Here is a 54,214-nt window from a genome sequence, read left to right as displayed (position 1 = left end):
CCTGCGTCAGCCAGAGCGTGCCGAAGAAGTTCGTCTCCAGCTCCGCCCGGACCTCCTCCTCGGTGAGTTCTTCGACCATCCCGAAGTGCCCGTAGCCGGCGTTGTTCACCAGCACGTCGAGCGAACCGAACCCGGCCGCCGCCCGCTCGACCGCGTCGACGGCGGCGGCGCGGTCGGTGACGTCCAGCTTCAGGGGCAGCACGGCGTCGCCGTACCGGTCGACCAGCGGACGCAGGCTTTCGACGTCCCGCGCGGTGGCCGCGACCCGGTCGCCGCGCTCGAGTGCGACTTCGGTCCACTCACGGCCGAAGCCCTTGGACGTCCCGGTGATGAACCAGTTCTTCGTCACGACTTGCCCTTCCGTTCACTTCTCTACCTCTCAAGCTAACAGTAGCACAGACTGCATTTTTATGATGGCTGGTAGAGTTGCCGCCATGATCGCGAGTGACGGCCGCCGGGAGCGGAAGAAGGCCGAGACCCGGACCCGCATCCGGGAAGCGGCCCTGGACCTCTTCGCGAGCCAGGGCTACCGCGAAACGACGATCGCGCAGATCGCCGCCCGGGCCGACGTCGCGACCCGCACGGTCACGCTGCACTTCCCGGCGAAGGACGACCTGCTGTTCGCCGACGACCCGTTCACCCCGGAGTCGCTCGAGGAGCGGTTGCGCGCCCGGAAGGCGGAGAGCACCCTCGACGCGGTCGGCGACTGGATGCGGGCGACCATGCGCGAACTCGACGTGCGCGACCACGGGTCCGGGCTGGACCCGGCGCACATCTGGCAGCGCCGGGCCCTGCGCGCCGGCCTGCTCATGGCCGACGACGACCTCCGCGGCCGCGCCCGGGCCGGCTACCGCGACCTCGAACTCCTCATCGCGGCGGGCATCGGCGAGGACATCGGCCTCCCGGCGGACGCCCTGCTCCCCCGGCTCGCCGCCGTCACCGTGGTCACCGGCCTCCGCGAGATCTACGTGACCCGCGAAGGCCAGTCGCGGTCGGCGACGAGCGAACTGTCCGATCTGGTCGGGGAAGTGCTCGCCTTCGCGCGGGCCGGGCTCTGCGACCGGTCAGCCACCCCGTGAACGGCGCTGCTCGAGCAGAATCGAGTGATCGCGGCTCACCGGGCGAGCCGGTGGCAGCGAACCTCGGCAAGCCGAAGAGGTAAACCGATCGGTTTTCAACCCGGGCGAACCGGGCTAACCTCGCGGGATGACCACCGAGGCGAAACCCACCTCCCGCGAGCGGCTGCTGGCCGCCGCGGCCACCCTCACCTACCGGGACGGGGTCGGCATCGGCGTCGAGGCGCTGTGCAAGGCCGCGGGCGTGTCGAAGCGGTCGCTCTACCAGCTGTTCGAAAGCAAGGACGAACTCCTCGCGGCGAGCCTGAAGGACGGCGCGGCCGCCTTCGTGGCCGGCCTGCTGCCCCCGGCGGACGACGGCCGCTCGCCCCGCGAGCGGATCATGCACGTCTTCGCGCAGCTGGAAGCGCAGGCCCGCACCCCCGATTTCCACGGCTGCCGGTACCTGGACGCGCAGATCGAGCTCAAGGACCAGCGCCACCCCGCCAGCCGGGTGGCGCGGCAGGTCAAGCGGAACCTGCTCGGCTTCTTCCGCCGGCAGGCCGAACAAGGCGGGGCCGCCGACCCGGAGCTGCTGGCCCGGCAGCTCCTCGTGGTCTTCGACGGCGCCAGCGCCCGGGCCGGCATCGGGGTCGACGACCTCAAGGGGCTCATCGTCCCGACCGTGACCACCCTGCTCGACGCCGCGGGCCTGCGCTGAGGTCCGTCACTCCGGCGGCGCCCAGCCGCCGGTGACTTCCTTGAGCGGCTTGTGCGGGAAGCGGCGCTGGGCGTACTCCTGCGCGCGGGAACCCGGCAGGACGTACAGCGTCTCCCGCTTGTCCTGCAGCGGGCGCAGCACGGTCTTCAGGTACTCCTTGCGGTTCTCCAGGTACGGGCCCAGGACGTCCTCACCCGCGGGGCAGACGGCCAGGCAGTAGCCCGATTTGTAGCCGGGCGGCGAACTCAGGCTCTGCCACATCGAGGCGCTTTCGGCAGCGGGGACGCGGGATCGGTAGTCGGCCGCGTCCGCGCTGTCGGCCACGGTCTGCGCCCAGTCGGTGAACCCGCTCATGAACTCGCGGTAGTTGTGCGTGGTGCAGGCCAGGCCGTCGAACGCCCCGTCCTTGCCGATGGCCCCGACCGGACAGGCCGTGACGCACAACTTGCAGTCGATGCAGGGGTTGTAGTCCAGCGCCGTCCCGTACTCGCTCACCTCCGCGTCCACCAGCACGGTGGCCAGCAGCACGAAGCTGCCGAACTTCGGGTGGATGACGTTGCGGTGCAGGCCCATCACGCCGAGTCCCGCCGCGACCGCGACCGTCTTGTGCGCCACCACCCAGATCCGGTCCGTGCCGAAGCGGTCCATCTCCTGGGGGAAGCCGACCGACGGGTTGATCGCGCGGTGGCCCGCGTCCTGCAGCGCTTGGACCACGCCGCGGGCAGCGCGGTTGGCCTGCTCGTCGGTCTGGTGGAACTCCTGGTTGGCCACGCTGCGGGCCGGCGAACGGCAGTTGTCGCGGTTCATCCGGAACGCCATCGCGATCAGGGTGCGGGTGCCGGGCAGCGCGCCCAGCACGTACTCGCGTTCCCCGGCCAGGTCGGGGTGGTCGAGGCCGACCGCGGCCACGTCGTCCGCGCCGGCGGCCAGGCACAGCTCCCGCAGCCAGTCCGCGTCGAGCACCGGCGGCGGCCCCGCGTCCTGCCCGGCCTTGCGCCGCGAAAGCACCGCCCGCACCGACGGGTGTGCGGCCAGCTTCGCCGGCAGCGCCGGTTCTCCTTCGCCGTCGTGCGTGACAGTCATCGGACCTCCCCGGGAGGGACGCCGCCGCGGCGCCCGGTAAACCGATCGGTTTTCCTCACCGTAGCACCACACCTTGCGACCGGAAACCGATCGGTTTACAGTCTTGGAAACCGATCGGTTTCCGATCGTTCCCGAGAGGAAGCCGGCGCGATGCCCGACGCGAACGCCCATCCCACGCTCCCCATCCCCGGCGCGACCAGCCGTGTCCTCCCCGCGCGCGGGGCCCACGAAGGAGCGTTGCGCTACCTCGAGGCGGGCACCGGCGCTCCCTTGGTCCTGCTGCACACCGTGCGCACCCAGGCCGAGCACTTCCGCGACCTGATCCCCCTCGTCGCGGACCGGTTCACCGTGTACGCCCTCGACCTGCCGGGGATGGGCTACTCCGAGATCGTGCCCGGCGCGTCCTACGAAGAACCGGCGCTGCGCGCGGGCGTGGCACGGCTCCTCGCCGAACTCGACCTCGACGACGTGACGCTGCTGGGCGAATCCATGGGCGCGGTGCTCGCCCTCACCACCGCGGCCGAGCTGCCGGACCGGGTCCGGCGCGTCATCGCGGTGAACGCCTACGACTTCCGCGGCGGCATCGCCCGGTCCGGCCTGCTCGCCCGCGCGGTGGTCACCGGCGTCCTCGCCCCGGGCGTGGGCCCGGTGATCGCCGGGGTGGAGCCCGAGGCCGCGCTCCGCCGGATCCTGCGGGGCGGCCTCGGCGACAAGAGCGCCCTGCGCGAGGACTACCTGGCCGAGCTGATCCGGGTCGGCCGCCGCCCGGGCTACCCCGCCGTCGCCCGCGGGATCTACCGGAACCTCCCCAGCCTCATCGCCGCCCGCTCGCGCTACGCGGCGGTCAAGGCGCCCATCCACCTCGTCTACGGCGAGAAGGACTGGTCACGGCCGTCGGATCGCCGGGCCAACGCCGACCTGCTGCCGGACGCCGCCTTCACGCAGGTGCCGGGCGCGGGCCACTTCATCGCCCTGGAACGGCCCGGCGTGCTGGCCGGTCTGGTCACCGCGACGGCGTGACGGGCCCGCCGTTCACCCCCCAGATGATCGAATCGGTTCGATCTTCACCGAGCCCGGTGAATCCCCTGCGGACCAGCTGAGATCTGCTTGCACATCCCCGGCGAGTGCTCTACGTTCGATTTTCGTCGATGCGGTTCGACGACATCGTGCCGGATCGCCGTCTCTGGGGGAGGGGCAGTCGAGAACGCCATGCGCAAGCGCGGTCACCACCGGCACGCCGGAACACGGCTCGAGGCCGGCCACCGGACGAACGTCCTGGCCCTGGTCGTCCCGCTGCGCGCCGGCGCCCACGACGTCGTCGTGCGGGAGTTCGTGGCCGCCGCGATCGCCGCGGCCGGCGCCCGTGACCACGCCCTGCTCCTGCTCACCGCCGAAGAGGGTCCCGCCGCGCTGCGCCGCGCGGTGTCCTCGTCCGTCGCCGACGGCGTCGTGGTGATGGACGTCGAAGCGGCCGATCCGCGCGTGCCCGTGCTGCTCGGGCTGGGCCGGCCGGCGGTGCTGATCGGCCTGCCGGACCGGCCGCGCGGGCTCGGCTGCCTCGACCTCGACTTCGCCGCGGCGGGCGCGCTGAGCCTGGGCCACCTCGCCGGTCTCGGGCACGAGCACGTCGCCCTGATCGGCTCACCGCCCGCGGCCTACCGGCGCGGCAGCAGCTCCGCGGCCCGGCTCGCGCTGGGTTTCACGGCGGAAGCGGCACGCCGGGGCATCCGCTCGACGACGCTGGCCTGGGGGACCACCCACTGGCGGACGCTGCGCGGCCTGGACGCGCTCTTCGCCCGGCACCCCGGCGTCACCGGTCTCGTGGTGCACAACGAAACGGCGTTGCCCGCGGTGCTGGCGGGGCTGCACCAGCGGGGGCTGCGGGTGCCCGAGGACGTCTCCCTCGTCGCGGTCTGCCCGGACAGCCTGACCGCGCACAGCCTGCTCGAGCTGACCTGCGTGGCGATCCCGGCGCGGGAGATCGGCGCGCTGGCCGTCGAAACGGTCATCGGGCAGCTCGACGACGGCACCGCGCCCGGAACCCGGCTGCTCGCGCCGAAGCTGGCCGCCCGCGCCAGTACCGCACCGCCGCGCCTGCCGTGACACAGCGCGTCGAATAACTTTCCCGACATTTTGCCACTGTCGGTATTGTGGTGATCAATTGTCGGCGGTTGGTTCACGGAAATGACGTATTGCCCGGCCCACCCGGGCCGGTGTTAACGTGTGCGCGGCGACCGCGCGGCTGTTTTTCCCGCTCGCATTTGCCGAGACGAAATCCGGGGGAAAACGATCTCAGCCGGAGGGCCCTGACATGTATCGAAGACAGCTGGCGCTGGCGGCCGTGGTGGTGGCGGGCTGGTCACTACCCGTTCCGGCGGTGGCGGAACCGGCCGCCACACCCGGTGCTTCCCGCGATTCGGGCCAATCCGTCACGCTGGTCACCGGTGACCGGGTGCGGGTACTGCCGAATTTGCGCGGGGAAAGCACGGTCACGGTCGAACCCGGCCCGGGCCGGGACCGGATCGGTTTCTTCCGGGAAACGCACACCCCCGCGAAGCCCGGCGACATCACCGTGGTGCCGTCGGACGCGCTGGCGCTGGTGGCCTCCGGCCGGCTCGATTCCCGGCTGTTCGACGTTTCCGAACTGCTGCGGCAGCACCTCGGCGACTCGGCGGGGAGTCTGCCCCTGATCGTCACCTCGTCCGCCGGCTCCCCCGCGGCCGCGCCGCCCGCCACCACCACCGTCCGGGAGCTGCCGAGCGTGCGCGGCACCGCCCTGCGCCAGGACCGGCGCCGGGGCACGGAGTTCTGGACCTGGCTCACCGCCGGGTCCGCGCTGCGGCCGGGGATCGGCCGGGTGTGGCTGGACGGCCTGGCCACCCCGGCGCTCGACGTCAGCGTGCCGCAGATCGGCGCCCCGGGCGCGTGGCAGGCGGGCTACACGGGCCGCGGCGTCACGGTCGGCGTGCTCGACACCGGCGTCCGGGCCGACCACCCCGATCTCGCCGGCAAAGTCGTGGAAGCGCAGGACTTCACCGGGACCCGGCCGGACGCGGGCGACGACCTCGGGCACGGCACGCACGTCGCCGGCATCATCGCCGGGACCGGCGCCGCCTCCGGCGGGCGCTACCGCGGGGTGGCCCCGGACGCCCGGCTGATCAGCGGCAAGGTCTGCGTCGCCTACGGCTGCCCGGAATCCGCGGTGATCGCCGGCATGGAGTGGATCGCGCCGAAGGTCCGCGTGGTCAACCTGAGCCTGGGCGGCGACACGACCGACGGCACCGATCCGGTGTCCCAGGCGGTGAACGCGCTGAGCACCCGGTACGGCACCCTGTTCGTCGCCGCGGCCGGCAACGACCGCACGCTCGACCTGCCCGAGCCGGGACCGGTCGTCGCGCCCGCCGCGGCGGATGCGGCGCTGGCCGTCGGCAGCGTGTCGGCGCAGGACACCACCAGCCCGTTCTCCAACCGGGGCGCGCGGCTCGGCGACTACGCGGTCAAGCCCGACATCGCGGCGCCGGGCGAAGGCATCGTCTCGGCCCGGGCCGCGGGCACGCGCGACGGCGACACCGCTCCGGTCGACGACAACTACACAAGGCTTTCCGGGACGTCGATGGCGGCACCGCACGTCGCCGGTTCGGCGGCCCTGCTGCTGCAGCGGCACCCGGACTGGCTCGCCGGCCGGCTCAAGACGACGTTGACGAGCACCGCCACACCCACCGCCGACGTCACCGAGCAGGGTGCCGGCCGGGTGGACGCCGGACGCGCGGTCACCCAGCAGGTCACCGCCACCACCGGCAGCCTCGGCTACGGCTTCGTCGCCTGGCCGCGCACGCAACCCGTCACGAAAACCGTGACCTACCACAACGATGGCGACACGGCCGTGTCCCTGGCCCTCACCACGACGGCGCCGCTGTTCACGCCTTCGGTGCCGTCCGTGGTCGTCCCCGCGCACGGCGATGCCGACGTCGGCGTCACCCTTCGAGCGGGCACGGCCACGGCCGGGCAGCACGGCGCCCGGCTGACCGCGTCGGCGCCCGGGATCACCGTGCAGACCGCGCTCGGCGCCTTCCTGGAGGCGGAAAGCTACGACGTGTCCGTGCGGCTGATCGGCCGGGACGAGCGGTTCACCGCGGGGGTCGCCACGCTCGTCGACACCGCGACGGGAGCCGCGTTCGGCGTCCGGCCGTTCCGCGCCGACGGCACGGCCGTGGTCCGGGTGCCCAAGGGGCGCTACGACCTCAACGCGTTCGACGTCTCCGGGGACCCGTCGGGCCAGACCCGGCCCGCCGCCGTGACCCTGCTGTCGCGGCCCGGACAGCCGGTGACCGGCAACGTATCCTTCACTTTGGACGCCCGGGCGGGCAAACCGCTGCGGGCGGCGGTCGATCGCCCCGACGCGCGGCTGCAGGGCGGCGAACTGGGCCTGGTGTCCGGAAATCCGGGCGGGACCCGCACGAACACGCTCGCCTGGATCGCCCAGCCGGGCACCGAGCTGTACGCGGTGGGTTCGGACCGCGAGGTCACCGACCACACCTACGCGCTGTACTTCCGGGCGACGCTGGCCGCCCGGCCCCCCGGGGTGGATCCGAACGGGTACGTCTACCAGCTGGCGCTGCTCGAGCGCGGCCGCGTGCCGGCCGATCCCGTGTTCCGGGTGCGCGACCGGGACCTCGCGGTGGTCGACGCCCGCTACCACACCCAGGGAAAACCGGCGGAGAGCCTGCGCCTCGACGACGTCACCTTCGGGTTCCCGGGCGCCGACAGCGGGACCTACCAGGTCGCGGCGCAGGCCCTGCCCAGCCGGCGCACCGAGTACTACACGACCGGGGTGAGCTGGCAGCACCTCCTGGCGGTGTACCCGGACCCGCTGACCGACGCGGAAAGCAACTACTCGTACCGGACCTACCGGCCCGGGCCGCAGCACTCCGGCTGGAACCGCGCCCCGGTCGGGCCCGCTTTCGGCGCACCACAGGACGGCTGGGGCGTGGTTCGCGCCGGAAACCAGCTGACGTACGCGATCCCGCTGGTCTCGGGCAGCGACCCGGAGCAGTACACCTCGCCGCCAGCAGGCCTCACCGGCACGGCGACCCTGTCGCGCGACGGCGTCGCGCTGGCCACCACGCCGAGCCCGGCCTTCGGGGCGTTGACCATTCCGGACGCGGCGGGGACCTACACCCTGCGGTCCGTGGCCACGCGCAGCGTGCCGTGGTCGGTGGTCGGTACCGCGGTGGACGTGGCATGGACGTTCCGGGAGCCGGGCGTGGCGGCACCGGCGAAACCGTTGCCGCTGCTGGTGGTCCGGGCCGAAGGCGCGGTCGACGACCAGAGCCGCGCCCCGGCCGGGAAGCCGTTCGTGCTCGCGCTGACCGCCCAGCGGCAGCCGGGCGCGGGCGAGTTCCGGCTGGCGGACCTGCGCGTCGAGACGTCCGTGGACGACGGTGCGAAGTGGACGTCCACGCCCACCGCACGCCTGGGCAACGGCGGGCTCGCCGTGGTGCACAACCCGCCGGGCGGAGGGTTCGTGTCGCTGCGGATCACCGCCCGGGACGCCGACGGCAACGCCGTCACCCAGACGGTGATCAGGGCGTACCAGACAACACCGTGACGGCGACGGCGGCGAGCGGGCCGGCGAAGGCGGCCCCGGTCAGGAGCTTGAGCTTCCGGCCGTGGGCCCGCCATTCGCCGTCCCAGCCGCTTTCGCCGTCGTAGCGCAGGTTCGCCGTCGTCATCAACGCCCGGCCGAGCCCGAACCCCGCGCCCGCGCACAACGCCGCGGGCAGCGAAGCCGTGAGGGCCACGGCGATCGCGGCGACGTACGGCAGGCCGCTGGGCAGGTAGGTGCGCGCCCCGGTGCCCATCTCGAAGCCGAACTGCAGCGGGCCGAGGTGGCGGCCGAGGCGGAACACCGTCTCCGGCACCAGCCGGCGGTTTTCGGGCAGCCGGAAGGACCACACCCCCGTTTCGCGCAGCAGCACCGCACCCAGCGCCGCCGCCACCACGGCCCAGCACAGGAGCGCCGGAAGCGGGGCGCGCAGCAGGGAACCCGCCACGGTCAGGACCAGCGCGCTCAGGGCGCCGCCGCAGACGAGCCCGGCGCAGAACGCCAGTGTCGGAGTGCCTCGCCAGACCGGCGAGCTCAGCACGAAGGCCGAGTTCCGGCTTCAACTGGAGCCGCTGGTGGCGAACCCGGCGGCCGCGCACAGGACGAGCCACGCGCCCGGCAGCAGCCGGCCCGGCGCGACCACCAGCGCGATCGTCACCGCGACCGCGGCCAGCGCGAGCCCGGCGGCGAGCGTCACCGGGTGCCACCGGCGCCGCGGAATCCCTTGGGTCACAGGGCGGCGCGGCAGATCGTCAGGTACGTCTGGCCGGTGTAGCCGCCACCCCAGAAGGTGGAGAAGCCGTCGGAGCAGCGGTAGACCTTCATGTCCGGCGTCGTCCACTTCCACGCGTTCTTGCCCACGAACTGGCCGCACGTGTTGGCCACCGGCTGGTGGTCGACCTGGATGCCGCCCTCGTTCCACGTGCCGTACTTGTGCCAGCCCGCTTCGCAGTAGGTGCTCCCCCGCCAGAACCCGCCGAAGCACGCGGCGTAGGTGTTGACGTAGGTGCCGCTCGTGTCGGTCAGTTCGGCGTAGCCGGTGGGGTAGGCGTCCCGGCAGTCGTTGCGGTCGAAGCCCGGCATGCCGTACGGGCTGAACTCGGCGTTCGCCTTCCGGACGCGGGACAGGCCGGACCAGTCGAGCGCGGTCGCGCCGATCGTCAAGGCCCCGAGCGTCACCGCGCGCAGGAACGTCCTGCGCGTGCCGCGGGCCGTCAGCTTCCGTCCCGCGCGGGTGGGTTCGGCAGCCGGGCCGGGGCGGTCAAAGTCGGGAATGTGCGCCAACTCCAGGGTCACCGGTCTCGCCTCCTTCCTTCGGGCCGGCCCAGCCGGCCAGTGCCGTGTCCACTTCGGCCGCGCGGACCGGGAGCAGCATCCGGCGGACGCGGCCGGTCCCGTCGAGCGACATCAGCACCGGTGGCGCGAGGTGGGAAACCGAACGCCACGCTTCGCCGTCGCTGATCACCGGCAGGCCGTGGGCCAGGTCCGCCCACGTCGTCAGGGGTTCGTGGGTCAGCAGGGTCGCGTCCGCGCCGAGCCCGGCCAGCCGCTCGACCACCGTCAGGCACAGCGGGCAGCCCGAATCGACCGCCGCCACGATCCGGCCGCCGTCCCCGGCGAACCGCGGGCCCAGCACCAGATCGGGCGGCGCGGCCACGAAGCCGTCCGTGGTCCGGGTGACCACCCCGCGCAGGAGGCGGACTTCGCGCAGGACGGCCGCCAACCCGAAGAACAGCAGGATGATCGCCGCCCAGGTGAGGAGCGTGACCGCGATCGAGGGGGTCACCGGCGGTCCCAGGCGATGTCGATCCCGTCGAGCCAGTCGAGCCGTTCGCGTTCGGTCTTCGCCGCCGTGGTCGCGAGGTGGACCTCGGCCAGGCCCGCCGGGCAGCCGAGGACGAACGAGCGCGCGGACTCCTTCGCGTACCCGGCCTTCCAGACCTCGCCGTAGCGCGTGCGCGCACCCGCGTGCCGCGGGATCAGCGCGGCGGCCTGGCGCGGCGTGGGGATCGACAGCGAACCGTGGTCCTTGACCACGACCACGAAGTGTTCGTTCATCGGGTCCAGCAGCGTCTCCGCGCGGGGGACGACGGTCATGCCGTCGACGTGGTCTTCGATCCGCAGCGAGCCGAACAGGGCGAGCACGCGGTCGCGGCGGGGCGCCGGGCCGGCGTACACCGTCATCAGCTCGTGGTAGGCGCCGAACAGGGTGGCCACGGACGACTGCCCGTCGCGGGCTTCGGCGACGGCCACCTCCCGGCCGTGCACGACCAGGCGCTCCCGGGTTTCGGCCGGGGCGACGTGCGTGCACGCGAAATCGTGGTAGCCGCGCGGCCCGATCTGGAACCCGGTGCCGTACGAGCCGCCGACGAACCGGACACCGGCCACCACATGGGAAACCGGGGCCCCCGCGGGCAGGCCCACGGTCACCCGATCGCCGCCCGGCGCCACCAATCGCAGCCGTTGTGTCGCCATGAGACCTCCGATTCCCGGAATCGCACCGGTGAGACTAGCCGACGGATTCCGCGGTGGCCACGATCGTTTTCCAACGGTTCTCGGATTGCTCCGAACGGGGACGGTACTTCTGTCCACAAATGCGGTGTCCGCGAATACAGTGGGTCCGTGCATCCCTTCTGGTCCGCGGCGATGACCGCGCTGACGGCGCTCGGGGCGATTCTGCTCGCGGTGGCCGGCGTGGCCCACGCGGCGCGGCCCCGGGAGCACCGGGCGGTGCTGCGCGCCCACCGCCTGCTGCCGCCCTTCGTGGCCGCGCCGGCCGCCGGTGCGGAGGTCCTCGTGGGCGCGGCAACCCTCGCTTCGCTGCTCACCGACCCGACGGCCGTAGTCCTGTCCGCCGTCGCCCAAACGGCCCTGTACTGCGCTTTCGCGGCGTACGCGGCGGTGCTGCGGACGCGCCGGGCGGGCGTGCCGTGCGGATGTTTCGGGACGGCGGCGGTGTCGTGGGCGGTGGTGACCCGGGCGGTCGCGCTCGCCGCGGGCAGCGCCGGGTGCGTGGTCCTCGGCGCGCCCGCGGCGGCCCCGGACCGGGGGGCGTGCGTGGCCGCCGGGGTGGTCCTGGCGATGGCGAACCACCTGATTCCGGCGTGGCGCGGAGCCGTCGACCGAAAATCCGGCCGCGCTTTCCGATGATTCTTTTACCGTTTCCGGGAGCCCGGGAAGAAATCGACGGCGGTTGGCCGGAAAATCACCGTCGACGATCCACGTCCCGGTTCACCACGCGCAGGACGAGCCACTGGTCGAACCACGCCCCGGCGGTGGTCACGACGAGCATCACCAGCCCGATGACCAGGTGCGTGTAGCTGTGCAGCGGCGCGGCTTCATCGGTCAGCTTCGCGAGGCCGAACTGGAGCAGCAGCCGCACCGTGAACAGCACGGCGACGAGCGCGAGCGCCTGCTTGCTCCGCCACACCGAACGCAGGTACCGCCGCCGGCGGGACAACAGGGTGAACCACAGCGTCAGGTGCACCGCCACGAGCACCAGCGGCAGCAGCGCGACCCAGCCGTACCGGTCGCTGAACTGCCGGCTCAGGTCGTTGCTCGCCACCAGCAGCCCGACGAGCACGAAGTACCAGCCCGGCAAGCCCTCGATCGGCCCCTCGACGGGCCGCGTCCCGATGAAGCCGGCCTCCCGCGTCGGAATTTGTTCGCTTCGATCGTCCATCGGCCCGAGTCTTCCGCGGAACCCCCGTGCCGCGATCGGCCGCCGGTACGAGATGCGCACCGCCGCCTCGTACCCGGGTAGGAGTTTCGCCCGGTGCAGGGGGCGCCCGGCCGCGCGGTGCGGCACCATCGGCGGATGACCTTCGCCGGCCACCCGCGGATCCCGTGGACCGGCCGCCGTGGCCCGCTCGTGGCCGAGGCGGCCGTCCTCGGAGCACTGGTCGTGCTCGACTCCGTCGTCGCGGCCCGGGCCGGTCCCGGCCAGGGTCAGCTCGCCGGCGTCGCCATCGAGTTCGCGCCCGGTGTCGGCCCGGTGGTGGCGCTGCTGGCCGTGCTGCGCCGCCGGTTCCCCGGCCACATCGCCGGCCTGGCCGCCGCCGTGTCCGGCTTGTCGCTGCTGGGCACGGCCGTCGCCGCCGCGCTCGCCACCACGGGCGCCCGGCTGCCGCCGCAGCCCGGTGCGGCCGAAGCCCTCGCGCTGGCGCTGATGGTCGGGGCGTGCTGCCACCGGCTGTCCCCGAGGGCGGCCACCGCGCAGGCGATCCTCGGTGGCTGCGCGGCGACCCTCGCCCCGATCCTGCGCTACGGCGCCGAAACGACGTCCGCGCTCTACGCCGCCGGTGCCGCGGTGGCCTGGGGCGGCGCGCTGGCCGGCGGCCTGGTCCTGCGCGACGCCGACGTCCGCCACCGCGTGGAGGTGCTCGAACTCCGCACCGCCGAGCGGCTGCGGCTGGCCCGGGAGCTGCACGACCTCGTCGCCCACCAGATCGGCGGCATCGTCGTACGCGTCCAGGCCGCGCACCGCGTCGCCGAGCGGACCGGCGGCGACACCGCGACGTTCGCCGAGCTCGAAACCGCGGGCGCCGCGGCCCTGTCGGCGATGCGCCGGCTGGTCGGAGCGCTGCGGACCGGCGACGAAGACCTCTTCGTGCCGCCCGCCGACCTCGCCACCGCCGTGGACCGCGCGGTCCCCGACGACGAGCGCATCCACCTGGACGTCGGCCCCGGCCTCGCCGGGCTCGAGGTCGCGCCGGAAGTCGTCACCACCGCGCACCGGCTGCTCACCGAGTCGCTCACCAACGTCCGCCGGCACGCGCCCGAAGCCGCCGAGGTCCGGGTGCTCGTCCGCCACGAGCCGCCCGGCGAGCTGCTGGTCGAGGTGGTCAACGACGGCGCCGGCCGGGCCGCCCGCCGCGGCGGCTACGGGCTGCTGGGGATGGCGGAGCGGGTAGCCGCGGTGGGCGGTACCGTGCAGGCGGGCCCGGCGGCGGGCCGGCGCTGGCGCGTCGTCGCGCGGCTGCCGCTCCGGCCGGGCTGAGCCGAGGGGAGACCGGGTGCCGACGCGAGTGCTGATCGCCGACGACCAGGCGCTGGTCCGCGCGGGGTTCCGGCTGATCCTCGACGGCGAACCGGACATCGAGGTCGTCGGCGAAGCCGCGGACGGCGACCAGGCGGTGCGCCTGGCCCGGCAGCTGCGCCCGGACGTGACGCTGATGGACATCCGGATGCCCGGCGTGGACGGGCTGCGGGCGACGGAACTGCTGGCCGGCCCGGACGTCCCCGAGCCACTGCACGTCGTGATGGTGACGACCTTCGGGCTGGACGAAAACGTGCACGCGGCGCTGCGGGCCGGCGCCTGCGGTTTCCTGCTCAAGGACGCCGGGCCGAACCTGCTCGTCGAGGCCGTGCACGCAGCCGCCCACGGCGAGGCGCTGGTCTCCCCCGCGATCACCACCCGGTTGCTGGCGCACTACGCGCGCCGCGGTCCCCGGCGCGTCACCCCGCCGGAAAACCCGCTCACCCCGCGCGAACTCGACGTCGTGAAGGCCGTGGCGCGCGGTGAGACGAACGACGAGATCTGCCGCTCACTCGTGGTGTCGATGCCCACGGTCAAGACCCACATCGGCGCGGCCAAGCGCAAGCTGGGCGTCCGCAACCGCACCGAAATCGCCATCTGGGCCTGGGAAAGCGGCCTGGTGCGCTGACCTCGGCACACGCACGACGACCGTGCGCGCCACGACGTCGCCGAACCGCTGGCGCCGCCGGGTCACCAGCATCACCACGATCCCGGCCAGCCCCCACGCGAAGCCGTCGACCACCATCAGCAGCTCACGGACGAAGAACGCGCCGAGCGACGGGTGCGTGCCCTCGAGCGTCACGATCCGCAGGCGCAGCCACCGCATCGCCGGCGTCTGGCCGCCGTGCCGGTAGGGCCACCAGGCGTGGACGAACCACAGGCCCACCAGGTCCAGCGCCAGCATCGTGTAGAGAACGACCTCCAGGAAAGGCAGCAGTCCCGGGCCGTGCGGGCGGAACAGCCAGGCCACCGCGATCGCGAGCAGCAGCATCGGCCCGAAGACGAGCAGCTCGTCCAGCAGGAACTGCACGAGGCGGCGCCCGACGACGCCCAGCCCCGGGCGGGAACCGGTCATGGTCCCATGATCTCCGCCACGGCCACCGGGCGCACGGTGGGTGCGTCTCATACCCGGGGCCGAGGCGGCCGCGGCGAGTTCGTCCTCCGGGCTGATCACCGGCGGACGCCACCGGGCCAGGCTCGGGCGCACCCCACCCGCCGACGGAAGGATCCCGGTGCGTCTCTCCCGGACAGGACTGGCGGCCGCGACGGCCGCCCTCTTCGCGGCCTCCGTGCCCGCCGCGGCGGCCGACCCGCTCGCCCCGTACACCACCCAGCAGCTGAGCTGGGGCGATTGCCCGTTCAAGCCGGCCGCGGACGAGAAGCCCGCGCAGTGCGCCCGGGTCACGGTCCCGCGCGACTGGGCCGACCCGGCCGCCGGGCCGGAGCTCGAGGTGTCGATCAGCCGGGTCGCCGCGACCGGCGAGCGGCACGGCGCCATCCTGCTCAACCCCGGCGGACCCGGCGGCCAGGGCACCCCGCTCGCGGGCGCGCTCGCCGGCCTGCAGCCGACGGTGAACGAGCTCTACGACTTCGTCGGCATGGACCCCCGCGGCACCGGCCACGCGGGCACCGACGACAACGGCTTCCAGTGCCAGGTGCCGGTCGGCCGCCTGCCGGCGGGACCACTCGACGCCCGCGACCGCTCCGCGGCGAGCATCGCGGCGCACCAGCAGGTCCCCCGGGCCATCGCCGAGGCCTGCCAGAGCGACGCGCTCGCGCCGTTCGTCACGACCTGGCAGACCGCGCACGACATGGACCTGATCCGCACCCTGCTCGGGGACGAGAAGCTCAACTACCTCGGCTACTCCTACGGAACGTGGCTCGGCGCCAAGTACGCGTCGCTGTTCCCGGAGCACACCGGCAAGACCGTGCTCGACTCCAGCGTCGACTTCGAAGGCCGGCTGCAGGCCGACTTCGAAGCGTTCCCCGTCATCGACCAGCGGCAGTTCGACGACGTCTACCTGCCGTGGCTCGCGCGGAACTTCTCCGCCCAGCTGGGCTCCACGGCCGCCGAAGTCAAGGCGAAGTGGGAGCGCGTGCGCGCGTACTACGGCACCCACGGCCTCGCCCCCGACACCTACGACGGCGTCTTCGTCGGCAACGGCAGCCGCGTCCGGTGGCTGCTCGGCGCGCTGATCTTCCTCCTGGGCGCGCAGGCGCTCGACGGAACGCCGCCCGCGGACCCGGCGGCCCTCTCCGGTGACCTCGACGCGGTGTCCCGCACGACGTTCGGCGTCCCGGCGGCCGAGCTGACCACCGACCGCGTAGTGGCGGCGGACCTCGCCCCGGACTACACGCAGCGGCCCGGCACCCGGTTCTCCGTGGCGTGCGGCGACCAGCCCACCCGCACGGCGGCCTGGTACAAGCGGCTCAGCGACCGGCAAGGCCCGCGGTACCCGCTGTTCGGCTGGGCGTACGGCCTCGGCGAAACGTGCGGCTTCTGGTCCGACAAGCCGCGCCACGAACTCCCGGACGTGCCCCCGGAAGCGGCGGCGAACATCCTGGTCGTGCAGGGCGAGTTCGACCCGCAGACCGGCTACGAGCAGGCGACCGCGGGAGCCCGCGCGGCCGGCGTGCCCCTGGTGTCGGTGGACGATTCGCCGTTCCACGGCCAGTACGCCTTGGCGGGCAACCCGTGCGTGGACGGTCTCGTGAACGTGTTCCTCGTCAAGAACTCCCGGCCGCGCACGACGACCTGCCCGGGCGTGCCCCTCCCGGGCGAGGACCAGGTGTACCCGGTCGCCGGCCCGGTGCGCGGCGCGGCGATGTCCGTCCAAGCCGGACAGTCCAGTGCCGCGGCGGCACTGCGCACGCGGGTACAGGACGAGATCAGCACGGTGAACCGGCAGCGGTGACCGGGCCGTGGTCGCGGTCGCTCCTCGAGTCCGGGGAGCGACCGGGCCCGGCCACGGACCGCCGACCTGCCCGGACGTGCCCCTCCCAGGCGAGGACCAGGTGCACCCGGTCACCGGCCCGGTCCGCGGCACGGCGATGTCCGTCCAAGCCGGACAGTCCAGTGCCGCGGCGGCACTGCGCACCCGGGTACAGGACGAGATCAGCACGGTGAACCGGCAGCGGTAGCCGGGGCCGTGGTGGCGGTCGCTCCTCGGGTCCGGGGAGCGACCGGGCCGCGGTCCACTTCGGACGGCGAACCGGCGCCCCGGTTCGGGGAGCGCCACGCTCCGCCGTCAGACCCGGTCGGCCCGGCCCGGCCCGCCGGCCGGCGCCGCCGCGCGCTAGCATCCCGGCGGCGACCGCGCCGACCAGGAGGCGAACATGGCGGACGAACGCGGCGTCGAAGCCGTCGAGCAGTGGTTCCGGCGGCGCGGGCTGCCCGCCGTGGTGCGGGGGCGGCCCGCCCACCTGCTCGTCCGCATCGCCCCGGCCGTCGTGTTCATCGGGGGCTGGCGGGTGCTGACCGCCGTGCTGTCCGCTGTGGACGGTGAAACGGACGCGGACTTCGACCGCTGATGGACAACGGCCTCTTCGCGCTGGGCTACAGCGGCCTGCTGCTGAGCCTGGTCGTCGGCCCCGGCCTCGGCTCCTGGCTCACCGCGCGGTGGGTGCGGCGCAAGCTGGTCGAGCGCGGCGGAACCGTGCCCGCGGCGGTCATGGCGGCCGTGTTCGTGGTCGTCGTGCCCGTCGTCGACCGGATCGTCGACGGCGACGCGGTGGCGCTCGGCCTGCTCACCCAGCTCGCGATCCTGGCCGGGCTGTTCGCGGCCGCGTTCGCCGGGGTCGGCTCGATCGTCGGCTGGGCGCTGCGGGCCGCGTACCGCCAGGCCCGGCTGCTCGGCGAACTGACCAGCCGGGCGCTGCCGCTCCTGCTGCTGTTCACCGTCTTCGGGTTCTTCACCACCGAGATCTGGCAGGTCGGCGCCGCCCTGCCGCGGGAGCGGATGTGGCTGGTCGCCGGGCTCCTGGCCGTGGTCGCCGTGGTCTTCCTGCTCGCGATGCTCAAGGACGAGGTCACCCGGCTGACCCAGTCGCGCGCCGCCCCGGTCGGCCTCGACAAGCTGCGCGAAACCCCGCTGGCGGCCTTCCTGGCGGACGACGTCCCCGCCGAACGGCCGCCGCTCACGAAGCTGGAACGGGCGAACATGGTCCTCGTCCTGGTCCTGACCCAGGTGCTGCAGACCTTCGTCCTGGCCACGCTGGTGTTCGTCTTCTTCGTGGTGTTCGGGATCGTCGCGGTGCAGCACGCGGTGATCAAGGCGTGGATCGGCCGCGACCCCGCCGGCGGCACGCTGTTCGGCATCCAGCTGCCGGTACCGCAGGAGCTGCTGCAGGTCTCCCTGTTCATCGCCGCGTTCTCCGGCCTGTACTTCGCCGCGTCGACGGTGACCGACGCCAAGTACCGCAGCGCCTTCTTCGACCCGCTCGCCGACCACCTGGCGGTGAGCCTCGTGGCCAGGGACCTCTACCTCGGCCGGCTCCTCGGTGTCCCGGCGGCCGCCGCGGAACACTGAGGAAGCCCGGCTGCTTTCAGCGCGCACCTCGGGCGGGGCAACGTCCGAATTGTGCCGTCCGCCACCTTGTAGGTTAGGTAAGCCTGACCTTATTGTCCTCGTGTGTCCCTGCCCCACCACGCCGATCCCGGTGTGCACGCCCGCGAGGTCGACGTCGCCTACGGCGACGACGTCGTCGTGCGTGCCGCGTCCGTCTCCCTCACCGCGGGGACCGTGACCGCGCTGATCGGCCCGAACGGCAGCGGGAAGTCGACCCTGCTGCGGGCGCTCGCCCGGCTGCACCCGCCGGTCACCGGCTCGGTCACCTTCGCCGACGGCGCCGACCTGCGCGCTCTGTCCGGAAAGGACGTTGCCCGGCGGATCACCCTGCTGTCGCAGCACCGGACCGCGCCGGGCGGGGTGTGCGTCCGGGAGCTGGTCGAGTTCGGCAGGCACCCGCACCGGTCACGGTGGGGCGGCCGCGACCCCGGGGGACCCGCCGCCGTCGCGCGGGCGATGGAGCTGACCGGCCTGTCCGCGCTCGCCGACCGGCCGGTGCAGGCGCTGTCCGGCGGCCAGGCGCAGCGGGTGTGGCTCGCCGCCTGCCTGGCCCAGGACACCGGGCTGCTGCTGCTCGACGAACCCACGACCTTCCTCGACCTGCGGTACCAGGTCGAGATCCTCGACGTCGTCCGCGACCTCGCCGACCGGCACGGCGTCGGGGTCGGTGTGGTGCTGCACGACCTCGACCAGGCCGCGGCGGTCGCCGACCGGGTGCTGCTGCTCGAAGGCGGCCGGGTCACCGCCGAGGGCTCCCCCGCCGACGTGCTGACCCCGGAAAACCTCACCCGCGCCTACGGCATCCGCGTGGACGTCGTGCCCGACCCGGCCGGCGGGCGGATCCACACCCGCGCGGTCGGCCGCTTCAACGACACCAGCGCGCGCACCGCGTCGGCCTGACCGGTGCGCCGTCATCGAAAACCCAGGAGAGACATGCGGATCACCCGGCTGCTCCTCGGCCTGTCCGCGGCCGCCACGTTCTTCGTGGCCGGCTGCGGGACCACCGAGGCGCCCACGGTCAACGCCGCCGCCACGAGCGGCGCCGGCCCGGTCACGGTCGTCGACTCGCGCGGCAAGGAGGTGAAGCTGCCCGGCCCGGCCAAGCGCGTCGCGGCGACCGAGTGGAACGCCGTCGAGCACCTCGTGTCGCTCGGCGTCGTGCCGGTCGGCGTGTCCGACATCAAGGGTTACGGCCAGTGGGTCAGCGCGGAAAAGCTCGACGGCACGCCGAAGGACATCGGCACCCGCGGCGAGCCGAGTCTCGACACGCTCGGCTCGCTGGGGCTCGACCTGGTGGTCGTCACCGACAGCGTGACCGAAGGCGCGCTCGAGCAGATCGAGGCGAAGGTCCCGGTCGTCGTCATCAACGGCGGCAACGCCCAGGACCCGGTCGCCGGGATGTACGCCGGGTTGGACGTCATCGCGAAGGCCACCGGTACCGAGGCCAAGGCCGCGCTGCTGAAGGCCGAGTTCGAGCAGAAGCTCGCCGCGGGCCGCGCCGAAGTGGCGAAGCGAGGCGCCCTGGGGCAGAAAGTCGCGTTCTCCGACGCCTACGTCACCTCCGGCTCGGTCAGCATCCGGCCCTACACCAAGGGTGCGCTGGTCTCCGCGGTGTTCGGCCGCCTCGGCCTCGAGACCGCCTGGCCGATGGACGGCGACGCGGTCTACGGCCTCGCGCAGGCCGACGTCGAGGGGCTGACCCGGCTGCCCGACGTGCGGTTCTGGTACATCGCCAACAACGCCGACGGCGACCCGTACCAGCAGCAGCTGGCGGGCAACGCGATCTGGACGAGCCTCCCGTTCGTCAAGAGCGGCAAGGTGCACCGCTTCCCGGATTCCCTGTGGATGTTCGGCGGCCCGAAGTCCATGGCGCAGTTCGTCGACGCGGCCGTCGCCGCGCTCGAGAACTAGCGGTGGTCACCCGGACCGGGCCGCCCGTGGCCGCCGTCCGGCGGCGCGGGCGGCCCGCGCTGCTCGGCAGCGGGCTCGCCGCGCTGATCCTGCTGGGTTCGGCGGTGCACCTGACGCAGGGCACCGCGAACCTGGCCGCGCTGGACGTGCTGCGGCTGGTGTTCGGCGGCGGGACCGGCGACACGGCCGCCGTCGTGGTCGAGTCGCGGTTGCCGCGCTTGCTCGCGGCGCTGGTCGTCGGGGGCGCGCTCGGCGTGGCCGGCGCGGTGCTGCAGTCGGTGTCCCGCAACACCTTGGCGTCGCCGGACACGCTGGCCGTCAACGCCGGGGCGCACCTGGCGGTCGTCGCCGTGGCCGCGTTCGGCGTCTCGCTGCCCTTGCTCGGCGCGACCGGGGTCGCGTTCGCGGGCGGGCTGGCCGCGGCGGTGTTCGTGCTCGCGCTGTCCGGGACGGGCGGCACCGGGATCGTGCGGCTGGTGCTGGCGGGCACCGCGATCGCGCTGGCCCTGACCTCCGTGACGCAGGTCCTGTTGCTGTTGTACGCCCAGGAAACCCGCGGTCTCTTCGCCTGGGGCGAGGGATCGCTGGAGCAGAACGGGCTGGGCGGCCTCCGCACGCTCGGCCCCGTCGCCGGCGTTGCGCTCGCCGCGCTGCTCGCCATGGCCCGGCGGCTCGACCTGATCCACGTCGGTGACGACCACGCCAGGACGCTGGGTGTCCACATCGGACGGGTCCGGTTCGCCGCGATCACGCTGGCCGTGCTGCTGGCCGCGGCGTCGGTGACCCTGGCCGGCCCGATCGGGTTCGTCGGCCTCGCCGCGCCGGCCGTGGCCCGGCTGCTCGCGTCGGTGGTACCGGGCCTGCACCGGCACGCCGCGCTGCTCCCGTGCTCCGCGGCCCTGGGCGCGGCTCTCCTGCTGGGCGCCGACGTGCTGCTGCGCGCGCTCGTCGGCCCGCAACGAGCCCTGGAGGTACCGACGGGCGTCGTGACGACGATCCTCGGCACGCTGTTCCTCGTGGTCCTCGCCCGGACGGCCCGGATCAGTTCGGCGACCGCCGCACCGCCCGCGGCCGGCGCGCGAGCCGGCGTCAGCGCCGCGCGGTACCGGGTGGTTCTCGTCGTGCTGGCGCTCGCGGTGGCCGGTGCCGCCGTGGGTGCGGTCCTGCTCGGCGACGCGAAGCTGCTGCTGGGCGACGTCGTCAACTGGGTGAGCGGCCAGGCGGGCCCGATCGTCACCGGCGTGCTGGACACCCGCGTCCCCCGGGTGGTGGCCGCGCTGCTGGCGGGCGCGGCACTGGCGCTGGGTGGCGCGCTCACCCAGGCGGTCGCCCGCAACCCGCTGGCCGAACCGGGGATGATCGGGGTCGTCGGCGGGGCGGGCCTCGGCGCGGTCGCCGTGCTCACGGGCGTGTCCGGCGTCGGGTTCTGGGCCCTGACCGGGTCCGCGGGCGTGGGCGCCGCCGTGGCGATGGCCGTGGTGTTCGCCGTGGCCGCCCGGGGCGGGTTCGCCGGCGAACGCCTGGTGCTGATCGGTTTCGGCGTGCACGCGGCGTCGCAGGCGCTGGTGACGCTGCTGATCGCCCTGTCCGCCCCGTGGAACGAGACCAAGGCGCTGACCTGGCTGGGCGGTTCGACCTACGGGCGGACGTTCCCGCACCTCGTGCCGATGGTGCTGGCGCTGCTGCTGGTGGCGCCGGTGCTGGTCCGCCTGCGGCGCGAGCTCGACCTGCTGGCGCTGGACGACGAAACGCCACGGGTCCTGGGCGTGCCGGTGGCCCGGACGCGGTTGCTGCTGCTGTCGTGCGCCGTCCTGCTGACCGGCGCGGCGGTCGCGGGCATCGGGGTGCTGACGTTCGTCGGGCTGGTCGCCCCGCACGCGGCCCGCGCGATCGTGGGCAGCCGGCACTCGCGCCTGCTGCCCGCGGCGGCGTTGCTGGGCGCGATCCTGGTCTGCGCGGCGGACACGGCCGGCCGCACGGTCATCGCCCCGGGCCAGCTCCCGGCCGGTCTGATGACCGCGATCATCGGCGCGCCGTACTTCGGGTGGCTCCTGTACCGCCACCGGACCCGCTGACCGGTTCCTACCGGCGTTTGAGCACTTCCGTGGGCAGCCCGAGGGTCTCGACGATCCGCCCCACGGCGTCGCCGACCCCCACGAAGTCGTCGCCCAGCGGCTCCACCACCAGCTGGCGGACCATCGCGACGTGGGCGGGCGCGGAGGCCGCCAGATGCGCGCGGCCGGCGTCGGTCAAGGTCGCGGTCGTGAACCGGCGGCCCTGGCCGGTGCAGACCTCGCGCGTCACCCAGCCCCGGTCCTCCAGGCGCGCCACCGCGTGCGAAATGCGCGGCAGTGACCCGTTGGCCATCTCCGCGATCTGGCTCATCCGCAGGCGTTCGCCCGGCACCATCGAGAGCCGCGCCAGGATCATGTAGCCCAGCAGCGTCAGGTCGGCGTCCCGCAGCAGCTGGCTCTCCAGCGCGCCCGGCAGCGTCAGCAGGACCTTCACCAGGTTGAGCCACGCTCGCTGCTCGCCTTCACCGAGCCGGGGAAACGGTTGGTCGTCACGCACGGCTTGACTTTAACACGCAACCCAACCTACCGTTTGGGTTGCACGTTAAACCCAAGGAGGAGCGATGCTCACCACCGCCAAACCGGCCGCCCCCACCGCCACCACCGCCGTCCGCCTCGGCTTCGCCCTGTTGGCGGCGGCCGCGGTGAACACCGTCATCGCCCTCGGGGCGGTGTCGCTCGACGACGGCGGGATCCGCATGGGCCTGTCACCCGCGGCCTACCTGCCGGCCACCGCCATCGGGCTGCTGCTGGGCACCGTCGGCTGGTTCGTGATCGCCCGCCGGGCGCCGAACGCGCTGCGCGTGGTCGTCCCCGCGGTCCTCGTCCTGACCTGGGTGCCCGACCTGATGCTGCTCAACGTGGGCGCCACGGCCGCCAACGTCATCGGGCTGATGCTCATGCACCTGGTCGTCACCACGGCGGTCGTCACCGCACTCCGCCCGACCCTGGTCCCGTCCCCCGGCAGCGTCCAAGCGGTCGGGACGGCCGACTGAGGCTTGTCCGGTAGGCGATCCAGCTGCGGTCCGGTCGGTTTGCGGACGTGGCGTGCCCCTGCCTGATCGCTACGAGCCCTGAATACCGCGCACGAACGGCCGCGGTTGTGACAACCCGCAGCTGGTTCGTTGCCGATGACATCGACGCCGCCCACCGCGCAGCCGAAGGCGCCCGCGGCGGGCGGCCACCGGCCTCCGATCCCGAGGCCTACAGGCAGCGCAACGTGGTCGAACGCTGCTTCGACCGGCTCAACCAGTTCGTGCTCCGGCTCGATGCCCTACCGGACGGCCGACCAACCCGCCGAGAGGACCGTGCGGGAGCCCAGCCGGCCCTTCTCCGGTTCCCGCGTGAGCTGACCGGCCGCCACCGCGGCGGTCAGCGCACCGACGGCGTCCTCGGCCCGGTAGATCGTCTCGAGCAGCGTGAACCGTTGCAGCTCGGCGACCGTGCGGGCGCCCCGCCGGGCCAGTTCCGCCAGCAGTGCCCGCCGCAACGGCAGCAGCTGCGGGGTGAGCGAGATGTCGACCAGCGCGCCTTCGGCGTCACGCGGGTCGCGGTAGCGGATGCCCGCGAACTCGTCCACCGCCCACAGCTCGGTCTTGAACGTCGCGAGGTGCCGGGTGTCCGCCGTCGCGAACACCAGCGCCCGCGCGGTTCCATCGTCGGCCACCAGGTCCACCGCCACCACGCACCCGAGGCCCACCGCCCGCAGCCGGTCCCGGTGGGCCGGGTCCGGCTCGGCCGAGAGCAGGACCTCGTGCGCCTTGCCCCGCAGCAGTGCCGGCGGCCAGGCACCGGACAGGTGCGCCAGCATCGGCCCGGGCACCTCGACCTCCCCGAGGTCGGCGACGGTCCGGACGGCCAGCCCGGCCGGAGCGCCGCCCGGCGGGATCGGCCGTCCGACGAGGACCGCCTCCAGGGGGTGGCCGGCCAGCCGGTCGGCGAACTCGCCGAAGACCCGGAAGGCATCGGCGGCGAAATCCCCGCACTCGACGTACGTGGCGCCGCGCGGGGACCGCAGCACGGTCGCCGTCCACGCGTCGAGGTACCGCACCAGCACGTCACGCTCGACGGAAACGTGCGGGTCGGGACGCCGGACGCGCTCGGCCACGCTTCCGGTTGTACCGCACTCCCCCACCGGTCACCAGCAGGACCACCCGGTCGCGACGGCCGGCCAGGGCGGTTCAGTACAGGTCGAGGAGGACGAGGGTGCTCTCTTCCACGGAGGCGTGCCCGGCTTCGACGAGGTCGGCGGCACGGGCGAGGAACGCGGCGAGCGACGGCGCCTGGGGTGCGCCGAGGTCCGGCACGTTGGGGCGGAACACGACCTGGCCGGCGGTGCCCCGCTCGCCGGGGTCGAGGTCCACCAGGTAGCAATCGCCTTCGAAGGCGAGGAACGGCAGCCAGGACGGCGACCACACGGTCCACCGGTAGTAGGCGGGTTGCTCGACGGGGTGGCCAGGTCGCCGACGGCGTCGGTCAGCATGCGGTGCATCCCGATCATCTCGTCGATGGTCAGGAAGTGGTGGAAGTTGAGCGGGCCGCACAGCCGGTCGGGGTCGTCCTGGCCGGCCGAGACGCGGAGCAGCGCGCAGAGGTCGTCCGGGAGGGTGAGGCCGGTTTCGGCGGCGAGCCGGTCGAGATCGTGCTCGGTGGCGCCGGGCCGGAACGGGGCGGTGCCGGGCAGCAGCCGCTCGATGGTGTCTCGCAACCGCCTGAACTCGCGAGCGGCGTGGTTCATGACGGTCAGTCTGCCCGGGACCGGCGCACCGACGCTAGGAAAGGCCGAGTGAGCGCGAGAGGTGCGCTGTCCACCAGCGCAGCTGCGGCCCGCTGGCCGTGGCCGCCCGGCCGGTGACGCCGGCGCTGCGGCGGAACACGGGACCGTACAAGGACTCGGTGACGAGGGCCTGGTGGAGTGCGGCCACGGCGAGCCTGGTGTCCTCGACGTCCGCCGCGTCGGTCCGCAGGGCGTGCAGCGCGTCGACGACCGGGGCGAGCATCCCCGAGCCCCGATCCCGCCACCCGGCGGCGTGCAGCGCCACGGCCAGTTCGCCGTAGCCATCGCGGTAGAACGCGGCCAGCGTGTCGACGAGCTCACCGAGGTCGGCGCCGCGCTCGAGCCAGGACCGCAGCACCTCCGCCACCCCGGCGCGGACCTTCCGGCCGCCGTGCCGCAGCAGCGCTTCCAGGAGGTGGTCGCGGCCGCCGAAGTGGTGGCTGATCCCGGCGTCCGTCATGCCGACCCGCGCGGCGACGGCCCGGACCTGCACCGCGGCGACGCCACCCTCGGCCAGGATCCGCTCGGCGGCGTCCAGGATCAGGCGCCGGGCCTCCTCGGGAGGACGGCGCACACGCGGAGAGGTCACGCCGTCAGCATACCTTGACTGGTCAAAGTACGGGGCCTACCGTCTTACCTTGACACCACAAGGTAGAGGGGCGGCCACCGTGATCGTTCGGGAGCGGCGCCTCGCGCGTCCGGACGCGGTCCTCAAAGGACACGAGACCGGCGCCGGACCGACCGTGCTGCTGCTGCACGCCGGCGGTGAGCGGCGCCGGGTCTGGACGCCGGTCACCGACGTCCTCGCCGAGGCCGGGTTCCGGTGCGTGGCCTTCGACCAACGCGGGCACGGTGACAGTGCCGGCTCGCCGCGGACGCTCGCGCTCTGCGCGGACGACGTCGCCGCCATGCTCCACGCCGAACCGCCGGGCTGCGTGGTCGTGGGCGCCTCGCTCGGCGGACTCGCCGCCATCGCCGCCCTCGGCGACCCGGCGGTCCGGGCCGGGGTGGCGGGTCTCGTGCTGGTGGACGTCGTCCCCGGCCTGGATCCGGGCCGGGTCCGCCGCTTCCTCGCCGCGGGCGGCCTGCTCGACACGCACGCCGGACTCGTCGAAGACATCCTGGCCGGGGTTCCCCGGCTGCGGGAAATCACCGCTCGGCTCGACTTGCCGATCCTGCTGGTGCGCGGCGGCGACGGGTCGCCCGTCACCGACGACGACGTCGACCGCTTGCTGCGTCAGGCTCCGCACGCCGCGGTGACCCGCATCCCCGGGGCCGGGCACCTGATCGCCCGGGACCGGCCGGTGGCGCTGGCCGAAACGCTCGCCGCCGTCACCACCGAGTGGCCCGCGCTCGCGCTCCTGCGCGGTCTCGGCGCGGAGCGGGTCAGCCACCCCGGCGGCCATCTCCTCGGCCACCTCCGGCGCGTCCGCGATCAGGTGGCCGAGTGGGGCGGGAGCCGGCGCGCCCGCCTCGCCGCGCTGTGCCACGCCACCTACGGCACCGACGGCTTCCCGCACCCGCTGCTGCCGCCGGATCGCCGGGCCCGCCTGCGCGCGGCCATCGGCGACGACGCCGAGGCCCTCGTCCACCTCTACGACGTGTGCGACCGGAGCAAGACCTACGCCCACCTCGGCGCGACACCGCTGCCGCTCACGGACCGCTTCACCGGCGAGACCGTCCCCCTGACCGCCGACGACCTGACCGACTTCGCTGTCCTGACCATCGCCAACGAACTCGACGTGGCCCGCACCGCCGCACTGACCACCGAAACCCGCAGCGGCATCCGTGCGCTCATCGCCGCGCTGGGCGCCTACGTCCCCGGCATCAGCAGGCGGGCCCTCGCCGACCCGGCCCTGTTCTGACGACGTGCCCTCTCACACCGCCCATCAACTTTCGTCGCCCCCGATGTCCACCTTCACCGCTTACCCCGGGACAGCCCGGCGCGGTTCCCTTGGCGTCATGACGAAAACACGGCATTCCAGGCGCACGGCGTTGCGCGCGGCGACGCTGGGCGTGACGGCCGGTGGCCTCACCCTGGCGGGAGGCGGCGCGACGGCACAGGCCCGCACCGGCACGGGCCGCACGACGACGTTCGTGGTCGTCACCGGTGCGAGCGGGAACCCGGGCGGGATCGACGCGCTGTCGCTGCGCGGGCACCGAACCGTGGGGGTGGACCTGCCCGGGCACCGCGCCACCGACGCGCAGTTCGCCCTCGACTACCAGTGTCCGCAGGATCCGGCGTCCCTGGCGACCCGGCCGTCGCCGATGGCGGGTGTCGGCCTCGACGCGTACGCCGCGGCGGCGATCGAAACGGTCCGCACGGTCGCCGAGTTCGGCCCGGTCGTGCTCTACGGCGGCAGCATGGGCGGAGCGACGCTGAACCGGGTCGGCAACGCGGTGCCCCACCTGATCGACCGGATCGTCTACGACAGCGCGTTCTGCTGCGTGGACCTGGCCTGCCCGGAGGACTACCTGACCACCCCGGAGGGTTCGACGACCCTGGCCGGCGACGTCGCCGCCCTGGTGGTCGCCGACCCCGCGGTCATCGGCGCGGTGCGGGCCAACTACCGCACCGCCGACGTCGAAACCCTGACCAGGCTGAAAAAGGTGCTGATGGCCGGCGCGAGCGACGCCGAGTTCCACGCCATGCTCGCCGCCCTGCACCCCGATGAGTCGCTGACCGTGGGCAGGGAGAACTCCCAGGTCCAACCGGACACTTGGGGCCGCATCCCGCGGACCTACATCCGGCACACCGCGGACCGGATGATCCCCCTCGCGCTGCAGGACCGGATGATCACCGAAGCCGACCGGCTGACCCCGCACAACCGCTTCGACGTCCACACGGTGGACGCGGGGCACGCCGCGACCGCCGAGCAGTTCCGGCGGATCGTCGAAATCCTGCACCGCCTGCCGGAGTGCCGCCGGTGACCGCACTGCCCTGCCGGTAGGAGGACCGGAGGCGCGCGAGCTGGTCCGCTCGCTACGCTCTCGACGGCCCGCTCGTGGCGTACTCTCGGCGCGTGGGGATCACGAAGTCCGGCCGGGACCCGATCCGGCCGGTGGCCGCGCTCCGGGAGCTGCGGCGCAAGCAGTCACCAGCCGAGCCGGTGCCCGGCGATCCGGGAACGCCGACCGCACCACCGGACGAGGACGCGGTCCTCGTGGCGGCCACGCGCGCCCGGGTCCGGGCTTCCCGCGCCATCGCCGGCATCTGCGCGGTGCTGGCCGTCGCCTTGGCGGCGCTCACGCTGCTGCCGGACGGACCGTGGCGCGCGCCGCTCGTCAGCTCGGCGTTCATCGCCGGTCTCTCGGCGGTGGCCGCGCTGGTCGACTCGGTGCGCTTCCGCTCCCGGCTCCCGGCAACGTGGACCGAACTGCAGGTCATCGGCCCCGCGGCGGCCGAGCCCTGGCGGCTGGCCCGAACTCCCGACGGCACCGAGCTGGCGTTCAAGCTGACCGGCACCGACGACGTCCTGGCCCGCCACATCGAGCAGACGGGCCACCTCCGCGTGCTGGGCGAACCCCGCGTCGGCGGCCCGGTCCGGATCGCGGTCCCGGGCCACTCCCCGCTGGGCCTCGCGTTCTTCAGCCTGCCCTGAACAGTCCCAGCGGCGGCAAGCTCAGTAGCGCAGTTCGGCCGGCACCCGTCGTGGTCGGAGGGCGTGGTGGCGCCGGCCGCCGCCGCGCCCGGAGGAAGCACGACCCGAAACGCCGCCGAGGGGCGGGGAATGCGGGTGTTCTTGGGCCCCCTACCCCGAGGGCGATCGCCGGGGGCGAGGCTGCTCGGACCGACCCACGCCCAGGCGCGATTCGGTCCACAGTGGACACCCGGGTGGCCGCAGGGCCGGCTCCGCCGGCAGCAGGCCGGCCGGCCGGAAAAGATCTCCACGCACCCTGACCGGCGTGGTACGGTTGGCACGTTTCAGCGACCCTGGGGGGAAACGAATGCGTCGCATTTTGGTCATTTGTGCTGCGTTGGTGGCACTGTTCGGGGGATCCGTTCCCGCTCAAGCGCGGACTCAGGATCAATGCACTTGGACGTCGTCGGCCCTGCCGTTGCCGGCAGGTGTCACGAGCGGAGCGGTGTGGGCCGCGGGCTCGGACGGCTACCTGGCCGGTCAAGCGACCGACGGGAGGTTCTTGCTGTGGCACCACGGTGCCCTCGTCGACGTGAACGCGCCGGCCAGCAAGTCCAGCTACGTTTTCGGGGTCAACGGCAGCGGCGAGATGGTGGGCCACGACGGGCTCTCGGGCGCGCCCTTCGTGTACCGCGACGGCACGTTCCAGACGCTCCCCGGCCCCGCCGGGGCCAGTGTGTCCGCCGATGCCATCAACGATTCCGGTGACATCGTCGGTACCTCCTACGCCTTCCCTGGTCCCTACCAGAGTGTCGTGTGGAAGCGGGACCGGCCGGGCACCTACCAGATCGTCGCCGACGACGTGGCGGTCGGCATCGACAACGCGGGCAACGTGGTGACCGAGAAGGGATCGGTGTGGTCGCCGGACGGGACCACCCACCGGCTCGCCGGCTCTCCCGACCTCCAGGTCCAGCTGTTCCAGGGCGGTTACGCACTCGGCCAGGCTTTCGGCGACTACACCAGCCTGCACATGTGGGACGCGACCGGAAGCCTGGTGTACCGGTACGAGGCGCAGGATCGCCCCTCCCCGCGCGGGATCAACTCCCACGGGCTGCTGGTTGCCTCGTACACCCCCGTCGGCGGCACCGCGCGGGAACTGGGTGTGTGGCGCGGTACCACGTTCACCGGCAACATCACCTCCGAACGCTGGGTCCGGGTGGTGACGGAGGACGGCGAACTCGCCGGACAGCGCCTGTCGGCAGACGGCAAGACGTTGGTGCCGGCCACCTGGACCTGCGCCGGCTGAGGTCGCGCGCGCCCACGAGCCGGGCAACCGCGTCCGCACGCGGTTGCCCGGCTCGGGTCGGTGATCGGCAACCGCGACGTCACCGCGTTCCTTCAGCGCGCATCAGGGGTCCGGCGGCCTCGATCAGAGGCTTATCCAGCAGAACATCAGCTCGTCGGCTTCCCGGCCCGCCGGCCAAACGAGACTGTCGGCCACCAGGTCCGGGTTCCACGGCACCTGCTGGATCGCCGCGATCATCATGCCCAGCACGACCGTCGGATCGACGCCCTTCGCCTCGATCCCGTCGAACACATCGCCCACCGGTGTGTGCCCACGACGAGCGTCTATCACCTGCCGCACGGCGTCGGCGTCGGTTGCACGGAAGTAGTCGAACAACGGCATACCCCCGAGTATGCGGCGCCCCACCCGGGGCACCGGTGACGTGGGTCGCGCCTAGGGTTCGAGGGACGTGGCCGGGTAGTCCGGCTCCCCGCCGCCGGCCGGGACCGGGAGCAGCAGCGCGTAGTAGCGGGCAGCGGTGAACGTGGCCGGCTCGGGCAGGTTCAACGCTGCCATGGCGGCCGACGCGGCGTCGTGCCGTTCTCCGTTGATCCGGATTTCGGCCGTCATCGCGCCGGGCCGGCCGCCGTAGAAGACCTTGACGCCGTTGAAGAACGGCGATTCCAGGTCGGCGGTAAACGTGGCAGCGATGCTGGACAGCACGTTCGCCTCCAGCAGCGTGATCTGCAGGCGCCGGTTCTCGTCGGCGTCGAGGCCGAAGGCGACCGCGCCGGAGGTGATCGTGTGCCAGCCCGGAACGCCGCGGGTTTCGCCGGGTCCGATGTGCTCGGCGAAACGCCCGCGCCGATCGAGCAGCTCCAGCAGGCACGCGCCCGCCGTCTGCGTCCACGCGTCGGCCGCGTGCCCGGGATCGCCGGAGAAAGCCATGGCACAGTCGAGGAAACACGGCACGTCGGGCTGGATGGTGATGTCGGGCAGCGCGACGAGGTCGTAGTGATGATCGCCGCCGTGCTGTGGCGGTGTTACGCCCACCGCCCAACCCCGAGGGCTGATCAGTGAATTGCCCTTGAGTTCGGCGCCCCGTGTCACGCCGGGCGCGCTCGCCTCGAGGCTGGCTCGCACCAGGGCGAGGAACTCCAGATCCGGCAGGCGCTTCGCGCCCGCTCCGGCGGCACCCCGACGGCCTCGTTTCCCGAACATGCGGCGGATGCCAGCCGTCCTGAGCACGTCCGGGGACCGAATAAGCCATCCACCCCCGGTCCCCTATTGCCTTGCCGCCTCATGGCGGCGGTGTCTACATTCCGGTGATGCCTTCACGACTGCTGGCGGTGACCTTCGAGGCGGACAACCCGGCCGAACCGGCACGCTTCTGGGCCGGACTGCTCGGCCGGGAGGTCATCAAAGACACCGACGGTTTGCTGCTACCGGGCACCGAAACCCAGCTCGGCCTGCGGTTCGTCCCGGGCCGTGCCGGGCAACCCGGCGCGAACCGGATGCACCTGCACCTGACCAGCGCCGACCTCGACGACCAGCGGCGCACGGTCGCCACGGCGATCCGGCTCGGTGGTCGCCACGTCGACGTCGGGCAGCGACCCGAGGAGGCGCACGTCGTCCTGGCCGACCCGGCAGGATACGAGTTCTGCGTGATCGAGCCCGGCAACGGCTACCTCGCCGGGTGCGGCCCGCTGGGCGAGCTCACCTGCGCCGGCACCCGGCAGGCCGGCCTGTTCTGGAGCGAGGCGCTGGGCCGGCCCCTGGTGTGGGACCGGGGCGAGCAGACCGCGATCCAATCACCGCGCGGCGGCACGAAAATCGCCTGGGACACCTGGGAAAGCACACCCGAGGCACCGAACCGGCAGCGCTTCGAGCTGCTCCCGGCGGACGGCGACCAGCAGGCGGCGGTCGACGCGCTGATCTCCCTCGGCGCCGCTCGGCTCGACGCCCGCGACGACGGCACCGTCGTCCTGGCGGATCCGGACGGCAACGAGTTCTGTGTTCTCCCGCCTCGGTAGATCAGACTTGGCCCTCGGGCAGGCTCCTGCGCGTGAGGTGGATAATCCGCTCGCCGGTTCCGAGAAGTCCGGTACGGCCGCTGGGCCGGAACCCGCACCGGGCATAAAGACGCAGGGCGCGCTGGTTGCCTTCCCCGGTCCACAGTTGCAGGAGTGCCTGGCCCCGGCGGACGGCCTGCTCGCCCACAGCGTCGAGCAAGAGTTCTCCGATCCGGTTTCCCCAGTGGCCGGGACGGACGAAGACCATGGAAATGTGGCACAAACCCGGCAGGACTCCGCCTGTCCCGTCCCGGTCCCTGCCCGCCTCGGCCAACGCCATGCCCGCGAGTTCGCCGGAGCGTTCGGCGACGATGACCAGTGCGGCCGGATCGGCCAGCTTGGCCTGGACACGGGCGATGCGTTCCTGGCCGGGCGCTTTGCCCCGGGCGGTGTTGGCCAGCTGCCAAACGTCCAGAGCGCCGGCGCGGTCGCCCGGCCGGGCAAGGCGGGTCACGTTCGTCACCGGGTCATCGTGGCTCCGGGCGGCGTACTCCCTCAAGCCGATAGAGGTGTCGGCCGCGGGGTATGGTTTTCGATCGGGCGAGCACGCGGCGTGCACTTCGCCGACTCTGCTCAGCGTGCCGGCCTCGTTGTCGGTGTCGCCTTTGGTACGACGGATGGACAGCTCGGCCATGGACCTCGGCGATCGATTTCCGGCTTGTATGCTGATCTCCGTTCGAAATCTACTGGGGGTTGGCGAGTGCGGATCGTGATGACGTTGCTGGTGCGCGACGAGGCCGACATCGTGGCGGCCACGGTGGAGCACCACCTCGCCGCGGGGGTGGATTTCGTCGTGGCGACGGACAACGGGTCCGTCGACGGCACCACCGAAATCCTGGAACGCTACCGCGACGCCGGGGTCTTGGAGCTGTGGCACGAGCCGGGCCGCGACTACGAGCAGAGCCGGTGGGTCACCGCGATGGCCCGGCGCGCCGCGGAGGCGCACGGCGCCGGCTGGGTGATCAACGGTGACGCCGACGAGTTCCTCTGGCCCGGCGCGGCGACCGACGTGGACCGGACGGCGAGCCCGGACGCGCTGGCCGCCGTCGACAGCCGGTGCGGCACCGTGGAAATGGTCCGCGACAACCTGGTAGCCGATCCCGCTCGCAGCGGTCCGTGGCCGTCGACGCACGTCCTGCGCGACACCCTGGCGCTGTCGGCGCGCGGCACGCGGATCGGGAACAAAGTGTGCCACCGCGCCGATCCCGGGGTGACGGTCGGCGTCGGCAACCACAGCGCGACCGGCGCCGCGCTCGGCGGACTCGCCGCCGAGCGGCCCCTGGGGATCCTGCACGTGCCCGACCGCGGACTGGCGCAGTTCACCCGCAAGGTCGCCAACGCGGGATCCGCGTTCGCCGCCAACACTCGCCTCGATCCGGGCATCGGCTGGCACATGCGCGAGGACTACCAGCTCCTGCTGGCCGGTGAACTGGCGCGAACCTGGGCTCGGCGGCAGCCGGACGCGGCCGCCGTCGGCGCCGGCCTCGCCGCGAGAAGCCTCGTCCGCGACAGCCGGCTCACCGATCGGCTGACCGCGTTGCTGCCGACCGCGGTCATTCCCGACGCACTCAAGGACGTTCTCCGCGGAGCGTAGCGCCGGGGTACCGAAGCGGAAGTACCCGGCGGCGCCGACCGGAACCCGGAAAGGGCTCGCCCTCCCACCCCGATGTCACTGACTGGCGGCCGGCGGCCCTGCGGGGTAGTCCAGGCCGGCGGACAGCAGGTCGAACGCCTGCCCGGTCAGCTCGGATTCCGGCGCCGGGTGGCCGGCCGCCCGCCACGCGGCCACTGCCGTCTGCACCGCGCACAGCGCTACCGAGGCCACCAGGTACGGGCGGGGATCCGCGGCCGGGTCCACGCCCATGCGGGCGCCGATCAGCCGCGCCACCTCGTCGAACCGGGCGGTCGCCCGCTCGATGCGTGCGGCCGTCAGCGCCGGGCTGACCGAGATCACGTCTTGCAGGCTGTGGAAGCGCGTGTCGGTCTCGGCCGTCCGGATGACTTCGACCGCGGCCGTTCGCAGCGCGGTCAGGACCGGCAGGCCGGCCGGTTGCGCGGCGAACGCCTCGAGCACCGCCGTGATCTGGTCGTCCGCGAGGGCCAGCGCCACGTCCTCCTTCGAGGTGAAGTACCGGAAGAACGTTCGCGAGGAGACTTCGACCGATTCGGCGATCTGGTCGATGGTCGTGGCCTCGAAGCCGTTGGCGCAGAACAGCGCGTGGGCCGCGTCGATCAAAGCTTCCCGCGTCCGCTGCTTCTTCCGTTCCCGCAGGCCGAGCTTCTCCATGCCGCCAGCATACGACAGCCGCGTCACGGTCAGACTTTTGTCAGTTGACGACACTTGGCACTTTGTGACAGCATTTGGGCATGAAGCCTCCCCCGCCGACGTCCCGCTACTGGAAGCTGCAGCGCCGCTTGGCGCGGCTCAACACGTTCCTGTTCCGCACCACCGGCGGCAAGGTGGGCGGGTCGTTCTTCGGCGGCGCGCCCGTGCTGCTGCTGCACCACGTCGGCCGCAAGTCCGGCGAGGCCCGGATCAGCCCCTTGATCTACGTCGACGACTCGCCGCGGCTGGTCGTCGTCGCCTCGAAAGGCGGCGTGGACGCCCACCCGGCGTGGTTCCACAACCTGACGGCGATGGCGGCCACCGAGGTGGAACTGCCCGGCGGCGAACGCCGGCGAGTCCGCCCGCGCGTCGCCGAAGGTGCGGAGCGGGCTCGCTTGTGGGAGCGAGCGGTGGCGGTCTACAAGCCTTATGCGACCTATGCGACCTACACCGAGCGGAAGATTCCGGTCGTCGTCCTCGAACCCGCCGACGCCTGACCCGCCGGCCGCACAGTCACCTCAGCGCCAGAACGGCAGGCAGGCCCAATAACCGGCCGCCACCACCGGAACCACCAAGAACAAGGTCGTCGCGGGCACACTGGTCGCCAGCCGTGAAGGCAGGCACCCTGCCCTCGCGGACATCCGCTCCCGCATGCGCAGCCGGATCCGCGGAGACGGAACCGTGGCCGACCAAGTCGCTTCGAGCGCGGCCTCGATCTCCCCGATCCGGGCGCTGCTGATCTGCCGGACGGCACGGATCCGCCACAACATCGCCATCCACGCGATCGTCACGGCGAGACCGAACACGGAAAACAACACGAGCACGACCTGCGGCAACCGGGCCACCCCGCTCGAAGTCGCCGAGAAGGCGATCAGCGCGCTGTTCAGCGTGATGAGCAGCCCGCCCATCCGGAAGTAGATCTGATCTTCGTGGAAGTAGTGCGCTGAAAGCAGCTTGTACTCCTCCAGCAGCCAGTTCTCTTCCCGCTCCACGAGCATGCCGACCAGCTCCCCACACCACCGGAAGTCGCCGGACCAGGCTGCGGCGACGTGCTCCCCGCAGAGGCGGTCCACGACCGCCGCGATACCGGGAACACCCGTTCAGCGCAGCGAATCCGGCGCGACCGGCCGTACTCGCCGCGGATCGTCCCGCTTCAGCGCGGCGATTCAGGGCCGTCCCGGACGATGCGGTAACGCAGATGCGTGGCGTTGCGGCCTTCGAGCCGCCGGACGGGTTCCAGTTCGACGGGGCCGAGTCCGGCCGGCTCGAACAGGCGGCGCCCGCCGCCCAGCAGGACCGGGATCAGGTGCAGTTCGAGCTCGTCGAGCTGGCCCGCCGCCAGCAAGGCCCGCGCCGCTCCCGCGCCGTGGACCAGCACGGCCCGGCCTCCCGCCGCTTCCCGGGCCTCGACCGCACACGCGGTGACGTCGGTGTAGAACTTCGCGCTGCCGGGCGGCTCGTCGGCCGGGTCGATGCGGTGGGTGAGCACGTGGATCGGCACGCCGTCGTGGTGGTCGCCCTGCCACCGCCCGGCCAGCTCGAACGTCCGGCGGCCGGATACCACCGCACCGGTCGACGAGGCCTCGGCGTACACCTGCCCGTTGACACCCTCGGACATCCGGTCGTCCAGCCAGTCGAACAAGCGCCCGCCGCCGCGGCCGAGTTCCTGGCCCGGCCGGTCGTCCGGCCCGGCGATGTAGCCGTCGACCGACATGGACATGTACAGCCGCAGTGGTGTCCTGGCCATTTTCATTCCCCTTCGTCCGGACAGCCGGCGGCGGCGTGCCCCTTGGACACGAAGCCGCTCTCACCGATGCGTCGATCGCGCGACGCCGGATTCGACAGCCCGGTCGAAGAACCCGAAACCTTCGCGTTACATCTTGACGCGGCCGACGCAATCGTTCAGAGTCCTCCTACTGCGTTCAGCCGCACCGCCGATCGATCACCCATCCCGTGCCCTTCCTCGTCCCCACCGCATCCGGCGCAAAATGTTAACGCTAACAGTGCGCGGGCGGTCCCTACGCCGAAAGGAAAGCTGCCATGTCGCTTGGACTTGCGCGTACCGCGAGGTGGCGCCGCCGGTGGCGCGCGGGGTCGGCCGCCGCGGTGGTCGTGGCCGTCGCGGGCGGGCTGCTCACGGTGGCCCCGGCCACGGCGTCGGCGGCCACTGTGGACACCAGCGCCTGGTACGTCCTGCTGAACCGCAACAGCGGCAAGGCCCTCGACGTCAACGGCGCCTCCACCGCCGACGGCGCCAACCTCATCCAGTGGACCCGCTCCAACGCCACCAACCAGCAGTTCCAGTTCGTGGACGCCGGCGGCGGCAACTACAAGCTGCGCGCGCGGCACTCCGGCAAGCTCGCCGACGTGCTGGGCGCGTCCACCGCCGACGGCGCCAGTGTGGTGCAGTGGACCGACAACGGCGGCGCCAACCAGCAGTTCAGCCTCGCCGACTCCGGCGGCGGGTACGTCCGGCTGGTCAACCGCAACAGCGGCAAGGTGGCCGCCGTGCAGGGCGCCTCGACGGCCGATGGCGCCGGTGTGGTGCAGGCGAGCAGCGGGAGCGGCACCGACCAGCAGTGGCAGCTCGTCCAGGTCGACGGGGGCAGCGCCCCCTGCACGCTGCCGTCGACGTACCGCTGGTCGTCGACCGGTCCGCTGGCGAACCCGAAGTCCGGGTGGGTCGCGCTCAAGGACTTCACCAACGTCGTCTACAACGGCAAGCACGTCGTCTACGGCACGACGCACGACACCGGATCGAGCTGGGGGTCGATGAGCTTCACCCCCTTCACGAACTGGTCCGACATGGCCGCCGCCGGCCAGAACACGTTGTCCATCGGGGCCGTCGCGCCGACGCTGTTCTACTTCGCCCCGAAGAACGTCTGGGTGCTCGCCTACCAGTGGGGTGGGCCGACCTTCTCCTACCGCACCTCGAGCGACCCCACCAACCCCAACGGCTGGTCCGCACCGCAGACGCTGTTCACCGGCACCATCGCCGGTGGCGCTCCCCTCGACCAGACCATCATCGGCGACGACACGAACATGTACCTGTTCTTCGCCGATGACAACGGCGGCATCTACCGCGCCGGCATGCCCATCGGGAACTTCCCGGGCAGCTTCGGCTCGTCGTACACGAAGATCATGAGCGACACTCCCGTCAACCTGTTCGAAGCGCCCGAGGTCTACAAGGTCCAGGGCCAGAACCAGTACCTCATGATCGTCGAGGCGCGAGGGACGAACGAGCGGCGCTTCTTCCGCTCGTTCACCGCCACCAGCCTGGGCGGCTCGTGGACTCCGCAGGCCGCCACCGAGAGCAATCCCTTCGCCGGCAAGGCCAACAGCGGCGCCACCTGGACCAACGACATCAGCCACGGCGATCTGGTTCGCACCAACCCCGACCAGACCAAGACCGTCGACCCCTGCAACCTGCAGCTGCTCTACCAGGGGCGCGACCCGAGCTCCGACGGCATGGACTACGGCCTCCTGCCGTACAAGCCGGGCGTGCTGACCCTGCAGCGCTGATCGAGCGGGAACGGTGAACCGGAGCGGGCGGGCTCGGCGCAAGCCGGGCCCGCCTCTTCCGGTCCCAGCGGCTTTACACCAGTCGTTCCAGCGCCCGGCGGGCGCGAGCCGGCGCCTGCCGGTCGCCGTGCAGCTGCAGGAAGTGGTTGAGGGCCAGCATGATCGCGACGATCTCGTAGAGCAGCTGGTCGATGTCGGTGTCCGGCGGCAGTTCCGCCAGGCTCACCGCCCGCCAGATGTTGAGCCGCAGCTCGCGCTGCCAGAGCTGGTCGGCCCGCACGATGGCATCGCGCACCGGTCCGTCCCGGCCGTCGAACTCGGCCGCGGCCGCGGTGAAGAAGCAGCCGCCGGGCAGGAGTTCCCGTTCCAGATAGGAAATCCACGCCTCGCAAGCCGCGCGCAGGTACGGCAGGCCGCGCGCCACCCCGCGCGCACGTTCGGGCACCTCGCGGACGAACATCCCGGTGGCGGCGTCGACGACGGCCAGCTGGAGGCTCTCCTTGGTGCCGAAGTGACCGATCACGCCCGCCTTGCTCATCCCCAGCTCGGCGGCGAGCCGCCCGATGGTCAGCCCTTCCAGTCCCTCCGCCGACGCGATCACCAAGCCGGTGTCAAGGATGCGCTGCCGGGTGAGCCGGGATTCGGCCAGGGACTTCCGGGGACTCATGCGAACACTATAGATTACGAACGATCGGTTGCTATTTTGCCCGGCTCCTGAGGAGGACCCCATGCCCGGCTCCCGCCTGACCGCGCTCGGCCACCACCAGCCCGCCCGCGTGCTGACCAACGCCGACCTGGAAGGCATGGTCGACACCTCCGACGAGTGGATCCGCCGCCGCACCGGCATCGCCACCCGCCACATCGCCGACGGCTCGGTGGCCGACCTGGCCACCGAAGCCGCGGCGAAGGCACTGGCCGCGGCCGGCCTGGACCCCGGCGAAATCGGCCTGGTCACCGTGGCCACCTGCACCGCGATCGACCGCTGCCCGTCGATCGCCGCCCAGGTCGCGGGCCGGCTGGGCATCCCCGCCCCGGTCTGTTTCGACCTCAACAACGGCTGCGCGGGTTTCTGCACCGCCTTGGCCACCGCGGACCACGCCATCCAGGCCGGAGCCGTCCGGCACGCGCTGGTCATCGGCGCCGAGAAGATGTCGGACGTCACCGACTGGACCGATCGCGGCACCTGCGTCCTCCTCGGCGACGGGGCCGGCGCGGCCATCCTCGGCACCGCCGACGCGCCGGGGCTCGGCCCGGTCGTCTGGGGATCCGACCCTTCGCGCCGGCACCTGGTCCGGCTCGTGGACGCGTGGCAGCCCGCGTTCGCCCAGGACGGCCAGTCCGTGTTCCGCTGGGCCGCCCAGGAGCTGCCCGCCGTCGCCGAGGAGGCCTGCCGCCGCGCGGGCATCGCCACCACGGACCTCGCCGGAGTCGTCACCCACCAGGCCAACCTGCGGATCGTCGAGGCGCTGACCGGCCGTCTCGATCTGCGCGACGACGTCGTGATCGGCCGGGACGTGGTCGATTCGGGCAACACGTCGGCGGCGTCCGTGCCGCTCGCACTGTCCAAAATGGTCGCCCGCGGCGAGCTGCCGCCCGGCGAGCCGGTGCTGCTCTTCGCCTTCGGCGGCGGGCTCTCCTGGGCGGGCCAGGTCGTCACCTGCCCATGAGTGACGGACGGGCCGGGACCTCTCCCCGGCCTTCCCGGCAAAGCGCCCGCTTACAATGGGCACGACCGGGCCGGCCGTCGTGGCCGCCGTCCGGGCGCGCGAGCGGGGAGGACCACCGGATGACGATGTCGCTGTCGGCCGAGCTCTGGCCGGACGTGCAGCCGGAGACCGCCCGGCGGCTCATGCTGGCCGGCGTGGAGGCCTTCGCCCAGCGCGGCTACCACGCCACCACCACGCGGGACATCGCCGCCGCCGCGGGGATGTCGCCCGCCGCGCTCTACGTGCACTTCCCGTCCAAGGCCGCGCTGCTGTTCGCGATCAGCCGGTACGGCCACGAGCAGACGCTCGCGCTGGTCGAAAACGTCGTCGCCAGGGAGTCCGATCCCGTCGAGCGGATCCGGCTGATCGTCGAGGACTTCGTGGCGTGGCACGCGCGGCGCCACACCGTCGCGCGGGTCGTCCAGTACGAGCTGCAGGCGCTGCCCGCGCAGGAGTTCGAGGTGGTCGCCGAGCTGCGGCGCCGGATCGAGCGGATCGTGCGCGAGGTGATCGCCGAGGGCGTCGAGAGCGGGGTGTTCACCGTGTCCGACCCGCACGTCGCCGCCCGGGCCGTGCTTTCGCTCGGCGTCGACGTCGCCCGCTGGTACAGCGAGCGCGCCCGCCAGACGCCCGCCGCGCTGGGCAAGGAGTACGGCGGGCTCGTGCTGCGGATGCTCGGCGTCGGCATGGCGCCCCAGTAGCGGACACAACCTGTCCGCTATCTCTGCCACGCTGACCTCGTGCACCACGTTCTCGACGCGCGGGCCCTCAACCGCGCCACCCTCGCCCGGCAGCTGCTGCTCGAGCGGGCCGGCCGGCCCGTGCTCGACGCCGTCGCCCACCTCGGCGGCCTGCAGGCGCAGGAGCCGCAGGAACCGTTCACCGGGCTGTGGTCGCGGCTGCGCGCGTTCGACCCGGCCGCGCTGGACGCCCTGCTGACCGGGCGGCAGGTCGTGCGGACCCACCTCATGCGCCGCACCGTGCACCTGCTGACCGCCGTCGACGTCCTGGCGTGGCGGAGCCGGTTCGACGCGATGCTGCGGCAGCGGGTCGTCGGCACCTACCGCCGCGAACTCGAGGGCGTCGACTTCGCCGAGCTCGCCGCCGCGGGCCGGGCGGTGCTGGCCGACGGCGAACCCCGCTCGATGGGCGAGCTCGCCCGGGCGGTCGCCGACCGGTGGCCCGCGCCGGGCCCGCGCCCGCTCGGGGAGCTGCTGATCGCCGCGTTGATCCCGTCGGCGCAGCTGCCGCCGCGCGGGCTGTGGCGCACCAAGGCGGGCGTGCGGAACCTGCCGCTGGCCGCGTGGCTCGCCGCGACGCCGACCCGCTCGACCCGGCCGACGGCGTCGGGCGGACGCTGGTCCGGCGCTACCTCGCGGCGTTCGGCCCGGCGGCGACGGCGGACCTGCGCGCGTGGTCGGGCCTGGCCGGCCTGCCGGCCGCGGTGAAGGCGGTGCGCGAGGAGCTGGTGGTCTTCCGCGACGAGCGGGGCCGCGAGCTGTTCGACCTGCCCGAGGCACCCCGCCCCGACCCGGACACGGTGGCGCCGGTCCGGTTCCTGCCGGCGTTCGACAACGCGATCCTCGGCTACGACGACCGCTCCCGCATCATCGACGACGCCCACCGCGGGCTCTCGGGCGCGGGCGAGCGGGTGGTCCTGGTCGACGGCCGCGTTTCCGCGACGTGGACGACGGAGAGCGACACGGTCGTGGTCCGGCCGCTGCGGCGGCTGACCGGGGCGGAACGCGAAGAGCTCGCGGCCGAGGGCAGCGAGCTGGCGGGGTTCTTGAGCGACGGCGAAAGCGCTTGCGTCCGGGTCCAGAGCTAGCGCGACGACCAACGGCTGCCGTGCTCGCCGGCGCTCAGCCGACCGCCCGGGCGAACCGCTCCGCCACTTCCCGCAGCCGCTCGACCAGCCCCGGCGGTGCCTCCTCGACCACGAAGTCGAAGCCCCACTGGGCCAGGTAGTACGGCACCGTGTCCAGGGTGTTCGCCCCGGTGCGCACCCGGCAGCCGTGCTCGTCGATCGCCTCCACCACGCCGGCCGTCGGCGGCACGCGCCGGGCCACCGCGTCGGCCGGGGCGGCCACGCGCAGGACCAGCTGGTGCGGGTAGACCGCCGCCGAGATCTGGCGGGAGACGTACTCCGCGAGGTCCGGGGCCGGGGGCTCGCGCGGCGTGAACCGGAAGCCCACCGCCGGCACCCCGGTGATCCGGTCCACCCGGAAGGTGCGCCAGTCCGCGCGGTCGAGGTCGAAGGCGACCAGGTACCAGCGCCGCCCCGTGTGGACCAGCCGCAGCGGCTCGGCCGACCGCTGCGTCGCGGCCCCCGACCGGTCGCCGTAGCCGAACCGCAGCCGTTCCTGGTCGCGGCAGGCGGCGGCGATCGTCGTCAGCACCGAGGCGTCCACCGTCGGGCCGGCCCCGGGCAGCGACACCGTCGCCGCCTGCAGCGCGCTCACCCGCGGCCGCAGCCGGGCCGGCAGCACCTGCTCCAGCTTCGCCAGCGCACGCACCGACGTCTCCTCGATGCCGCTGACCGTGCCGCTCGCCGCCGTGCGCAGGCCGACCGCGACCGCGACGGCCTCGTCGTCGTCCAGCAGCAGCGGCGGCAGGGCCGCGCCCGCGCCCAGCCGGTAGCCGCCCGCCACCCCCGGCGTCGCGTGCACCGGGTAGCCGAGGGAGCGCAGCCGCTCGATGTCGCGGCGGATCGTGCGGACGTCGACCTCGAGGCGGGCCGCGAGGTCGGCACCCGGCCAGTCCCGGCGCGCTTGCAGCAGTGAGAGCAGCCTGAGCAGCCGTTCCGAGGTGCCGTACATGGCACGCAGTGTGCCAGACATCGCGGACAGCTCCTGTCCGCGATCGGCCGGAAGGTGCAGTCCGGGCTTCAAACACTTGCCAGGCACCACCCCGGGCGGAAAGAGTGACGCATGCCGATCGATCCGCACACCCTGCTCGCCGTCGCCCGCGAAGAAGCCGAGCGGGGCAAGGCCGAAGGGGGCGTGCCGATCGGGGCCGCGCTGTTCGACTCCGCGGGCACGCTGCTGGGCCGCGGGCACAACCGGCGCGTGCAGGACGGCGACCCGTCGATGCACGCCGAAACCGCGGCGTTCCGCAACGCCGGCCGCCGCCCGCACTACCGGGACACGATCATGGTCACCACGCTCTCGCCGTGCTGGTACTGCTCCGGGCTCGTCCGTCAGTTCGGTATCGGGCACGTCGTCATCGGTGAGGCCGAGACGTTCCACGGCGGTCACGACTGGCTCGCCGGGCTCGGGGTGGAGATCACCCTGCTCGACGATCCCGGCTGCACCGCGCTGATGACGGAGTTCATCGCCGCGCGCCCGGACCTGTGGTTCGAGGACATCGGGGTGGAAAAGTCCGAATAGGACAGTAGCGATCGGGCTCGCTCGACCGGACATGCTTGACCAACAGCGCTTTACAGGAGCCGGTATGCCGTCATCCGTTCCGCTCGTGGACCTTTCGCCGTGGTTCGCGGGCACGTCCGAGGGCCGGGCCGAAGTGGCGGGCCGGATCGACCAGGCGCTGCGGGAGTCCGGCTTCCTGCTGGTCACCGGGCACGGCGTCCCGGACGACCTGCGCCACCGGACGCGCGAGCTGGCGCGGCAGTTCTTCGCGCTGCCCGAGGACGTCAAGCAGCGCTACGCCGTCACGGTCGGCGGCCGCGGCTGGCTGCCGCCGGGGGTCGAGGCCAACGGTTACGCCGAGGGCACCGAGACCCCGCCCGACCTCAAGGAGTCCTACTCGGCGGGCGCGGACACCCGGACCGGCGTGGCCGAGGTCGACGGGTTCTGGTTCCAGCCCAACGTCTGGCCGCACGAGGTGCCCGGCCTGGGCGAGGTGGCCACCGAGTACATGCGGCGGATGCGGGCGCTGGCGGACCACCTGCTGGAGATCTTCGCCGCGGCGCTCGGTCTCGCGCAGAGCCACTTCACCCGCCACACCGCGCACCCGACGTACACGTTCAACATCAACTGGTACCCGCCGATGACCCACGTCGGCCCGCCGGCGCCGGACCAGTTCCGGATCGGCCCGCACACCGACTTCGGCACGGTCACGGTGCTCGACCGCCAGGCCGGCGTCGGCGGCCTGCAGGTGTGCACGGCCGACGGCGAGTGGGCGGACGCGCCGTTCCACCCGGAGGCGTTCACGGTCAACATCGGCGACCTGATGGCCCGCTGGACGGGCGACCGCTGGCGCTCGACGCGCCACCGCGTCCTCCCCCCGCCCGCGACGGCGCCCGACGAAGACCTCGTGTCGTTGATCTTCTTCTACGAGACCGATCACGACGCGCGGATCACGTCACTGGCACCGCCGCTGGGCACGCGAACCTACCCCGAGGTGATCGCGTCGCAGTACCTGAAGGAAAAACTGGACGCGATCACGATGAGCTGATTTTCCACGCCCATTCCCGCTCAGCGGGATCGCCGGTTGCCCAGCCGTGCTCACGGCCGGATCACGACGCCGGGTCGGCACAGACCGTCCGGTTCCGGCCCGCCGCCTTCGCCCGCAGCAAAGCCCCCTCCGCCGCCAACAACGCCTCATCGAGCAGCCCAGCCGAACAGCCCGCCACACCGATCGACACCGTCACCCCCACGAACTGCGGACCATCACCCGAAGCCTTCAGCGCCACCAGCGTCGAGGCGATCCGCAGGCGGATGCGCTCGGCGATCGCCATCGCGTCGAAGGGGCCGGTGCCGGGCAGCAGCACCGCGAACTCCTCGCCGCCGGAGCGGCCCACGAGATCGGCGGCCCGGACCTCGTCGCGCAGGGTGCCGGCGACCGCGCGCAGGACGGCGTCGCCGATCCGGGCGCCGTAGCGGTCGTTGAGCAGGCGGAAGTGGTCGAGGTCGAGCAGCAGCACGGCCGGGCCGGATCCGCCGGGGCGGTCCAGCCGGGCCTGCGCCGCGCCGCGCCAGGACGCGGCGGTCAGCACGCCGGTGCCCGGGTCGAGGGTGACGTGGTCGCGGCGGCCGCCGCCCAGCCCGCCGCGGTGCAGCACGACGGTGGCGCCGGCCAGCACCGGAACCAGCAGCGGCGCGGCCGCCGCGGCCCAGGCGAGCGGAAGGCCGAAGGCCGTCATCGCGGCGTCGAAGGCGTACGCGGGTGCGGCTTCGGGTGGCCGTCGTGGCCCGTCGGCGCCGGTCACGAGCGCGGCGTTGACGGCGAGGAACACCAGCCCCGCGGCGGTGAGCAGGAGGACGGTCCGGGAGCCGAGCACCTCACCGAGGGGGCGGACGCCGGTCGCGGTGAGGAAGGCCCCCGCGACGAGACCGGCGAGCGCCGTCGCCGCGGCGCCGAACGCCTGCCGGTGAACGGGTCTCCTGCGGACCCGGAACCATTGGTGCAGCGCGGAGAGCACGACCAGCGCCACGGCGAGACCGGGGCGGAGCACGAGCACCCCGGCGAAGATCCACGGCGTGTCGACGCCGGGGCCGAGGAGGGTCTCCTCGCGGTGGCGCTCGACCGGCCGCACGAGCTCCGCCGACACGAGCATCCCGGCCGCGAGCAGCGCGAACGGCGTCAGCATCGCGGCGAGCGGCGGGAAGCGGAGGGCGGCGAGCACGACGGCGGCGACGGCGAGGGCGTCGATCCCGACGACGTAGCAGACCTGGGCGCGGCGCGGCAGCCGCCACAGCGCCCACCGCCGCGGGGCCCAGCGCTGCGGGACGAGGGCGGCCAGGAACCGGCCCGGGCGGCCTTCCCCGCCGGCGGCGACCGTGGAATCCCCCACCATTTCGGCAAAGTAGCCGGAATGCGGGCTCATGTCGATCCGCCTTCAGGGGAATTTAACACCGTCGCGAGTTCCGGGCACCGTGGGTCATTTTCCGACCGACGGAGGGTTGACACACAACATTGGTCTAGTCCACTGTGTGGTGGCACACAGCACTCCTCCCGGGTTGATCCCGCCGCCTCAAACCGGAGGTGCTCCACCTGCGCGTTTCGGAGGACCCCCATGAAATCAGTGCGCCGTCTCCTCACCCTCGCGGCCGCGGCTTCGGCCGCCCTGGCGACGACGGTCGGGCTCGCCCCGCAGGCCATGGCCGCGGTCGACCCCGTGCTCGCCTCCCCGTACCTGTACCAGTGGGGCGGGCAGACCAGCCCGACCGCCGCGATGTCCGCGACCGGCGTGAAAGCGTTTACGCTCGCGTTCGTCCTCTCGGACGGCTCCTGCAACCCCAAGTGGGACGGCAGCCGGTCGCTGACCGGCTCCGACAAGACGATGATCCAGAACATCCGCAACGCGGGCGGGGACGTGATCCCCTCCTTCGGCGGCTGGTCCGGCACGAAGCTGGGCTCGAAGTGCACGTCGGCCTCCGCGCTGGCGGGTGCCTACCAGAAGGTGATCGACGCCTACGGGCTCAAGGCGATCGACCTCGACATCGAGAACACCGACGAGTTCCAGAACAACACGGTGCAGGACCGCATCCTCAACGCGGTCAAGCTGACCAAGCAGAAGAACCCGAACCTGAAGGTCGTCATCACCATCGGCACCACCACGACCGGCCCCGACTCGTGGGGCAAGCGCCTGATCAACCAGGCCAAGGCGATCGGCGCCCCGGTCGACGTCTGGTCGGTCATGCCGTTCGACTTCTCCAGCGGCGGTGACATGGCCGCCCTGACGAAGTCCGCGGTCGACGGGCTGAAGAACCAGCTCAAGACCACCTTCGGCTGGAACGACGACACCGCCTACCGGCACAGCGGCCTCTCCTCGATGAACGGCAAGACCGACAACGCGGGCGAGACCGTCACGGTCGCCAACTTCAACTCCATCCGCGGCTACGCGACGAGCCACCACCTGGCCCGGTTCACGTTCTGGGCCACCAACCGCGACTGCAGCGGCGGTGGCGAGTGCAGCGGGATCAGCCAGGACAAGTACGCGTTCACCAAGATCGTCGCCGGCTACACCGGCTGACCCACCGGACCCGTAGTGGGGCTGTCGGGGGCCCTCTCACCGGCATCGGGGTCGGTGAGGGGGCCTTCGCGGGTCAGCGCCGCGGCCCACCGGGGTAGGGCCCGCAGGAGTACGGGTTGCACTGGTAGGGGTTCCAGATGACCGGCGGCGGGCTCGTCTTGGTCGTGGACGGGGGCGGCGGTGGCGGCAGCTCGATCGTGACGGTCGGAGTCGGGGTGGGCGTGGGCGTCCGGCGCGCGTGCATCACCGCCGGCGACGGCGTGGTGGTCTCGGTCGGGACGGCCAGCACGGTCGAGGACGGCAACGGCACGGCGGTGGCCGGCTGCAGCTGCGGGAACTGCGTGGAGCCGGGCACGGAGTCCGGCTGCGCCGCCAGCACGACGACCAGCCCGCCCAGCACGACGGTCACCACCGACGCCAGCGCCAGCCGCGCCGCCCCACGCGGCCCGCCTTCCGGCTCGACGTCCCGGCGCGCCGCCAGCTCGGCCGCCCTCGAGCCCGGTTTGCGCGGCCGCGCCCCGGTCTGCTTGAGCAGCTCGTCGACCGTGACTCTGTCACGTCGTCTGCGCGCGCTGCGCGTCATGCACGACCTCCACCCGATTCCCCCACGCCGCGCTCGCCCGCGACGCATGATCCCGGTGGATAGTAGAAACCCTTGCGGCAATTGTAAACGCGCTGATCGCCGCCCTCTCGTTACCGTTTCGAGACAACCGGATCGGCTTTCCGGCCGTAGCTGTCAACGAGGCGGCAACCGCTGACGGAGGGGCGGACAGCCGGGCGGCTCCGGACGCCTCGGCGACCCCACCCCCGCACCCCGCGGCCCCAACCTCGACGAGCCGCCAATGTCCGCCTGCGGCCGCCACCCGGGCGATCCCGGAAGCCTTCGCACTCCGCCACCGCGCCACACCCCCGGCCCCGGCCCGGGCCTCAACGAGCCACGAACCCCCGGTGCCCGCGGGGTCCCGGAGTGAACTCCGGCAGCCCCAACCTCACCACCGCGCGACTCAACCGGGCCGCGCTCCCGGCCCCCACCGTCAACGAGGCGCCGACTGCCGCCGCAGGGCGGACCGCCGGGCGCCTCCGGACACCTCGGCAACCCGCCACCGGCCCCACCGTCAACGAGCCACCAACCGCCGCCGCAGTCCCGCCACCCGCCGGGTCACCGGGGTGAACTCCGGCAGCTTCAGCAGCGCCAGCAACCCGAACGGCACGGCCATCCCGAGCAGCCCCTGCACCGGCAGCTTCACCCACGCCCCCGGAATCACCCCGAGCGACGCGGGCACCGCGCGCCCGGCGAGCACCGCGGCCACCACGCCGAGCCCGCTCACCGAGAGCGTGATCAGCCCGACCCGCAGCGACCGCTTGCTGCGCAGGTGCCCGAGCCGGACCCACAGCCAGACCTGGCCGAGGACGGCGCCGACCACGAACCCGGCGCCGTTGACGAGCATGACGCCGTAGACGACGTGCTCGCCGTCGAGCAGGCCGCGGCACAGGAGCAGCAGCGGGATCTTCACCGCCGTCATCACGAGCATGATCAGCGTGGGCGTGCGGGCGTCCTTCATCGCGTAGAACACCCGCAGCTGCAGCATGACCAGCGCGAAGGGCAGCAGCCCGACCGCCGACACCGCCAGGGTCTGGCCGAGCCGCTCGGCGTCGTCGAGGGTGCCGCGGCCCCAGGTGAAGATCGCGATGCCGATCGGTGTGCCGACCACGGCCAGCACCGCCGAAATGGGCACGAAGAGCACCGTGGACATGCGGGAGGCGAGCGAGAGGTCGCCGACGAGCGAGACCGTGTCGCCGTCCGCGGCGGCGCGGCTCATCCGCGGCATCAGCGCGGTCAGCAGCGAAACGCCGAGGATGCCGTACGGGAGCTGGAAAAGCAGGGACGCGTAGCTGTAGGCCGTCACGCCGCCGCTGTTGCCGCCGGTCAGCACGCGGGTGGTGATGACGAACCCGACGTGGCTGACGACGACGTAGCCGAGGATCCACGCGGCGAGCCCGCCGAATTCCTTGATCCGCGGGTCGAAGCCCCAGCGCCAGCGGAACCGGAACCCGGTGCGCAGCAACGCCGGGATGAGCACGACCGCCTGCGCGACGATGCCGAGCGTGGTGCCGAGGCCGAGCACGAGCAGCTTGGGGTCGCTCATCCGGACCGGGTCGAGGGTCAGCTCACCCGGCACGAACGCGAACACCACGAGCGTGCCGGTGACGACGACGTTGTTCAGCACTGGCGCCCAGGCCGGCGGGCCGAACACGTTCTGCGCGTTGAGGATGGCCGAAAGCAGCGCGAAGAGGCCGTAGAACAGGATCTGCGGCAGCAGCAGGTACGCCAGCGCGGTGGTCAGCCCGGAGTTGGCGGTCTCGGACGATTTGTCGACGTAGAGCGCGGTGAACAGCGGGGCGATCGCCACCGCGACGGCCGTGCCGACGGCGAGCAGCACCAGCGCCATCGTGATGAGCCGCTGGGTGTAGGCGCGGCCGCCGTCGGGGTCGTCGTGCGAGCGCACCAGCAGCGGCACCACCACGCTGGCCAGGACACCACCGAAGAGCAGTTCGAAGACGATGTTGGGCAACGTGTTCGCGACGGTGAAGGAGTCGTTGACGACCCCGGCCCCGACCACGGCGGCGAGCAGCAGCTTCGCGACGAACCCGGTGACCCGGCTGACGGCCGAGGCGACCGCCATCCGGCCGCTGGAGCGCGCCAGCGAGGAGCCGGCACCTTCCCCGCGCCCGGCGCTGACCGGCGACGCGGGCGGCCGCGCGACGATCTGGCCGGCGAACTCGTCGTAGGCCCGCCGGGAGACGTCGGGGTCACGGGTCGGCCAGTGCGGGCCCCGCAGCTCGCTCGGGAGGAAGACCGTCGCCTCGTTGTCCATCGGTGGGGGGTGCTCCGCCATGGGGACAAGCCTGCCAGGTCGGCGACCCGGGATAAATCGAACAGCTGTGCGAAGTCACGACCCTGCGTGACTTCATGATCAGCCGCTCAGGCGGCGACGGTGATCGCCAGCGCCGCGCGGCCCGCCTCGGTCAGCTCGGCGGCGACGCGGCCGGTGGCCCCTTCGGCGCCGGGGCGGAGGTAACCGCCGTGGGCCAGCGCGTGGGCGGTCATCTGATCGCAACAGGCGAATCCGTCGATGAAGAGGTCGGGCTCACAGCTGCACGACATCTGCGCACGACCCGCGGCCACCGCCCTCAGCATGGCCATCGCGCGGTGGGTGAGCTCGACTCCTGAACCGGACACCGGACTGCCTTCCTTTTTTCGCCACTACAACGGGTTATTCGCCCATTGGGCCGATGGTGTTACTTACGGCACTAGGACGTCCGGGGTGTGGGTGAGGTTCCCCGGGCGGAAAAGTCTGTCTCGAGGCAGACGCGCGCGGCGCCGCCGGCTGCTCGAATCGAGGCATGAAAGCACTGTTCAAGCACGTGGCGGCGGTGGCCGTGCTGCTGGTGACCGGGGCCGGGACCGCTACGGCGGACGAGGGCTTGGCGTGGCGAGACTGTTACGACGGCTTGTCGTGCACCGGGATCGAGGTACCCGCTGACCGGGACCACCCGGCCGGCGGGGCCACCGTCACCGTCCCGTTGCTGCGGATCCCCGCGCGCGAGCGGAAACTCGGCACCCTGCTGGTGAACCCGGGCGGTCCCGCGCAGTCGATCCCGCTCTTCGCCGTGCCGGGGTTCCGCGACCAGTTCACCGACCTGGCGGCCCGGTTCGACGTGGTGGTGTTCGACCCGCGCGGCCTCGATGTCACGTGTCCCGGGCCGGTTCCCGCGGCTCTGCCGGGGCCGCTGACCCAGAGCGCGTATGACGCCTACGCCGCCGCCAACGCGAAGTTCGCGGCGGACTGCACGGCCACCCCCGGTCCCCTCGGGGCCCGGCAGGTGGCCCGCGATATGGACGCGATCCGGGCCCGGCTGGGCGAGCCCCGGCTGAACTACTTCGGCAGCTCGTACGGCACGGTGTACGGGCAGGCGTACGCGGCGCTGTTCGGCTCCCGGGTCGGGCGCATGTACCTCGACAGCGTGCTGGACCACACCCGCTCCGATCCCGCGGCGTGGGCCCGGGCCGGCGCGGTGACGGCCGAACGCAACCTGTTCCGGATGGCCCGCTGGTGCGCGGCGGACCCGAGCTGCGCGCTGCACGGGCGGGACGTGATCGCGGTGTGGGACGCGCTGCCGGCGGGGACGGCCGTCGCGTGGGCGGCGGCCCGGATCGGCGACGACCGGAGCTGGCCGGCGCTGGCGGCGGGCCTGGCCGCGGCCGAAGCCGGGGACACCTCGGCGGTGACACCCCACCCGGCCCCGCCCGACGCCCGTCTCGCCCGGACGGCGTTCTGCGCGGATTTCCCGGACCCGGCCCGGTTCCCGGCCGCCGAACGGGTGGAAGCCGAGCTGCGGGCGGCGGCGCCCCGGCTGGGCTGGGCCGTGCACCCGTGGCGGGTGGCGGGACAGTGCGCCGGGCTGCCCCGGACGGGCCTCAACCCACCGGCACCCCTGCCCCCGATGCCCCGGGTCCTGGTGGCCAACGGCGACGACGACCCGCTGACACCCGCCGAGCACGGCCGCCGGGTCGCGGCGCAGCTGCACGGGAGCTATCTGCCGTCGGCGGGGAACCACGCGCTGTACCTGCGGGGGAACGCGTGCGTGCGCGGCTACGTGCACCGGTGGCTGTGGGACGGGCAGCTGCCGCCGGCAGGGGCGCGCTGCGGAAGCGAAGGTTGACCGGCGGGGTGGCCGACCGGCCCGGCCTTCACCGCCACGGCTCGCTCCACGGATCCACGGCAACACCGCTGCCTGGGCCGCTCAGCCACTCAATGCCCGCGCCCCAAGCCCGCCGAAGCCCTCGCCGGCAACCGCAACCACGCCAAACCGCGCCTGCCCGGCCAACCGGAACCCCGTCCCCCCAGCCAGCCGGACCCCGCCCCGCCCAGCCAACCCGCAACCCACTCACCAACCGGCCGGACCCGCACCGCTCAACCAACCCACCGACCGACCGGACCCGCACAGCAAACCGCACCCAACCCGGCAACCGCCCGGAACCAAACCGCACCGCAACCCACCGGCCGAACCCACCCCAACTGCTGCCCGAACCCGCACCGCACGGCCAACCGCAACCCACCACCAGCCACCCGAACCCCGCCGCCCACCGAAACCCCACGCCCGCCCCACCAGCCGACCGCAAGCACACCCAGCCACCCACCCCCGCCGGCTTCATCTCGAAGCCGCACCACCAACCCACCGGACGTGTACAACGTGGACATGGCCATCGACCACCCGAGCAGCCCGGGGCCGTGGCAACCGCCGGCTTTTCTCCGCGGCGCCAACGGCAATCTCCTCGTCACCGGCGCCGCCGCGGTGGTCGTGCTGGGGCTCGGGCTGGCCGAACGGGCCGGGGCCGATCCGCTCGCCGTCGGGGCCGGGGCCGCCGCCGTGGCCGCGCCGTTGCTGCTTCGGCGTCGCTTTCCGCTCGGCGCCGCCTTGCTCTGCGCCGCCGTTGTCATCGCCCTGCCGCTCTGGCCCGGGCGGCTGGTCGCCATGGCCGCCTTCGGGTCGGCCGCCTACCACCGGCCGCGGCCGCGCGTGCTCGGTTGCTCCGTGGGCTGGCTGCTCGTCCTGGCCGTCGCCGGGGTCCGGCCGGCCGGCGCCGCCACCTACACCGATCTCGTTCTGCTCGGCGTCGCGCCGGTCGCGGCCGGGTACGCCCTGCGGCTGCACCGGGACCGCGCCGAGCACGCCGAGCGCCTCTACCGGGCGGAGACCCGGCGGGTCGTCGCCGAGGAACACGCCCGCGTCGCCCGGGAGGTGCACGATGCCGTCGGCCACCACCTCACCGTGATCCGGCTGCAGGCCACCGCGGTCCGCCACGTCGCCCGCGCGCTGCCGCCGGCCGCCGACCGGGCGCTGGCCACCATCGCCGACGCCTCGGCCACCGCCCTCGCCGAAGTGCGGGCCGTGCTGCCGCGAACCGGCAGCTCACTGTCCGATTTGGACACGCTGGTCGAACGCACCACCGGCCCGGACCGCACGGTCACCCTCACCCGGCGCGGCTCGCCGGACGTGCCACCGCTGCTCGGCCACGCCGGCTACCGGGTGGCTCAGGAAGCGCTGACCAACGTCCTGCGCCATTCCGACGCGACCCGCGTGCACCTCGGCGTCGACCACCGCGCGGACGCCCTCGTGATCACCGTCGCCGACAACGGCTCCACCACCCCCGGCGCCCCGGCCGAAGGCAGCGGCCTGCGCGGGATGCGGGAACGGACCCGGTTGCTCGGCGGCACCCTGGAAATCGGGCCCAACGACCCGACCGGCTGGCGCGTCGAAGCCCGGCTCCCGCGATGATCCGCACGCTGCTCGCGGACGACCAGGAGGAGGTCCGCTGGGCCCTGCGCCTGGTGCTCGACGCCGAGGACGACATCGAGGTGGTCGGCGAAGCCGCCGACGGCGCCGAAGCCGCCGAGAAGGCCCGGTACGGCGTCGACGTCGTGGTGCTGGACTTGCGGATGCCCCGGCTGGACGGGATCGCCGCCATCCGCCGGATCGGCGAATCGGTCAACCCGGCGCCCGCGGTCGTCGCGCTGACCACGTTCGACGTCGACGAGTACCTGTTCGGGGCGCTCGCGGCGGGCGCGGCCGGGTTCGTGCTCAAGGACAGCGAGCCGGCGCTGCTGGTCGGCGCCGTCCGCGCGGCGGCGAAGGGGCAGGGCCTGCTCGACCCGCAGGTCACCCGCCGCACCCTCCGCCGGTTCGCCGCCCCCGCACCGCCGCGCGCGCCGGACGGCCTCGACCGCCTCACCCCGCGGGAACTCGAGGTGCTGCGGCTCGTGGCGAAGGGCATGAGCAACGCCGAGATCGCCGCTGCCCTCGTCGTCGGCGAAGGCACGGTCAAGACGCACGTGGCCCGGCTGCTGGCCAAGCTCGGCCTGCGCAACCGCGTGCACCTCGTGATCCACGCCTACGAACACGGCCTCGCCGACGACCGCTGACTCAGGCCGCGCCCCAGAAGGCGTCCTCTTCGGCCGCGTCGCCGGAGAACAGCCACGCTTCCGCGACCCGGCCGTCTTCGACCCGCAGCACGTCCACGCCGTGCTGGTCCATGACCGCGCCCTCGCGTTTCGCGGTGAAGTGGATCGGGGCCGCGACCAGGGTGCCGTTGGCCATCAGCGGGCCGGTCAGCGTGAGCTCGAACGACCCTGCACTGACCGTGATCATCCCGGCGAGCAGTTCGCCCACCGCGGCACCGCCCTGGTGGGTGCCGGAGAACCGGTTTCCGCCCGGCTGGTGCCAGCGGACGTCGTCGGCGAACATCCCGGCGGCGGTGGCGAAGTCCTTGGCGGACAACGCTTCGAAGTACTTTCGGACCACACTGGCGGGCTCGGTCATCGGATCGTTCCTCTCAGGCTTTTCGGGGGAATGATCCGATCGTCACCGCCGATGGCCGGTTACCTCAACGTAACCGCTGGCGCCTGTGACAGCCGGCACAGTCACTGCCGGGCGTCGTAGGCCTCGCGGGCCGCGAGCACCTGGGTGATGTGCGCTTCGGCCCAGTGACCCAGCGCTTGCAGGGGCGCGTGCAGGGTGCGGCCCAGCGCGGTCAGTTCGTACTCGACCCGCGGCGGCACCTCCGCGTACGCGTGCCGCTCGACGAGCCCGTCGCGTTCGAGGTCGCGCAGGGTTTCGGTGAGGACCTTGCCGCTGATCCCCTCGACCGCGGCGCGCAGGTCGCCGAAGCGCAGCCGGCTGCCGCTGAGGGCGATGACCACCATGGCCGTCCACTTGTTGGCGATCCGGGCGAGCGACGTGCGGGAGGGGCAGGTCGCCGTGAGCACGCTGAGCGGCGGATGTTCGGACACGGCCTCACCCTAGTGTCGCGCGTCCGAAGTTCAGTGACAGCGGCCCGGTCCCCGAGCGCCCCAATGTGGCCTTGGTTGCGTTGAACGCACCCAAGGCGGCCTT

Annotated in this window: 59 protein-coding genes and 1 pseudogene (1 of these 60 cut by a window edge); 33 read left to right on the top strand and 27 right to left on the bottom strand. The window is 73.0% G+C overall.

All coding sequences use genetic code 11. The annotated features are described in order from the left end of the window. On the bottom strand, positions 1-349 hold the 5' end (the start) of the coding sequence (locus AB0M30_RS14355) for an SDR family NAD(P)-dependent oxidoreductase (protein WP_364584118.1). The gene continues 455 nt to the left of window position 1, outside the view; the window shows 349 of its 804 coding nt (coding positions 1-349); its start codon is at positions 347-349; its stop codon lies off the left edge, out of view. Between the two features lie 85 nt (positions 350-434). On the opposite strand from AB0M30_RS14355, the gene AB0M30_RS14350 reads away from it, so the two are divergent. Next, positions 435-1,079, top strand: coding sequence for a helix-turn-helix domain-containing protein (locus AB0M30_RS14350; RefSeq protein ID WP_364584115.1), 645 nt, complete (start codon positions 435-437; stop codon positions 1,077-1,079). Between the two features lie 127 nt (positions 1,080-1,206). After that, a complete protein-coding gene (locus AB0M30_RS14345) occupies positions 1,207-1,776 on the top strand; it encodes a TetR/AcrR family transcriptional regulator (protein ID WP_364584113.1) in 570 nt (189 codons plus the stop codon). 6 nt (positions 1,777-1,782) lie between these two features. On the opposite strand, the gene AB0M30_RS14340 is transcribed toward AB0M30_RS14345, so the two are convergent. Further along, positions 1,783-2,859 (bottom strand): 4Fe-4S binding protein, encoded by a 1,077-nt coding sequence (locus AB0M30_RS14340; RefSeq protein WP_364584110.1) that lies wholly within the window; start codon positions 2,857-2,859, stop codon positions 1,783-1,785. 150 nt (positions 2,860-3,009) lie between these two features. Here AB0M30_RS14340 and AB0M30_RS14335 point away from each other — a divergent pair, with 150 nt between their 5' ends. The 3 genes from AB0M30_RS14335 (at position 3,010) to AB0M30_RS14325 (ending at position 8,467) form a co-directional block, all read left to right on the top strand. Then, positions 3,010-3,879, top strand: coding sequence for an alpha/beta fold hydrolase (locus AB0M30_RS14335; RefSeq protein WP_364584108.1), 870 nt, complete (start codon positions 3,010-3,012; stop codon positions 3,877-3,879). Positions 3,880-4,068: 189 nt separating this feature from the next. Next, the gene (locus AB0M30_RS14330; RefSeq protein ID WP_364584106.1) at positions 4,069-4,962 is read left to right on the top strand and encodes a LacI family DNA-binding transcriptional regulator; all 894 of its coding nucleotides are present in this window, start codon (positions 4,069-4,071) and stop codon (positions 4,960-4,962) included. A 208-nt stretch (positions 4,963-5,170) separates the two neighbouring features. Beyond that, positions 5,171-8,467 (top strand): S8 family serine peptidase, encoded by a 3,297-nt coding sequence (locus AB0M30_RS14325; protein ID WP_364584103.1) that lies wholly within the window; start codon positions 5,171-5,173, stop codon positions 8,465-8,467. Here AB0M30_RS14325 and AB0M30_RS14320 read toward each other — a convergent pair. Genes AB0M30_RS14320 through AB0M30_RS14300 form a run of 5 tightly spaced genes read right to left on the bottom strand, consistent with a single transcriptional unit; the run spans position 8,442 to position 10,939 of the window. Next, complete coding sequence (locus tag AB0M30_RS14320; RefSeq protein WP_364584100.1) at positions 8,442-9,005, bottom strand: hypothetical protein; 564 nt, start codon at positions 9,003-9,005, stop codon at positions 8,442-8,444. The two genes, AB0M30_RS14325 and AB0M30_RS14320, sit on opposite strands and share 26 nt — an antisense overlap. A gap of 18 nt (positions 9,006-9,023) precedes the next feature. Next, a complete protein-coding gene (locus tag AB0M30_RS14315) occupies positions 9,024-9,161 on the bottom strand; it encodes a hypothetical protein (RefSeq protein WP_364584097.1) in 138 nt (45 codons plus the stop codon). Positions 9,162-9,193: 32 nt separating this feature from the next. Next, positions 9,194-9,760 carry a hypothetical protein gene (locus AB0M30_RS14310; RefSeq protein WP_364584094.1) on the bottom strand — a complete coding sequence of 189 codons (567 nt, stop codon included), beginning with the start codon at positions 9,758-9,760 and terminating at the stop codon, positions 9,194-9,196. After that, a complete protein-coding gene (locus tag AB0M30_RS14305) occupies positions 9,726-10,250 on the bottom strand; it encodes a hypothetical protein (protein WP_103341923.1) in 525 nt (174 codons plus the stop codon). The genes AB0M30_RS14310 and AB0M30_RS14305 overlap by 35 nt, the downstream gene beginning before the upstream one ends. After that, positions 10,247-10,939 carry a hypothetical protein gene (locus AB0M30_RS14300; protein ID WP_364584093.1) on the bottom strand — a complete coding sequence of 231 codons (693 nt, stop codon included), beginning with the start codon at positions 10,937-10,939 and terminating at the stop codon, positions 10,247-10,249. The genes AB0M30_RS14305 and AB0M30_RS14300 overlap by 4 nt, the downstream gene beginning before the upstream one ends. A gap of 147 nt (positions 10,940-11,086) precedes the next feature. Here AB0M30_RS14300 and AB0M30_RS14295 point away from each other — a divergent pair, with 147 nt between their 5' ends. Then, positions 11,087-11,614: a MauE/DoxX family redox-associated membrane protein gene (locus AB0M30_RS14295; protein WP_364584090.1), complete on the top strand. Its 528-nt coding sequence runs from the start codon at positions 11,087-11,089 to the stop codon at positions 11,612-11,614. Between the two features lie 55 nt (positions 11,615-11,669). Here the strand turns inward: AB0M30_RS14295 and AB0M30_RS14290 are convergent, their stop codons facing one another. After that, positions 11,670-12,146 (bottom strand): hypothetical protein, encoded by a 477-nt coding sequence (locus tag AB0M30_RS14290; RefSeq protein WP_364584088.1) that lies wholly within the window; start codon positions 12,144-12,146, stop codon positions 11,670-11,672. A gap of 135 nt (positions 12,147-12,281) precedes the next feature. Here AB0M30_RS14290 and AB0M30_RS14285 point away from each other — a divergent pair, with 135 nt between their 5' ends. Together AB0M30_RS14285 and AB0M30_RS14280 are read left to right on the top strand one after the other, a co-directional pair. Beyond that, complete coding sequence (locus tag AB0M30_RS14285; protein WP_364584086.1) at positions 12,282-13,463, top strand: histidine kinase; 1,182 nt, start codon at positions 12,282-12,284, stop codon at positions 13,461-13,463. A 16-nt stretch (positions 13,464-13,479) separates the two neighbouring features. Then, complete coding sequence (locus tag AB0M30_RS14280) at positions 13,480-14,130, top strand: response regulator transcription factor (RefSeq protein WP_199191611.1); 651 nt, start codon at positions 13,480-13,482, stop codon at positions 14,128-14,130. Here AB0M30_RS14280 and AB0M30_RS14275 read toward each other — a convergent pair. Then, complete coding sequence (locus AB0M30_RS14275; RefSeq protein WP_364584083.1) at positions 14,011-14,577, bottom strand: RDD family protein; 567 nt, start codon at positions 14,575-14,577, stop codon at positions 14,011-14,013. The genes AB0M30_RS14280 and AB0M30_RS14275 overlap by 120 nt on opposite strands. Before the next feature lie 157 nt (positions 14,578-14,734). On the opposite strand from AB0M30_RS14275, the gene AB0M30_RS14270 reads away from it, so the two are divergent. From AB0M30_RS14270 to AB0M30_RS14240, 7 genes are all read left to right on the top strand, one after another. Beyond that, the gene (locus AB0M30_RS14270; RefSeq protein ID WP_364584081.1) at positions 14,735-16,417 is read left to right on the top strand and encodes an alpha/beta fold hydrolase; all 1,683 of its coding nucleotides are present in this window, start codon (positions 14,735-14,737) and stop codon (positions 16,415-16,417) included. 76 nt (positions 16,418-16,493) lie between these two features. Beyond that, entirely contained in the window at positions 16,494-16,643 is a 150-nt protein-coding gene (locus tag AB0M30_RS14265; RefSeq protein ID WP_364584078.1) for a hypothetical protein, read from the top strand. Between the two features lie 195 nt (positions 16,644-16,838). Then, positions 16,839-17,033, top strand: coding sequence for a hypothetical protein (locus AB0M30_RS14260; RefSeq protein ID WP_364584076.1), 195 nt, complete (start codon positions 16,839-16,841; stop codon positions 17,031-17,033). Then, on the top strand, positions 17,033-18,031 hold the full coding sequence (locus AB0M30_RS14255; protein ID WP_364584074.1) for a hypothetical protein: 999 nt from the start codon (positions 17,033-17,035) through the stop codon (positions 18,029-18,031). Before AB0M30_RS14260 ends, AB0M30_RS14255 begins: the two co-directional genes overlap by 1 nt. Before the next feature lie 102 nt (positions 18,032-18,133). Beyond that, the gene (locus AB0M30_RS14250) at positions 18,134-18,970 is read left to right on the top strand and encodes an ABC transporter ATP-binding protein (RefSeq protein ID WP_364584072.1); all 837 of its coding nucleotides are present in this window, start codon (positions 18,134-18,136) and stop codon (positions 18,968-18,970) included. Positions 18,971-19,003: 33 nt separating this feature from the next. Continuing rightward, positions 19,004-19,981: an iron-siderophore ABC transporter substrate-binding protein gene (locus AB0M30_RS14245; RefSeq protein ID WP_364584070.1), complete on the top strand. Its 978-nt coding sequence runs from the start codon at positions 19,004-19,006 to the stop codon at positions 19,979-19,981. A 2-nt stretch (positions 19,982-19,983) separates the two neighbouring features. Then, entirely contained in the window at positions 19,984-22,056 is a 2,073-nt protein-coding gene (locus tag AB0M30_RS14240) for an iron ABC transporter permease (protein WP_364584068.1), read from the top strand. A gap of 7 nt (positions 22,057-22,063) precedes the next feature. Here the strand turns inward: AB0M30_RS14240 and AB0M30_RS14235 are convergent, their stop codons facing one another. After that, positions 22,064-22,552: a MarR family transcriptional regulator gene (locus AB0M30_RS14235; protein ID WP_364584065.1), complete on the bottom strand. Its 489-nt coding sequence runs from the start codon at positions 22,550-22,552 to the stop codon at positions 22,064-22,066. 64 nt (positions 22,553-22,616) lie between these two features. On the opposite strand from AB0M30_RS14235, the gene AB0M30_RS14230 reads away from it, so the two are divergent. Further along, on the top strand, positions 22,617-23,048 hold the full coding sequence (locus AB0M30_RS14230) for a DUF6069 family protein (protein ID WP_364584062.1): 432 nt from the start codon (positions 22,617-22,619) through the stop codon (positions 23,046-23,048). 278 nt (positions 23,049-23,326) lie between these two features. Here AB0M30_RS14230 and AB0M30_RS14225 read toward each other — a convergent pair whose 3' ends face one another. From AB0M30_RS14225 to AB0M30_RS14215, 3 genes are all read right to left on the bottom strand, one after another. Further along, the gene (locus AB0M30_RS14225) at positions 23,327-24,160 is read right to left on the bottom strand and encodes a hypothetical protein (RefSeq protein WP_364584060.1); all 834 of its coding nucleotides are present in this window, start codon (positions 24,158-24,160) and stop codon (positions 23,327-23,329) included. Between the two features lie 73 nt (positions 24,161-24,233). After that, positions 24,234-24,470: a hypothetical protein gene (locus AB0M30_RS14220; RefSeq protein WP_364584058.1), complete on the bottom strand. Its 237-nt coding sequence runs from the start codon at positions 24,468-24,470 to the stop codon at positions 24,234-24,236. Positions 24,471-24,824: 354 nt separating this feature from the next. Continuing rightward, positions 24,825-25,418, bottom strand: a complete 594-nt coding sequence (locus AB0M30_RS14215; RefSeq protein WP_364584055.1) for a TetR/AcrR family transcriptional regulator — start codon at positions 25,416-25,418, stop codon at positions 24,825-24,827. A 79-nt stretch (positions 25,419-25,497) separates the two neighbouring features. On the opposite strand from AB0M30_RS14215, the gene AB0M30_RS14210 reads away from it, so the two are divergent. The 4 genes from AB0M30_RS14210 (at position 25,498) to AB0M30_RS14195 (ending at position 29,716) form a co-directional block, all read left to right on the top strand. Further along, complete coding sequence (locus tag AB0M30_RS14210; protein ID WP_364584053.1) at positions 25,498-26,694, top strand: alpha/beta fold hydrolase; 1,197 nt, start codon at positions 25,498-25,500, stop codon at positions 26,692-26,694. 97 nt (positions 26,695-26,791) lie between these two features. Then, positions 26,792-27,760 (top strand): alpha/beta hydrolase, encoded by a 969-nt coding sequence (locus AB0M30_RS14205; RefSeq protein ID WP_364584050.1) that lies wholly within the window; start codon positions 26,792-26,794, stop codon positions 27,758-27,760. 92 nt (positions 27,761-27,852) lie between these two features. After that, positions 27,853-28,431 (top strand): hypothetical protein, encoded by a 579-nt coding sequence (locus AB0M30_RS14200; protein WP_364584048.1) that lies wholly within the window; start codon positions 27,853-27,855, stop codon positions 28,429-28,431. A gap of 457 nt (positions 28,432-28,888) precedes the next feature. Then, positions 28,889-29,716: a hypothetical protein gene (locus AB0M30_RS14195; RefSeq protein ID WP_364584045.1), complete on the top strand. Its 828-nt coding sequence runs from the start codon at positions 28,889-28,891 to the stop codon at positions 29,714-29,716. A gap of 123 nt (positions 29,717-29,839) precedes the next feature. Here the strand turns inward: AB0M30_RS14195 and AB0M30_RS14190 are convergent, their stop codons facing one another. After that, positions 29,840-30,097: a hypothetical protein gene (locus AB0M30_RS14190; RefSeq protein ID WP_364584043.1), complete on the bottom strand. Its 258-nt coding sequence runs from the start codon at positions 30,095-30,097 to the stop codon at positions 29,840-29,842. A gap of 51 nt (positions 30,098-30,148) precedes the next feature. Further along, a complete protein-coding gene (locus AB0M30_RS14185) occupies positions 30,149-30,916 on the bottom strand; it encodes a DUF6348 family protein (protein ID WP_364584041.1) in 768 nt (255 codons plus the stop codon). A gap of 107 nt (positions 30,917-31,023) precedes the next feature. Between AB0M30_RS14185 and AB0M30_RS14180 the strand changes: the two genes are divergently transcribed. Beyond that, on the top strand, positions 31,024-31,728 hold the full coding sequence (locus AB0M30_RS14180) for a VOC family protein (protein ID WP_364584039.1): 705 nt from the start codon (positions 31,024-31,026) through the stop codon (positions 31,726-31,728). 1 nt (position 31,729) lies between these two features. Here AB0M30_RS14180 and AB0M30_RS14175 read toward each other — a convergent pair whose 3' ends face one another. Continuing rightward, positions 31,730-32,401, bottom strand: a complete 672-nt coding sequence (locus AB0M30_RS14175; RefSeq protein WP_364584036.1) for a GNAT family N-acetyltransferase — start codon at positions 32,399-32,401, stop codon at positions 31,730-31,732. A gap of 66 nt (positions 32,402-32,467) precedes the next feature. On the opposite strand from AB0M30_RS14175, the gene AB0M30_RS14170 reads away from it, so the two are divergent. Continuing rightward, positions 32,468-33,361: a glycosyltransferase family 2 protein gene (locus tag AB0M30_RS14170; RefSeq protein WP_364584035.1), complete on the top strand. Its 894-nt coding sequence runs from the start codon at positions 32,468-32,470 to the stop codon at positions 33,359-33,361. A gap of 75 nt (positions 33,362-33,436) precedes the next feature. Here AB0M30_RS14170 and AB0M30_RS14165 read toward each other — a convergent pair whose 3' ends face one another. Then, complete coding sequence (locus tag AB0M30_RS14165) at positions 33,437-34,054, bottom strand: TetR family transcriptional regulator (protein WP_364584032.1); 618 nt, start codon at positions 34,052-34,054, stop codon at positions 33,437-33,439. A gap of 80 nt (positions 34,055-34,134) precedes the next feature. Here AB0M30_RS14165 and AB0M30_RS14160 point away from each other — a divergent pair, with 80 nt between their 5' ends. Continuing rightward, complete coding sequence (locus AB0M30_RS14160; protein ID WP_364584030.1) at positions 34,135-34,590, top strand: nitroreductase/quinone reductase family protein; 456 nt, start codon at positions 34,135-34,137, stop codon at positions 34,588-34,590. A 21-nt stretch (positions 34,591-34,611) separates the two neighbouring features. On the opposite strand, the gene AB0M30_RS14155 is transcribed toward AB0M30_RS14160, so the two are convergent. Both AB0M30_RS14155 and AB0M30_RS14150 read right to left on the bottom strand, forming a co-directional pair. Further along, entirely contained in the window at positions 34,612-35,166 is a 555-nt protein-coding gene (locus AB0M30_RS14155) for a hypothetical protein (protein ID WP_364584028.1), read from the bottom strand. Positions 35,167-35,246: 80 nt separating this feature from the next. Next, positions 35,247-35,840, bottom strand: a complete 594-nt coding sequence (locus tag AB0M30_RS14150) for a dihydrofolate reductase family protein (RefSeq protein WP_364584025.1) — start codon at positions 35,838-35,840, stop codon at positions 35,247-35,249. A gap of 293 nt (positions 35,841-36,133) precedes the next feature. On the opposite strand from AB0M30_RS14150, the gene AB0M30_RS14145 reads away from it, so the two are divergent. Next, on the top strand, positions 36,134-37,615 hold the full coding sequence (locus tag AB0M30_RS14145; RefSeq protein WP_364584023.1) for a non-reducing end alpha-L-arabinofuranosidase family hydrolase: 1,482 nt from the start codon (positions 36,134-36,136) through the stop codon (positions 37,613-37,615). A 73-nt stretch (positions 37,616-37,688) separates the two neighbouring features. Here AB0M30_RS14145 and AB0M30_RS14140 read toward each other — a convergent pair whose 3' ends face one another. Next, complete coding sequence (locus tag AB0M30_RS14140; protein WP_364584021.1) at positions 37,689-38,282, bottom strand: TetR/AcrR family transcriptional regulator; 594 nt, start codon at positions 38,280-38,282, stop codon at positions 37,689-37,691. A gap of 61 nt (positions 38,283-38,343) precedes the next feature. On the opposite strand from AB0M30_RS14140, the gene AB0M30_RS14135 reads away from it, so the two are divergent. The 3 genes and pseudogenes from AB0M30_RS14135 (at position 38,344) to AB0M30_RS14125 (ending at position 41,149) form a co-directional block, all read left to right on the top strand. Continuing rightward, the gene (locus AB0M30_RS14135; RefSeq protein ID WP_364584019.1) at positions 38,344-39,282 is read left to right on the top strand and encodes a beta-ketoacyl-ACP synthase III; all 939 of its coding nucleotides are present in this window, start codon (positions 38,344-38,346) and stop codon (positions 39,280-39,282) included. Between the two features lie 119 nt (positions 39,283-39,401). Continuing rightward, on the top strand, positions 39,402-40,022 hold the full coding sequence (locus AB0M30_RS14130) for a TetR/AcrR family transcriptional regulator (protein ID WP_364584016.1): 621 nt from the start codon (positions 39,402-39,404) through the stop codon (positions 40,020-40,022). A 39-nt stretch (positions 40,023-40,061) separates the two neighbouring features. Beyond that, a pseudogene (locus AB0M30_RS14125) lies at positions 40,062-41,149 on the top strand (winged helix DNA-binding domain-containing protein). Between the two features lie 34 nt (positions 41,150-41,183). Here AB0M30_RS14125 and AB0M30_RS14120 read toward each other — a convergent pair. Then, positions 41,184-42,140: a YafY family protein gene (locus tag AB0M30_RS14120; RefSeq protein ID WP_364584014.1), complete on the bottom strand. Its 957-nt coding sequence runs from the start codon at positions 42,138-42,140 to the stop codon at positions 41,184-41,186. Between the two features lie 111 nt (positions 42,141-42,251). Here AB0M30_RS14120 and AB0M30_RS14115 point away from each other — a divergent pair, with 111 nt between their 5' ends. Continuing rightward, on the top strand, positions 42,252-42,710 hold the full coding sequence (locus tag AB0M30_RS14115) for a nucleoside deaminase (protein ID WP_103336228.1): 459 nt from the start codon (positions 42,252-42,254) through the stop codon (positions 42,708-42,710). Between the two features lie 64 nt (positions 42,711-42,774). Next, a complete protein-coding gene (locus AB0M30_RS14110; RefSeq protein ID WP_364584011.1) occupies positions 42,775-43,737 on the top strand; it encodes a 2-oxoglutarate and iron-dependent oxygenase domain-containing protein in 963 nt (320 codons plus the stop codon). A 61-nt stretch (positions 43,738-43,798) separates the two neighbouring features. Here the strand turns inward: AB0M30_RS14110 and AB0M30_RS14105 are convergent, their stop codons facing one another. Next, positions 43,799-45,079: a GGDEF domain-containing protein gene (locus tag AB0M30_RS14105; RefSeq protein WP_364584009.1), complete on the bottom strand. Its 1,281-nt coding sequence runs from the start codon at positions 45,077-45,079 to the stop codon at positions 43,799-43,801. 219 nt (positions 45,080-45,298) lie between these two features. Here AB0M30_RS14105 and AB0M30_RS14100 point away from each other — a divergent pair, with 219 nt between their 5' ends. Further along, a complete protein-coding gene (locus tag AB0M30_RS14100; RefSeq protein WP_360177409.1) occupies positions 45,299-46,258 on the top strand; it encodes a chitinase in 960 nt (319 codons plus the stop codon). Positions 46,259-46,331: 73 nt separating this feature from the next. Here AB0M30_RS14100 and AB0M30_RS14095 read toward each other — a convergent pair whose 3' ends face one another. From AB0M30_RS14095 to AB0M30_RS14085, 3 genes are all read right to left on the bottom strand, one after another. Beyond that, the gene (locus AB0M30_RS14095; protein ID WP_364584006.1) at positions 46,332-46,841 is read right to left on the bottom strand and encodes a hypothetical protein; all 510 of its coding nucleotides are present in this window, start codon (positions 46,839-46,841) and stop codon (positions 46,332-46,334) included. 532 nt (positions 46,842-47,373) lie between these two features. After that, positions 47,374-49,134: a murein biosynthesis integral membrane protein MurJ gene (gene murJ, locus AB0M30_RS14090; RefSeq protein ID WP_364584462.1), complete on the bottom strand. Its 1,761-nt coding sequence runs from the start codon at positions 49,132-49,134 to the stop codon at positions 47,374-47,376. A gap of 107 nt (positions 49,135-49,241) precedes the next feature. Next, positions 49,242-49,499 carry a hypothetical protein gene (locus AB0M30_RS14085; protein WP_364584004.1) on the bottom strand — a complete coding sequence of 86 codons (258 nt, stop codon included), beginning with the start codon at positions 49,497-49,499 and terminating at the stop codon, positions 49,242-49,244. Between the two features lie 164 nt (positions 49,500-49,663). On the opposite strand from AB0M30_RS14085, the gene AB0M30_RS14080 reads away from it, so the two are divergent. From AB0M30_RS14080 to AB0M30_RS14070, 3 genes are all read left to right on the top strand, one after another. Then, positions 49,664-50,983 (top strand): alpha/beta fold hydrolase, encoded by a 1,320-nt coding sequence (locus AB0M30_RS14080; protein ID WP_364584002.1) that lies wholly within the window; start codon positions 49,664-49,666, stop codon positions 50,981-50,983. 537 nt (positions 50,984-51,520) lie between these two features. Next, entirely contained in the window at positions 51,521-52,600 is a 1,080-nt protein-coding gene (locus AB0M30_RS14075; RefSeq protein WP_364584000.1) for a sensor histidine kinase, read from the top strand. Continuing rightward, entirely contained in the window at positions 52,597-53,244 is a 648-nt protein-coding gene (locus tag AB0M30_RS14070; RefSeq protein ID WP_364583997.1) for a response regulator transcription factor, read from the top strand. Before AB0M30_RS14075 ends, AB0M30_RS14070 begins: the two co-directional genes overlap by 4 nt. Position 53,245: 1 nt before the next feature. On the opposite strand, the gene AB0M30_RS14065 is transcribed toward AB0M30_RS14070, so the two are convergent. Both AB0M30_RS14065 and AB0M30_RS14060 read right to left on the bottom strand, forming a co-directional pair. Next, positions 53,246-53,641 carry a nuclear transport factor 2 family protein gene (locus tag AB0M30_RS14065; RefSeq protein ID WP_364583994.1) on the bottom strand — a complete coding sequence of 132 codons (396 nt, stop codon included), beginning with the start codon at positions 53,639-53,641 and terminating at the stop codon, positions 53,246-53,248. A gap of 101 nt (positions 53,642-53,742) precedes the next feature. Beyond that, entirely contained in the window at positions 53,743-54,111 is a 369-nt protein-coding gene (locus AB0M30_RS14060; RefSeq protein WP_364583991.1) for a helix-turn-helix domain-containing protein, read from the bottom strand. Between the last annotated feature and the right edge of the window lie 103 nt (positions 54,112-54,214).

This window comes from Amycolatopsis sp. NPDC051716, from assembly GCF_040681595.1.
GTDB lineage: Bacteria > Actinomycetota > Actinomycetes > Mycobacteriales > Pseudonocardiaceae > Amycolatopsis.
The sequence above is the reverse complement of the archived record's forward strand: the minus strand, read 5'-3'. Positions and strand labels throughout refer to the sequence as shown.

Coding starts and splice junctions, on each gene's coding strand:
- AB0M30_RS14150 (WP_364584025.1), bottom strand. CDS start 35,840: ATGGCCAGGACACCACTGCGGCTGTACATGTCCATGTCGGTCGACGGC.
- AB0M30_RS14340 (WP_364584110.1), bottom strand. CDS start 2,859: ATGACTGTCACGCACGACGGCGAAGGAGAACCGGCGCTGCCGGCGAAG.
- AB0M30_RS14330 (WP_364584106.1), top strand. CDS start 4,069: ATGCGCAAGCGCGGTCACCACCGGCACGCCGGAACACGGCTCGAGGCC.
- AB0M30_RS14135 (WP_364584019.1), top strand. CDS start 38,344: ATGCCCGGCTCCCGCCTGACCGCGCTCGGCCACCACCAGCCCGCCCGC.
- AB0M30_RS14180 (WP_364584039.1), top strand. CDS start 31,024: ATGCCTTCACGACTGCTGGCGGTGACCTTCGAGGCGGACAACCCGGCC.
- AB0M30_RS14130 (WP_364584016.1), top strand. CDS start 39,402: ATGACGATGTCGCTGTCGGCCGAGCTCTGGCCGGACGTGCAGCCGGAG.
- AB0M30_RS14245 (WP_364584070.1), top strand. CDS start 19,004: ATGCGGATCACCCGGCTGCTCCTCGGCCTGTCCGCGGCCGCCACGTTC.
- AB0M30_RS14175 (WP_364584036.1), bottom strand. CDS start 32,401: ATGGCCGAGCTGTCCATCCGTCGTACCAAAGGCGACACCGACAACGAG.
- AB0M30_RS14230 (WP_364584062.1), top strand. CDS start 22,617: ATGCTCACCACCGCCAAACCGGCCGCCCCCACCGCCACCACCGCCGTC.
- AB0M30_RS14080 (WP_364584002.1), top strand. CDS start 49,664: ATGAAAGCACTGTTCAAGCACGTGGCGGCGGTGGCCGTGCTGCTGGTG.
- AB0M30_RS14345 (WP_364584113.1), top strand. CDS start 1,207: ATGACCACCGAGGCGAAACCCACCTCCCGCGAGCGGCTGCTGGCCGCC.
- AB0M30_RS14100 (WP_360177409.1), top strand. CDS start 45,299: ATGAAATCAGTGCGCCGTCTCCTCACCCTCGCGGCCGCGGCTTCGGCC.
- AB0M30_RS14275 (WP_364584083.1), bottom strand. CDS start 14,577: ATGACCGGTTCCCGCCCGGGGCTGGGCGTCGTCGGGCGCCGCCTCGTG.
- AB0M30_RS14065 (WP_364583994.1), bottom strand. CDS start 53,641: ATGACCGAGCCCGCCAGTGTGGTCCGAAAGTACTTCGAAGCGTTGTCC.
- AB0M30_RS14160 (WP_364584030.1), top strand. CDS start 34,135: ATGAAGCCTCCCCCGCCGACGTCCCGCTACTGGAAGCTGCAGCGCCGC.
- murJ (WP_364584462.1), bottom strand. CDS start 49,134: ATGGACAACGAGGCGACGGTCTTCCTCCCGAGCGAGCTGCGGGGCCCG.
- AB0M30_RS14070 (WP_364583997.1), top strand. CDS start 52,597: ATGATCCGCACGCTGCTCGCGGACGACCAGGAGGAGGTCCGCTGGGCC.
- AB0M30_RS14290 (WP_364584088.1), bottom strand. CDS start 12,146: ATGGACGATCGAAGCGAACAAATTCCGACGCGGGAGGCCGGCTTCATC.
- AB0M30_RS14190 (WP_364584043.1), bottom strand. CDS start 30,097: ATGCCGTTGTTCGACTACTTCCGTGCAACCGACGCCGACGCCGTGCGG.
- AB0M30_RS14300 (WP_364584093.1), bottom strand. CDS start 10,939: ATGGCGACACAACGGCTGCGATTGGTGGCGCCGGGCGGCGATCGGGTG.
- AB0M30_RS14335 (WP_364584108.1), top strand. CDS start 3,010: ATGCCCGACGCGAACGCCCATCCCACGCTCCCCATCCCCGGCGCGACC.
- AB0M30_RS14145 (WP_364584023.1), top strand. CDS start 36,134: ATGTCGCTTGGACTTGCGCGTACCGCGAGGTGGCGCCGCCGGTGGCGC.
- AB0M30_RS14165 (WP_364584032.1), bottom strand. CDS start 34,054: ATGGAGAAGCTCGGCCTGCGGGAACGGAAGAAGCAGCGGACGCGGGAA.
- AB0M30_RS14120 (WP_364584014.1), bottom strand. CDS start 42,140: ATGTACGGCACCTCGGAACGGCTGCTCAGGCTGCTCTCACTGCTGCAA.
- AB0M30_RS14105 (WP_364584009.1), bottom strand. CDS start 45,079: ATGGTGGGGGATTCCACGGTCGCCGCCGGCGGGGAAGGCCGCCCGGGC.
- AB0M30_RS14325 (WP_364584103.1), top strand. CDS start 5,171: ATGTATCGAAGACAGCTGGCGCTGGCGGCCGTGGTGGTGGCGGGCTGG.
- AB0M30_RS14075 (WP_364584000.1), top strand. CDS start 51,521: ATGGCCATCGACCACCCGAGCAGCCCGGGGCCGTGGCAACCGCCGGCT.
- AB0M30_RS14095 (WP_364584006.1), bottom strand. CDS start 46,841: ATGACGCGCAGCGCGCGCAGACGACGTGACAGAGTCACGGTCGACGAG.
- AB0M30_RS14115 (WP_103336228.1), top strand. CDS start 42,252: ATGCCGATCGATCCGCACACCCTGCTCGCCGTCGCCCGCGAAGAAGCC.
- AB0M30_RS14110 (WP_364584011.1), top strand. CDS start 42,775: ATGCCGTCATCCGTTCCGCTCGTGGACCTTTCGCCGTGGTTCGCGGGC.
- AB0M30_RS14205 (WP_364584050.1), top strand. CDS start 26,792: ATGACGAAAACACGGCATTCCAGGCGCACGGCGTTGCGCGCGGCGACG.
- AB0M30_RS14255 (WP_364584074.1), top strand. CDS start 17,033: ATGGACAACGGCCTCTTCGCGCTGGGCTACAGCGGCCTGCTGCTGAGC.
- AB0M30_RS14185 (WP_364584041.1), bottom strand. CDS start 30,916: ATGTTCGGGAAACGAGGCCGTCGGGGTGCCGCCGGAGCGGGCGCGAAG.
- AB0M30_RS14260 (WP_364584076.1), top strand. CDS start 16,839: ATGGCGGACGAACGCGGCGTCGAAGCCGTCGAGCAGTGGTTCCGGCGG.
- AB0M30_RS14350 (WP_364584115.1), top strand. CDS start 435: ATGATCGCGAGTGACGGCCGCCGGGAGCGGAAGAAGGCCGAGACCCGG.
- AB0M30_RS14285 (WP_364584086.1), top strand. CDS start 12,282: ATGACCTTCGCCGGCCACCCGCGGATCCCGTGGACCGGCCGCCGTGGC.
- AB0M30_RS14140 (WP_364584021.1), bottom strand. CDS start 38,282: ATGAGTCCCCGGAAGTCCCTGGCCGAATCCCGGCTCACCCGGCAGCGC.